At 30.1% G+C, this 57,671-nt stretch carries 61 protein-coding genes and 2 tRNA genes (2 of these 63 running past the window's edge); 24 read left to right on the top strand and 39 right to left on the bottom strand.

Annotated features, from left to right (window positions below):
* Positions 1-1,104 carry the 5' portion of a glutamine synthetase III gene (locus tag B5464_RS09780; RefSeq protein WP_079738213.1) on the bottom strand. The gene continues 1,080 nt to the left of window position 1, outside the view, so only the first 1,104 of its 2,184 coding nucleotides appear in the window; its start codon is at positions 1,102-1,104; its stop codon lies off the left edge, out of view.
* A 167-nt stretch (positions 1,105-1,271) separates the two neighbouring features.
* Here B5464_RS09780 and B5464_RS09775 point away from each other — a divergent pair, with 167 nt between their 5' ends.
* Positions 1,272-2,297, top strand: a complete 1,026-nt coding sequence (locus B5464_RS09775; RefSeq protein ID WP_079738212.1) for a glutamine synthetase beta-grasp domain-containing protein — start codon at positions 1,272-1,274, stop codon at positions 2,295-2,297.
* A 58-nt stretch (positions 2,298-2,355) separates the two neighbouring features.
* Here the strand turns inward: B5464_RS09775 and B5464_RS09770 are convergent, their stop codons facing one another.
* The gene (locus B5464_RS09770; RefSeq protein ID WP_079738211.1) at positions 2,356-3,294 is read right to left on the bottom strand and encodes a calcium/sodium antiporter; all 939 of its coding nucleotides are present in this window, start codon (positions 3,292-3,294) and stop codon (positions 2,356-2,358) included.
* A gap of 490 nt (positions 3,295-3,784) precedes the next feature.
* Here B5464_RS09770 and B5464_RS09765 point away from each other — a divergent pair, with 490 nt between their 5' ends.
* From B5464_RS09765 to B5464_RS09755, 3 genes are all read left to right on the top strand, one after another.
* Complete coding sequence (locus tag B5464_RS09765; protein ID WP_079738210.1) at positions 3,785-3,937, top strand: SsrA-binding protein; 153 nt, start codon at positions 3,785-3,787, stop codon at positions 3,935-3,937.
* Positions 3,938-3,952: 15 nt separating this feature from the next.
* On the top strand, positions 3,953-4,183 hold the full coding sequence (locus B5464_RS09760) for a DUF2007 domain-containing protein (protein ID WP_077811195.1): 231 nt from the start codon (positions 3,953-3,955) through the stop codon (positions 4,181-4,183).
* 59 nt (positions 4,184-4,242) lie between these two features.
* A tRNA-Arg gene (locus B5464_RS09755) sits at positions 4,243-4,316 on the top strand.
* Between the two features lie 253 nt (positions 4,317-4,569).
* Here B5464_RS09755 and B5464_RS09750 read toward each other — a convergent pair.
* The 6 genes from B5464_RS09750 to B5464_RS09725 all read right to left on the bottom strand — a co-directional run bounded on the left by B5464_RS09750 (position 4,570) and on the right by B5464_RS09725 (position 7,702).
* Positions 4,570-4,725 carry a PID-CTERM protein-sorting domain-containing protein gene (locus B5464_RS09750; RefSeq protein WP_154066960.1) on the bottom strand — a complete coding sequence of 52 codons (156 nt, stop codon included), beginning with the start codon at positions 4,723-4,725 and terminating at the stop codon, positions 4,570-4,572.
* A 126-nt stretch (positions 4,726-4,851) separates the two neighbouring features.
* The gene (locus B5464_RS09745; RefSeq protein WP_077811193.1) at positions 4,852-5,124 is read right to left on the bottom strand and encodes a hypothetical protein; all 273 of its coding nucleotides are present in this window, start codon (positions 5,122-5,124) and stop codon (positions 4,852-4,854) included.
* Between the two features lie 5 nt (positions 5,125-5,129).
* Positions 5,130-5,405: an ATP-dependent Clp protease adaptor ClpS gene (locus B5464_RS09740; protein WP_077811192.1), complete on the bottom strand. Its 276-nt coding sequence runs from the start codon at positions 5,403-5,405 to the stop codon at positions 5,130-5,132.
* Positions 5,406-5,425: 20 nt separating this feature from the next.
* Positions 5,426-6,259: a 50S ribosomal protein L11 methyltransferase gene (gene prmA, locus B5464_RS09735; protein ID WP_079738208.1), complete on the bottom strand. Its 834-nt coding sequence runs from the start codon at positions 6,257-6,259 to the stop codon at positions 5,426-5,428.
* 76 nt (positions 6,260-6,335) lie between these two features.
* Complete coding sequence (tpiA, locus tag B5464_RS09730) at positions 6,336-7,094, bottom strand: triose-phosphate isomerase (protein WP_079738207.1); 759 nt, start codon at positions 7,092-7,094, stop codon at positions 6,336-6,338.
* Between the two features lie 113 nt (positions 7,095-7,207).
* Positions 7,208-7,702, bottom strand: coding sequence for a TlpA disulfide reductase family protein (locus B5464_RS09725; RefSeq protein WP_079738206.1), 495 nt, complete (start codon positions 7,700-7,702; stop codon positions 7,208-7,210).
* A gap of 97 nt (positions 7,703-7,799) precedes the next feature.
* On the opposite strand from B5464_RS09725, the gene pyrF reads away from it, so the two are divergent.
* Entirely contained in the window at positions 7,800-8,609 is an 810-nt protein-coding gene (pyrF, locus tag B5464_RS09720) for an orotidine-5'-phosphate decarboxylase (protein WP_079738205.1), read from the top strand.
* Positions 8,610-8,612: 3 nt separating this feature from the next.
* The gene (locus B5464_RS09715; RefSeq protein WP_079738204.1) at positions 8,613-9,377 is read left to right on the top strand and encodes an ABC transporter substrate-binding protein; all 765 of its coding nucleotides are present in this window, start codon (positions 8,613-8,615) and stop codon (positions 9,375-9,377) included.
* A 72-nt stretch (positions 9,378-9,449) separates the two neighbouring features.
* Here B5464_RS09715 and B5464_RS09710 read toward each other — a convergent pair whose 3' ends face one another.
* The 6 genes from B5464_RS09710 to B5464_RS09695 all read right to left on the bottom strand — a co-directional run bounded on the left by B5464_RS09710 (position 9,450) and on the right by B5464_RS09695 (position 16,246).
* Entirely contained in the window at positions 9,450-11,066 is a 1,617-nt protein-coding gene (locus tag B5464_RS09710) for a RagB/SusD family nutrient uptake outer membrane protein (RefSeq protein WP_079738203.1), read from the bottom strand.
* Positions 11,067-11,092: 26 nt separating this feature from the next.
* Positions 11,093-14,212, bottom strand: coding sequence for a SusC/RagA family TonB-linked outer membrane protein (locus B5464_RS09705; protein WP_079738202.1), 3,120 nt, complete (start codon positions 14,210-14,212; stop codon positions 11,093-11,095).
* Between the two features lie 258 nt (positions 14,213-14,470).
* A complete protein-coding gene (locus B5464_RS14455) occupies positions 14,471-14,647 on the bottom strand; it encodes a hypothetical protein (RefSeq protein WP_172830877.1) in 177 nt (58 codons plus the stop codon).
* A gap of 68 nt (positions 14,648-14,715) precedes the next feature.
* Positions 14,716-15,420 (bottom strand): DUF4197 domain-containing protein, encoded by a 705-nt coding sequence (locus B5464_RS09700; protein ID WP_079738201.1) that lies wholly within the window; start codon positions 15,418-15,420, stop codon positions 14,716-14,718.
* A 55-nt stretch (positions 15,421-15,475) separates the two neighbouring features.
* Positions 15,476-15,640 carry a DUF5522 domain-containing protein gene (locus B5464_RS14450; protein ID WP_172830876.1) on the bottom strand — a complete coding sequence of 55 codons (165 nt, stop codon included), beginning with the start codon at positions 15,638-15,640 and terminating at the stop codon, positions 15,476-15,478.
* A 63-nt stretch (positions 15,641-15,703) separates the two neighbouring features.
* A complete protein-coding gene (locus B5464_RS09695; RefSeq protein ID WP_079738200.1) occupies positions 15,704-16,246 on the bottom strand; it encodes a DUF4136 domain-containing protein in 543 nt (180 codons plus the stop codon).
* A gap of 177 nt (positions 16,247-16,423) precedes the next feature.
* Here B5464_RS09695 and B5464_RS09690 point away from each other — a divergent pair, with 177 nt between their 5' ends.
* From B5464_RS09690 to B5464_RS09670, 5 genes are all read left to right on the top strand, one after another.
* Positions 16,424-19,855: a methylmalonyl-CoA mutase family protein gene (locus tag B5464_RS09690; protein ID WP_079738199.1), complete on the top strand. Its 3,432-nt coding sequence runs from the start codon at positions 16,424-16,426 to the stop codon at positions 19,853-19,855.
* Positions 19,856-20,281: 426 nt separating this feature from the next.
* Positions 20,282-20,821 (top strand): sigma-70 family RNA polymerase sigma factor, encoded by a 540-nt coding sequence (locus tag B5464_RS09685; RefSeq protein WP_079738198.1) that lies wholly within the window; start codon positions 20,282-20,284, stop codon positions 20,819-20,821.
* 67 nt (positions 20,822-20,888) lie between these two features.
* The gene (locus B5464_RS09680; RefSeq protein ID WP_079738197.1) at positions 20,889-21,452 is read left to right on the top strand and encodes a PAS domain-containing protein; all 564 of its coding nucleotides are present in this window, start codon (positions 20,889-20,891) and stop codon (positions 21,450-21,452) included.
* Between the two features lie 81 nt (positions 21,453-21,533).
* Positions 21,534-22,421 (top strand): dienelactone hydrolase family protein, encoded by an 888-nt coding sequence (locus B5464_RS09675; protein WP_079738196.1) that lies wholly within the window; start codon positions 21,534-21,536, stop codon positions 22,419-22,421.
* A 79-nt stretch (positions 22,422-22,500) separates the two neighbouring features.
* Positions 22,501-23,322, top strand: a complete 822-nt coding sequence (locus tag B5464_RS09670; protein ID WP_079738195.1) for a class I SAM-dependent methyltransferase — start codon at positions 22,501-22,503, stop codon at positions 23,320-23,322.
* A gap of 44 nt (positions 23,323-23,366) precedes the next feature.
* On the opposite strand, the gene B5464_RS09665 is transcribed toward B5464_RS09670, so the two are convergent.
* The 3 genes from B5464_RS09665 to B5464_RS09655 all read right to left on the bottom strand — a co-directional run bounded on the left by B5464_RS09665 (position 23,367) and on the right by B5464_RS09655 (position 26,643).
* The gene (locus B5464_RS09665; RefSeq protein WP_079738194.1) at positions 23,367-25,331 is read right to left on the bottom strand and encodes a YgiQ family radical SAM protein; all 1,965 of its coding nucleotides are present in this window, start codon (positions 25,329-25,331) and stop codon (positions 23,367-23,369) included.
* 129 nt (positions 25,332-25,460) lie between these two features.
* A complete protein-coding gene (locus tag B5464_RS09660; RefSeq protein WP_079738193.1) occupies positions 25,461-26,189 on the bottom strand; it encodes a DJ-1/PfpI family protein in 729 nt (242 codons plus the stop codon).
* 94 nt (positions 26,190-26,283) lie between these two features.
* The gene (locus B5464_RS09655; protein WP_079738192.1) at positions 26,284-26,643 is read right to left on the bottom strand and encodes a dihydroorotase; all 360 of its coding nucleotides are present in this window, start codon (positions 26,641-26,643) and stop codon (positions 26,284-26,286) included.
* 183 nt (positions 26,644-26,826) lie between these two features.
* On the opposite strand from B5464_RS09655, the gene B5464_RS09650 reads away from it, so the two are divergent.
* The 4 genes from B5464_RS09650 (at position 26,827) to B5464_RS09635 (ending at position 32,306) form a co-directional block, all read left to right on the top strand.
* Positions 26,827-28,740: a CocE/NonD family hydrolase gene (locus tag B5464_RS09650; RefSeq protein ID WP_079738191.1), complete on the top strand. Its 1,914-nt coding sequence runs from the start codon at positions 26,827-26,829 to the stop codon at positions 28,738-28,740.
* A 10-nt stretch (positions 28,741-28,750) separates the two neighbouring features.
* The gene (locus B5464_RS09645) at positions 28,751-30,568 is read left to right on the top strand and encodes a Xaa-Pro dipeptidyl-peptidase (protein ID WP_079738190.1); all 1,818 of its coding nucleotides are present in this window, start codon (positions 28,751-28,753) and stop codon (positions 30,566-30,568) included.
* Positions 30,569-30,779: 211 nt separating this feature from the next.
* The gene (locus B5464_RS09640) at positions 30,780-31,841 is read left to right on the top strand and encodes a VOC family protein (RefSeq protein WP_079738189.1); all 1,062 of its coding nucleotides are present in this window, start codon (positions 30,780-30,782) and stop codon (positions 31,839-31,841) included.
* A 3-nt stretch (positions 31,842-31,844) separates the two neighbouring features.
* The gene (locus tag B5464_RS09635; RefSeq protein WP_079738188.1) at positions 31,845-32,306 is read left to right on the top strand and encodes a DMP19 family protein; all 462 of its coding nucleotides are present in this window, start codon (positions 31,845-31,847) and stop codon (positions 32,304-32,306) included.
* A gap of 3 nt (positions 32,307-32,309) precedes the next feature.
* Here B5464_RS09635 and B5464_RS09630 read toward each other — a convergent pair whose 3' ends face one another.
* On the bottom strand, positions 32,310-32,696 hold the full coding sequence (locus B5464_RS09630; RefSeq protein WP_077811172.1) for a nucleoside triphosphate pyrophosphohydrolase family protein: 387 nt from the start codon (positions 32,694-32,696) through the stop codon (positions 32,310-32,312).
* Between the two features lie 135 nt (positions 32,697-32,831).
* Here B5464_RS09630 and B5464_RS09625 point away from each other — a divergent pair, with 135 nt between their 5' ends.
* Positions 32,832-33,038, top strand: coding sequence for a hypothetical protein (locus B5464_RS09625; protein ID WP_077811171.1), 207 nt, complete (start codon positions 32,832-32,834; stop codon positions 33,036-33,038).
* A gap of 1 nt (position 33,039) precedes the next feature.
* Here the strand turns inward: B5464_RS09625 and B5464_RS09620 are convergent, their stop codons facing one another.
* Genes B5464_RS09620 through B5464_RS09610 form a run of 3 tightly spaced genes read right to left on the bottom strand, consistent with a single transcriptional unit; the run spans position 33,040 to position 35,669 of the window.
* On the bottom strand, positions 33,040-33,795 hold the full coding sequence (locus B5464_RS09620) for a hypothetical protein (RefSeq protein WP_079738187.1): 756 nt from the start codon (positions 33,793-33,795) through the stop codon (positions 33,040-33,042).
* Positions 33,792-34,352, bottom strand: coding sequence for a DNA-3-methyladenine glycosylase I (locus B5464_RS09615; RefSeq protein ID WP_079738186.1), 561 nt, complete (start codon positions 34,350-34,352; stop codon positions 33,792-33,794). The genes B5464_RS09620 and B5464_RS09615 overlap by 4 nt, the downstream gene beginning before the upstream one ends.
* Positions 34,353-35,669, bottom strand: coding sequence for a M24 family metallopeptidase (locus B5464_RS09610; protein WP_154066959.1), 1,317 nt, complete (start codon positions 35,667-35,669; stop codon positions 34,353-34,355). It abuts the gene before it with no gap.
* Between the two features lie 102 nt (positions 35,670-35,771).
* Here B5464_RS09610 and B5464_RS09605 point away from each other — a divergent pair, with 102 nt between their 5' ends.
* The gene (locus B5464_RS09605) at positions 35,772-36,206 is read left to right on the top strand and encodes a DUF6146 family protein (protein WP_079738184.1); all 435 of its coding nucleotides are present in this window, start codon (positions 35,772-35,774) and stop codon (positions 36,204-36,206) included.
* On the opposite strand, the gene B5464_RS09600 is transcribed toward B5464_RS09605, so the two are convergent.
* Positions 36,199-36,690, bottom strand: a complete 492-nt coding sequence (locus tag B5464_RS09600; protein WP_079738183.1) for a dihydrofolate reductase — start codon at positions 36,688-36,690, stop codon at positions 36,199-36,201. The genes B5464_RS09605 and B5464_RS09600 overlap by 8 nt on opposite strands.
* Positions 36,691-37,009: 319 nt before the next feature.
* Here B5464_RS09600 and B5464_RS09595 point away from each other — a divergent pair, with 319 nt between their 5' ends.
* Entirely contained in the window at positions 37,010-37,306 is a 297-nt protein-coding gene (locus B5464_RS09595) for an isoamylase early set domain-containing protein (RefSeq protein WP_077811164.1), read from the top strand.
* 39 nt (positions 37,307-37,345) lie between these two features.
* On the opposite strand, the gene B5464_RS09590 is transcribed toward B5464_RS09595, so the two are convergent.
* The 5 genes from B5464_RS09590 to B5464_RS09570 all read right to left on the bottom strand — a co-directional run bounded on the left by B5464_RS09590 (position 37,346) and on the right by B5464_RS09570 (position 42,835).
* Positions 37,346-38,170 carry a thymidylate synthase gene (locus B5464_RS09590; RefSeq protein WP_079738182.1) on the bottom strand — a complete coding sequence of 275 codons (825 nt, stop codon included), beginning with the start codon at positions 38,168-38,170 and terminating at the stop codon, positions 37,346-37,348.
* 140 nt (positions 38,171-38,310) lie between these two features.
* Complete coding sequence (locus tag B5464_RS09585) at positions 38,311-40,068, bottom strand: NupC/NupG family nucleoside CNT transporter (RefSeq protein ID WP_079738181.1); 1,758 nt, start codon at positions 40,066-40,068, stop codon at positions 38,311-38,313.
* Between the two features lie 15 nt (positions 40,069-40,083).
* Positions 40,084-40,695: a bifunctional nuclease family protein gene (locus B5464_RS09580; RefSeq protein ID WP_079738180.1), complete on the bottom strand. Its 612-nt coding sequence runs from the start codon at positions 40,693-40,695 to the stop codon at positions 40,084-40,086.
* Positions 40,696-41,029: 334 nt separating this feature from the next.
* Positions 41,030-41,986 (bottom strand): electron transfer flavoprotein subunit alpha/FixB family protein, encoded by a 957-nt coding sequence (locus B5464_RS09575; RefSeq protein WP_079738179.1) that lies wholly within the window; start codon positions 41,984-41,986, stop codon positions 41,030-41,032.
* A 102-nt stretch (positions 41,987-42,088) separates the two neighbouring features.
* Positions 42,089-42,835 (bottom strand): electron transfer flavoprotein subunit beta/FixA family protein, encoded by a 747-nt coding sequence (locus B5464_RS09570; RefSeq protein WP_079738178.1) that lies wholly within the window; start codon positions 42,833-42,835, stop codon positions 42,089-42,091.
* A gap of 327 nt (positions 42,836-43,162) precedes the next feature.
* Between B5464_RS09570 and B5464_RS09565 the strand changes: the two genes are divergently transcribed.
* The 3 genes from B5464_RS09565 (at position 43,163) to B5464_RS09555 (ending at position 47,433) form a co-directional block, all read left to right on the top strand.
* Positions 43,163-44,203: a pyruvate dehydrogenase complex E1 component subunit beta gene (locus B5464_RS09565; RefSeq protein WP_302849550.1), complete on the top strand. Its 1,041-nt coding sequence runs from the start codon at positions 43,163-43,165 to the stop codon at positions 44,201-44,203.
* Between the two features lie 169 nt (positions 44,204-44,372).
* Positions 44,373-44,900: an inorganic diphosphatase gene (locus B5464_RS09560; RefSeq protein ID WP_077811157.1), complete on the top strand. Its 528-nt coding sequence runs from the start codon at positions 44,373-44,375 to the stop codon at positions 44,898-44,900.
* A gap of 244 nt (positions 44,901-45,144) precedes the next feature.
* Positions 45,145-47,433 carry a sodium-translocating pyrophosphatase gene (locus B5464_RS09555; RefSeq protein WP_079738177.1) on the top strand — a complete coding sequence of 763 codons (2,289 nt, stop codon included), beginning with the start codon at positions 45,145-45,147 and terminating at the stop codon, positions 47,431-47,433.
* Positions 47,434-47,504: 71 nt separating this feature from the next.
* Here the strand turns inward: B5464_RS09555 and B5464_RS09550 are convergent, their stop codons facing one another.
* Complete coding sequence (locus B5464_RS09550; protein ID WP_079738176.1) at positions 47,505-48,092, bottom strand: hypothetical protein; 588 nt, start codon at positions 48,090-48,092, stop codon at positions 47,505-47,507.
* Between the two features lie 192 nt (positions 48,093-48,284).
* Between B5464_RS09550 and B5464_RS09545 the strand changes: the two genes are divergently transcribed.
* Positions 48,285-49,289: an App1 family protein gene (locus B5464_RS09545; RefSeq protein ID WP_079738175.1), complete on the top strand. Its 1,005-nt coding sequence runs from the start codon at positions 48,285-48,287 to the stop codon at positions 49,287-49,289.
* 52 nt (positions 49,290-49,341) lie between these two features.
* Here B5464_RS09545 and B5464_RS09540 read toward each other — a convergent pair whose 3' ends face one another.
* From B5464_RS09540 to B5464_RS09530, 3 genes are all read right to left on the bottom strand, one after another.
* Complete coding sequence (locus B5464_RS09540; RefSeq protein WP_077811153.1) at positions 49,342-49,503, bottom strand: DUF1328 domain-containing protein; 162 nt, start codon at positions 49,501-49,503, stop codon at positions 49,342-49,344.
* Positions 49,504-49,701: 198 nt separating this feature from the next.
* Entirely contained in the window at positions 49,702-50,151 is a 450-nt protein-coding gene (locus tag B5464_RS09535; RefSeq protein WP_079738174.1) for a PA2169 family four-helix-bundle protein, read from the bottom strand.
* A gap of 154 nt (positions 50,152-50,305) precedes the next feature.
* Entirely contained in the window at positions 50,306-50,746 is a 441-nt protein-coding gene (locus B5464_RS09530) for a hemerythrin domain-containing protein (protein ID WP_079738173.1), read from the bottom strand.
* A 149-nt stretch (positions 50,747-50,895) separates the two neighbouring features.
* On the opposite strand from B5464_RS09530, the gene B5464_RS09525 reads away from it, so the two are divergent.
* Positions 50,896-51,927, top strand: coding sequence for a helix-turn-helix transcriptional regulator (locus B5464_RS09525; RefSeq protein ID WP_079738172.1), 1,032 nt, complete (start codon positions 50,896-50,898; stop codon positions 51,925-51,927).
* A gap of 93 nt (positions 51,928-52,020) precedes the next feature.
* Here B5464_RS09525 and B5464_RS09520 read toward each other — a convergent pair whose 3' ends face one another.
* The 5 genes from B5464_RS09520 to B5464_RS09500 form a co-directional block, all read right to left on the bottom strand.
* On the bottom strand, positions 52,021-52,221 hold the full coding sequence (locus B5464_RS09520) for a DUF6327 family protein (protein ID WP_079738171.1): 201 nt from the start codon (positions 52,219-52,221) through the stop codon (positions 52,021-52,023).
* An 11-nt stretch (positions 52,222-52,232) separates the two neighbouring features.
* Positions 52,233-52,580 carry a hypothetical protein gene (locus B5464_RS09515; protein WP_079738170.1) on the bottom strand — a complete coding sequence of 116 codons (348 nt, stop codon included), beginning with the start codon at positions 52,578-52,580 and terminating at the stop codon, positions 52,233-52,235.
* Positions 52,581-52,584: 4 nt separating this feature from the next.
* Positions 52,585-52,917: a YtxH domain-containing protein gene (locus B5464_RS09510; protein WP_079738169.1), complete on the bottom strand. Its 333-nt coding sequence runs from the start codon at positions 52,915-52,917 to the stop codon at positions 52,585-52,587.
* A 215-nt stretch (positions 52,918-53,132) separates the two neighbouring features.
* Positions 53,133-54,743, bottom strand: a complete 1,611-nt coding sequence (pckA, locus tag B5464_RS09505) for a phosphoenolpyruvate carboxykinase (ATP) (protein ID WP_079738168.1) — start codon at positions 54,741-54,743, stop codon at positions 53,133-53,135.
* 93 nt (positions 54,744-54,836) lie between these two features.
* Positions 54,837-55,217: a DUF423 domain-containing protein gene (locus B5464_RS09500; protein WP_079739009.1), complete on the bottom strand. Its 381-nt coding sequence runs from the start codon at positions 55,215-55,217 to the stop codon at positions 54,837-54,839.
* A gap of 72 nt (positions 55,218-55,289) precedes the next feature.
* Between B5464_RS09500 and B5464_RS09495 the strand changes: the two genes are divergently transcribed.
* Positions 55,290-56,660: a saccharopine dehydrogenase family protein gene (locus B5464_RS09495; protein WP_079739008.1), complete on the top strand. Its 1,371-nt coding sequence runs from the start codon at positions 55,290-55,292 to the stop codon at positions 56,658-56,660.
* Between the two features lie 9 nt (positions 56,661-56,669).
* On the opposite strand, the gene B5464_RS09490 is transcribed toward B5464_RS09495, so the two are convergent.
* The 3 genes from B5464_RS09490 to rimM all read right to left on the bottom strand — a co-directional run.
* Positions 56,670-57,392, bottom strand: a complete 723-nt coding sequence (locus tag B5464_RS09490) for a tRNA1(Val) (adenine(37)-N6)-methyltransferase (protein WP_231963589.1) — start codon at positions 57,390-57,392, stop codon at positions 56,670-56,672.
* An 84-nt stretch (positions 57,393-57,476) separates the two neighbouring features.
* Positions 57,477-57,563 (bottom strand) — tRNA-Ser (locus tag B5464_RS09485).
* A 2-nt stretch (positions 57,564-57,565) separates the two neighbouring features.
* Positions 57,566-57,671, bottom strand: the 3' end of a protein-coding gene (rimM, locus tag B5464_RS09480; RefSeq protein WP_079738167.1) for a ribosome maturation factor RimM. Its footprint extends 419 nt past the window's final position; 106 of the gene's 525 nt are visible here — the last part of the coding sequence; its start codon lies off the right edge, out of view; its stop codon occupies positions 57,566-57,568.

The raw sequence follows: 57,671 nt of genomic DNA, 5'->3' as shown, positions 1-57,671 counted from the left end.
AAGAAATTGTAGGTTTTTCATCGGCGTTTTACCTGGACTTAGCAAATTTGTACCATTATCTAATGATAAAGACCAGTTGTTATGTTTACCAGAACCGTTAATTCCTGCAAATGGCTTTTCGTGAAACAGAACTCTAAAATTATGTCGTTTTGCAACTTTCTGCATAACATCCATCAGTAAAGAATTATGATCTACTGCTAAATTTGCTTCTTCAAAAATTGGCGCGACTTCAAACTGATTTGGAGCGACTTCATTATGTCTTGTTTTTACAGGAATTCCTAAAAGCATGCACTCTTCTTCTAAATCTTGCATAAAGCTCATAACTCTCACCGGAATAATACCAAAGTAATGATCGTCTAATTGTTGACCTTTTGCAGAAAAATGGCCTAATAATGTTCTACCTGTTAATTGAATATCTGGTCTAGACAATGCCAATGCATTATCAACTAAGAAAAACTCTTGCTCCCAACCTAAGGTTGCATTTACCTTGCTAATTGTTTTATCAAAATATTTACAAACAGCTGTAGCGTGCGTATCGATGGCTTGTAAAGCTCTTAAAAGCGGAGTTTTATTATCTAAAGCTTCACCTGTATAAGCAACAAAAATAGTAGGTATACATAATGTTCTTTCGTAAATAAAAGCAGGCGATGTAGGATCCCAAGCAGTATAACCTCTTGCTTCAAAAGTATTTCTTATACCGCCTGTAGGAAAACTAGAAGCATCTGGTTCTTGTTGCACCAATTGTTCTCCATCAAACTTTTCCATTGCCAAACTACCATTTATAGACTCGAAAAAAGCGTCATGTTTTTCTGCAGTTGCGCCGGTTAATGGCTGAAACCAATGCGTATAATGAGTAGCACCTTTAGACATGGCCCAATCTTTCATGCTAACTGCAACCTGATCTGCAATTTTTCTATCTATTCTTGTACCATGCTCAATAGCATTCATTACACTTTCATAGGCAGAACGTGTAAGATACTGTTGCATAGCATATTTATTAAACACATTCTGTCCAAAAAGAGTCGATCTTTTTTCACTTTGTTGCACTTTAATCGGTTTTCTTCTTAAAGTTTCCTGTAAAGCATTGAACCTAATAATTGACATATTGTTATTTTTTTAAGTCTTTTTTTTACTTTTAAATAAATGACCCCCATTAAAATTAGGGATTAAATTATTTTTTTACAAAATTAGACATTTTACCCCTATTTTTTTTGATATGTAGGTAAAATATTTCATTTTTGTAATGTTAACATCATACACAATTATTTATTATGGCAAAAATTAAATTAGAATACATTTGGTTAGATGGTTATTACCCTACTCAGAACATGAGAAGTAAAACCAAAGTTGAAGAACATGAAAACTTTCAAGGAACAGTTGAAGAATTAAGTAATTGGTCTTTTGATGGTTCATCTACAAAACAAGCTTCTGGAGGTGACTCTGATTGTTTATTAAAGCCTGTTGCAATCTATCCAGATCCAGCAAGAATAAACGGTTATTTAGTTATGACTGAAGTTTTAAATGCAGACGGAACACCACACGTTTCTAATGGTAGAGCTACAATTGATGATGATGATAACGATTTCTGGTTTGGTTTCGAACAAGAATACTTTATTATGGATACTAAAACTCAATTACCTTTAGGTTTCCCTATTGGTGGTTATCCAGCTCCACAAGGAATGTATTACTGTTCTGTAGGTGGAAAAAATACTCACGGAAGACTTTTAGTTGAAAAACATGCAGATCTTTGTATTGATGCAGGTTTAAATTTTGAAGGTATCAATCAAGAAGTTGCATCTGGTCAATGGGAGTTCCAATTATTTGCTAAAGGAGCAAAAAAAGCAGGTGATGAAATCTGGATTGCGCGTTACTTATTAGATAGATTAACTGAACAATATGGTTACTATATCGATTATCATCCAAAACCATTAGGAAAAGATATGGATTGGAATGGATCTGGTATGCACGCAAACTTCTCTAACGAAGTTTTAAGAACTTGTGGTTCTGAAGAAATTTATGGTAAAATCTGTGAAGCGTTTAGACCAGTTGTAAAAGAACATATTGCTGTTTACGGTGAGTTTAACGACCAACGTTTAACTGGTGATCATGAAACTGCATCTATTAACGATTTCTCTTGGGGAATTTCTGATAGAGGAGCATCAATTAGAATACCAATTATTACAGTAGAAAAAGGATGGAAAGGATGGTTAGAAGACAGAAGACCTGCTTCTAATGGAGATCCATACAAAATTGCTGGTAGAATTATAAAGACTGTAAAGTCTGCAAATATTAGCTAAGACTAATAATCAAAACCAAAAAAGCTCGCAAATTGCGAGCTTTTTTTATGCCTAATTTTTAAAGAACTAAATAGATAAATAGTACATAAGTAATAAATAGAAATATACCTTTAAACCTACTTAAAATATACTTTTTAGGTAGAAAAACTAAAGGAATTAAAACAGCAGCAAAACCTAGCATCCAAAAGATATCTCTTGACAAAATTTGATCTTCTGTAACATAGATGTTTTTCACTAAAGATGTTACACCTAGTACAGATGCTATATTAAATATATTAGAACCAATTAAATTCCCTAGAGATATTGCTTTTTCTCCTTTAACAGCCGCTATTACAGATGCAGCCAATTCTGGTACACTAGTTCCTATCGCAATCATTGTTATTGATATCACTCCTTCACTTACACCCATGTTTTTAGCAATATCCTTGGCTCCGTCAACTAAAAATTCAGATCCATAATAAAGTGCAATAGCTCCAATTAACAACCAAATAAAAATTTTGCCGTAACCAATTGACTCCAAAGCTTCATCAACATCCTCTAAAGAAACATCTTCTTTGCGTGCATTCCTTATTAAAACAAATAAGAAAATAGCTAAACCTATTAATAAAATAATTCCTTCTGCTGTAGTTAAAATATTGTCATTTTTTAAGAAATAATAAAGAACCAAAGAAAAAACCATCATAACCGGCCAATTCAATTTATAGAATCCTTTATCTACAGCTATTGGTCCAATAATCGCTGTAATGCCTAAAACCAAACCAATATTTGCAATGTTAGAACCAATAACATTATTTATAGCAATTGCCGGAGAGCCATCTAAAGCAGCTTGTAAACTTACAAGTAACTCTGGTGCAGAAGTAGCAAAAGAAACTACCGTCATACCAATAACCATTTTAGATATATTTAGTTTAAATGACAAACCTATAGAAGATTTTACTAAAAACTCACCACCAACAACCAACATAACTAAACCAATAATTACATAAAAAATACTCATAAAATTTGTTTTTTGCGAAGATACATTATTATCACTTTAAGATAAAGGAAAAGATAGAAAGCGAAAAATACTACTTGTAAAATATCTGTTTTGCTTTATTTTGAAAAAACAATAAAATAAAACGCTTAATTTAATTACAGATTAAAACATTATTACAATTATTGATTAATAAAACAAACTTAAATAAAGAATACTAAGTTACATATTATAACTAATTATTATTTTTTAATTACAAACTTAAAATCAATCTAATAAATAAGTATTAAAGTGTTTGGTAGCAAGCTTTCAATCTATATATATTGATAAGACAATTTCGAAATTACCTCAATTTATTAACTTTTAAAACTTATATTATGATACTTATTATTACAAAAACCGTTAAAGATATTGCAGACATTATTTTTTCTGTACTATTCTAATCTTCATATAAAACAACTCTTTAAAAAGAGTTGTTTATTTTCATTAAATTTGATATTGAAATTAACATCTAATGAAAAAACGAGTATTTAAATTTCTTGCAAAAATTAATAAACTTTTTCTACCTTCTTATACTAAAAGAGGTTTAGATCTCTCTAAAGCTACAAAACTGCAAATGGCTATCATTGGTTGGCGAGCTTTTGTAACACAGAACTCATTAGAATAAAAAAAACTATATATTATGAAAACAGAACATGTAACAATATTCTCTGGTTCTTTTATTATTGTAAAAGGACTACAAAACAGATTAGACAGCATCAACATAGGGTCAATAATTAAAGATAGAGTAGAATCTGCCAGATTAGGTGGCTTTGGAGAACATAGAACAGCTGTTGAACTACTTATCTTAAAATCTGATATTGAAAAAGCCCAAACTATTATAGATACGTATGCTAAAGAAATAAATTCGTAAAAAAACCGCATAAGATTTCTTAGTTTAAAAAAATGCATTTATATTTGCACCCGCAAAAAGGCCATGTGGCGCAACTGAATAGCGCACTTGATTACGGCTCAAGAGGTTCTAGGTTTGAATCCTAGCATGGTCACAAAAAAAGCTTCCATTTATATGGAAGCTTTTTTATTTAATTAAAAAATTAAATCCGTTTTAATAGTTATTATTCAAAAACAATTAACTAAATTTAAGTTTTTAATACTATTCTTAAAATTTACAACAATATATTATACCCCTTATCTTTACGCAATAAGCGTCCCACTTCTTTTGAAGTGGGTTTTTTTTTACACAAAAAGACCTTAAACTTTCGTTTAAGGCCTTTTATCTAACCAAACTTAGTATTAAAACTAACTACTACTATCTTTAAATAATTTTTTTGAACCATAAGCTACACCTATAGCCAATAAGACACCTGTAAAACCATCTATTGGAAGACCTGGTGGCGGTGGCGGTGGAATTGGAGGTGGAACCATTTGACTGTAACCTAAAAAAGGAACTGTCAAAACCACTATAAATATTATTATAAATCTTAAATTCATTTCTTGCTTTCTATTATATAAGACACATACGAATATAAAAGTCACATGGTTTTTATAAAAAAATAAAAAAACTTGAGATTCACCTCAAGTTTAGCCTAAATATTGCCTCAATGCAATTCTATGTTCTGGTTTACTTTTATCGTAATTTTGAACTACTAGTTCTAAAATTTCTGGCGCTTTTTGCCCTACTTCTTTTTTATTTGAAAATTTAGAAACATATAAATTATATATTGAATCTTCTTTCTCGAAAATTAAAAAATGAGTTTCATTTAAATCTGTAAAACAAATTTCATTCCCAGAAAAAGAACCTGACTCATCTTTAAAAAAGTCAGAAAACTCGAAATACTTAAAAACGTTTTCCATACACCTTATATTAATTCTGCTGATAAACCTAATTGTAATAATTTAGAGCATCTTGGCTCTAAATCTTTAAATTCACCAGACTTTACAGTACACTTACCTTTATAATGCACTAAAGTTGCACATTGTTCTGCTTGCTCTACTGTATGATCACAAACACTTACTAAAGAATCTATTACATGATCAAAAGTGTTCACATCATCATTATGCAAAACTATTTCGTGCTGAAAAACTTCCTGCTCTAATACGTCTACCTCTTCTTGATTTTTTTCTTTTGTGCTCATATTATAAATATATTAAAAATTTATTTATTGTACTTTAACGCCACCCAATCGTTTCTCTTAATAAAAGTCTCTAGCTTTAAATTGTATTTAGAAACTTCTGCATCTATAACAGGAATATCATCTTCATAGAACCCGCTTAATAACAAAACGCCGTTTTCATTTAAACATTCTGTATAGATTTTCATATCCATTAATAAGATATTTCTATTAATGTTTGCAATAATTACATCGAATTTTTTATTAATTAATAATGATGAATCTCCCTCAAAAACAGCAATATTCTTACAATTATTTCTAGCTACGTTTTCTAATGAATTTTCGTAGCACCAATTATCTATATCTATAGCTTCTAACTTAGAAGCTCCTTTCATTTCTGCAAAAATTGCTAAAATACCTGTACCGCATCCCATATCTAAAACAGATTTACCTTCTAAATCTAAATTTATTAAATGTTGTACCATCATATGTGTAGTTTCATGATGACCTGTACCAAAACTCATTTTTGGCTCTATAACAATATCATATTTTAAATTAGGGTTTTCATGAAAAGGTGCACGAATACTAACTAAATCATCTACTTTTATTGGTGTAAAGTTTTTTTCCCATTCTGCATTCCAGTTGGTTTGTTCTACTTCATTTTTTGAATACTCTATAGAAAACTCATCAGAATTTAAAACAAAAATAGATTCTAGAATTTCTTTATTCCATTCGCTTTTCTGAATATAAGCTGTTACTCCGTTTTCATTTTCTACAAAACTTTCAAAACCAACGTTTCCTAACTCTGCTATTAAAATTTCTGTTGCTGGTTCTTTTGGTGAAACAGTAAAATTGTACTCTATATATATGTTATCCATAATTATTATATCAAAAAAAATGCATCGAGAAAATATCTCGATGCAAATTTATTGGTTTTCTTTTAAAGTTACCTAATTAGATAGCATTAATAATTCCTGTAAAATCTTCTACTTTTAAAGCTGCTCCTCCTATTAATCCTCCGTCTACATCTGGTTTAGAGAAAATTTCTTCAGCATTTGCAGGTTTCACACTTCCGCCATATAAAATAGAAACACTATCTGCTACTTCTTTAGTATACTTTTTCTCTATAATACTTCTAATAAAAGCGTGCATTTCTTGTGCTTGTTCTGGACTTGCAGTTTCACCTGTGCCTATTGCCCAAACTGGTTCGTAAGCTAAAATTATGCTACCCCAATCTTTTGCTTCTAAATGAAATAAAGCGTTAGAAAGCTGGCTTTCTACTACTTTAAAATGATTATCTGACTTTCTATCTTCTAACAATTCGCCAAAGCAAAAAATTGTTTCCATACCGTTTTCTAAAACCGCATCTACTTTTTCTGTCAATGCAGCATCAGTTTCGTTAAAATAAGTTCTTCTTTCAGAATGACCTAAAATTACAGTTTCTACTCCGATAGCTTTTAACATATCTGCAGAAACCTCACCAGTAAAAGCACCATTTTTGGCCTGATGCATATTTTGAGCAACTACTTCTATCACAGATTTTTTTGCCGCTTTAACAGAAGATGATAAGTTTACAAAAGTAGGCGCTACTATTACACGTGTATTTTCTAACGGTAAATTTTTAATCGCTTTTTTTAATGATTTTATTAAACTTTTACTTTCTTCTTTATTGTTATTCAACTTCCAATTTCCTGCAACAATCTTTGTTCTCATAATTATTATTTTAAAAGCTTTAACAGCTATATTTTTAATTTTAATTTCTGATGTAAATTTAAGAAATGGAACTTAAATTATTAGTTACAATCGAAATTAGTTACTAAAACGATTTATATAGCTTTATTTAGAGCATCTACAATAGCTCTATCTGAAGCCCTTGTTGCATTAAACAGTAAGATTTCTCCTTTTTCATCAACAACTAAATACCTAGGAATCCAACTAAGGTTTATAAAATCCACAAAGTCGCCGTTCTTCATTCCTTTAGGTAAATTATAATGTTCTCCATTAATTTGAAATCTTCTAATTCCATTTTTCCATGCCGTTTGACTTTTATCCACAGATAAAAACAAAAAAACTACATCTGGATATTCTTTTTGAAGATTCTTAACACTTGGCAAACCCTTTAAACAATCTGAACACCAAGAGGCCCAAACATCTATTACAATTTTCTTACCTTTATATTTATCTAAAACACTTTTAAAAGTTTTTTGAGAACCTTTTAAATCAAAAACAACTTCTTCTAAAGCTAAATTTGAAAATTCGGTTGGCTTTTCTAAATTACAACTAGAAATGATTACTACTAAAATTAATAAGATTTTTTTCATCAGAGATACATAATAATTTATTTTATGGTCTTCTTTACTTATTAAATCTTACAAATTAAAGTGAAATTAAGTATTTTTGTAAAACTTTATTAAAATTATGACAACACAAGAATTAGTAGCTCAAATTAGAAAGAAAAAATCGTTTTTATGCATCGGATTAGATGTAGATCTAAACAAAATTCCCGAGCATTTGCTTAAAGAAGAAGATCCTATTTTCGAATTTAATAAAGCAATAATTGACGCTACACACCATTTATGTGTTGCCTATAAACCAAATACCGCTTTTTATGAAGCTTATGGTTTAAAAGGATGGAAATCTTTAGAAAAAACAATTAGCTACTTAAATAAAAAGTATCCAGAAATTTATACAATTGCAGATGCAAAACGTGGTGATATTGGAAACACCTCTACAATGTACGCAAAAGCTTTTTTTGAAGATTTAGCATTTGACTCTGTAACTGTTGCGCCTTATATGGGTAAAGATTCTGTAGAACCTTTTTTAGCTTTTGAAAACAAACACACCATTATGTTGGCATTAACTTCTAATGAAGGTGCTTTTGATTTTCAAACAAAAAAAATTGATGATTTAGAAGTATATAAACACGTATTAGAAACTTCTAAATACTGGCAAAACTCTCAAAATCTAATGTATGTTGTTGGAGCAACAAAAGCCGAATATTTTAAAGAAATTAGAAAAATAGTTCCAAATTCTTTTCTACTTGTACCAGGTGTTGGTGCACAAGGCGGTAATTTAGAGGATGTATGTAAGTATGGTTTATCAGAAAACATTGGACTTTTAATAAATTCTTCTAGAGGAATTATATATGCTTCTAAAGATGCAAACTTTGCCAATGAAGCTGCTAAAAAAGCCGAAGAACTTCAGGTTAAAATGGCTACTTTAATATAAGTATTGAAAGACGATTTAAGAATCATATCATTAGTACCTAGCATAACCGAACTGCTTGTCGATTTAGGTTTAGAAGCTCAAATTGTTGGTATTACAAAGTTTTGTGTACATCCTAAAAATCTTTTAAAAGAGAAAACAGTGGTTGGTGGCACAAAAAATATCAAGATAGATAAAATTGAAGCTCTAAACCCAACAATTATTCTTTGTAATAAAGAAGAAAATACAAAAGAAATCGTAGTAAAATGCAGTAAAATCACTATAACTCATGTTTCTGATTTGTTTACTATTAAAGACGTGCTTAACTTAATTGATTATTACGGAAAAATTCTTTTTTGTGAAGATAAAGCTTCTGAAATAATTTCAGAAATTGAATTAAAATTGAACGATTTTAATCAGTTTATTAAAAATAAACCTACCTTAAATGTTGTTTATTTTATATGGAAAAACCCATGGATGATTGCTGCTAATAACACTTTCATTAATCACTTATTAGAAATAAATAATTTTAACAATATTTATAAAAATTTAAGTCGATATCCTGAGATAAATATTGATGATTTAAAAACCCGAAACATAGATTGTATCTTTTTATCATCAGAACCTTTTCCTTTTCAAGAAAAAAATAAAAATGATTTTACTTCTAACTCGAAAGTGTATTTGGTTGATGGCGAGTATTTTTCTTGGTACGGAACAAGACTTATAAAAGCGTTTGATTATTTTAAAAAATTAAGAAACGATATAGAATCATTTAATGCTTTAAGTAATTAGTTTTGTAAACTAAAATTTAGCACAAAAAAAACCACCTTTTTAAAGGTGGCTTTTTGCATATATAAATCAGATTTAATTTTGATCTGCTTCAGTTAAATTTGGATTTGCATCAATTTCTCTTTGAGGAATTTTCCAGATCCAGGCATCATTTAAAGAAGGTTTGTCTTGTTTAAATCCGGCTTGATACAATACTTCTGCAGCTCCAGAATTTGTTAAATCAATACCTTCATCCCAACGAATGTGATCTAACCAACTAAACCCTTCTCCGTATAACTCTACCCTTCTTTGAAGTTTAATTTGATCCATTAGTTTTTCTTTTGTATCGAAAACAGTTACATCAAAATCACTATCTCTTTCTTCAGCTAAAGGTTTTAAAGCTGTTTGAGCACCAGTTACATCGTTCATCATAGCTTCTGCTTCTGCTTCAATTAAATACATTTCAGAAGAACGCATATAAATCACATCATCTGGATCTATAGTTCCTGGATTTTTTTGTCTAAATTTTACATGCATGTAAGGATGAGTATTATGTCTTGTTGTAACACCCCATTTACTTACAATTTCTGCTTTAGCTGCATCAAACTCCTCTTCAGTATCGTAGTTAGGATCTGTTAAAAAGCTTCCTCCTTCACCATTTGCAGCTGCACCATTTGTATTAGGAGCCATTGGTAAAAATAAATCTGCCCTGTAATCTGTATCCGGAATCGCATCGTAAACTTCTTTACTTATTGTTTTAGGATTACCTCTGTTTTGACTTCCTTGAAAGGTAGGAGAAATATAATAGAAATAAGAACGGAAAAATGTAGTTTCAGATTGAATTACATTACCTCCCCAAATTACTTCTGATAAATCTACTGTGTTAAACCCAGACTTCCAATCTGCTTCGTTAATTAAGGGATAACCTTCACGAGCTTTCTTTGCCGCATCAGAAGCAGCTTGCCAATCACCTTCAGATAAAGCAACTCTAGCTTTGATACCATATGCTGCATTTATATTTAATTGAGATTTATCTACTCTTGCAGATGCATTTTCAAAAAGTTCAATAGATTTTCCTAAATCTAAATTTATCTGATCATAAATAGCCTGAACAGAAGATCTTGGTTCACTTGTATAAGGCGCTTCTGTTTTAAATAACAAAGGCACACCAGGGTCTGTAGATGGATTACCAATTAAATATCCTTTAGCATAAGTTGTAACTAAAGAATGATAAGCCCAAGCTCTATACGCATAGGCCTGCCCTAATATATTACTCATATTAGCATCGATGGTTAAACCATCTTCTTCTACTTTATTAATTATTGCGTTACAACTAGCTATAAAATGATAACGTTGATACCATAATTGGCTTACTGATTCAGAAGTTTCTAAAGTATGAACATTCCATTGTAATTCTGCTCTCATCCATCCATTAGCCCTAGCCGTATGAATTAAATCTCCAGTTAAAACATCAAACATCGGAATCCAGTATTGCATACCAGCTCTACTATTAGATCCACCAGGAATTATACCTGCTTGAGCATACATTAATTTATGTAGCCCATTTAAAACCAATGCCATATTTTCTGGCGTAGACAATGCATCTCCTGCAGAAATTGCATCTGTTGGTTTAGTTTCTAAAAAATCTTCGTTACATGATGTTAAAGTGATCGTTAAAACCACTAGCAACAATGCGCTTATTTTTTTTAACATAATTATTCTTTATTTTTTATTATTTATTAAAATGACACATTTAAACCAAAAGTTATAGTCTTAGATGGATTAAAATCATTTCCAGAAGGAGTTCCTCCTAAATTATACTGTGGATTTAAACCTGTTCTAGCACTTTGTAAAAATAAATTTTCACCAGAAACATAAACCCTTAAACTATTTACACCAAATTTCTCTGTAATATCACTATTAAAAGCGTAACCAAAGTTTGCATTTTTTAAAGCTAAAAAAGAAGCACTAGTTAAAAATCTAGTTGATTGTGCCTGAACTTGATCTGTATTTCCAACTTCTAATCTTGGTACACTTGTAATATCACCTGGCTGTTTCCATGCGTTTAAAGCATCTGGGTGATATGAATCTCCGTATGATCCTGAATGCATCATATCTGAATATCCGTAATCTAAAAACTTACCTCCAATACCATAAGTAAATAATAAATCTAAAGAGAAACCTTTATAAGAAAAAGAATTAGATATAGAACCTAATACATCTGGAATAGTAGTCTCATCTGCATATGCTCTACCTGCATCTTGCCAACTATTGGTAGTATCGTGATTACCGTCTGCATCTAAAACAGGTACTCTATCTCCATTTTCTCCGTCTTCAAACATATAATATAATGCATCTCCGTTAGCAGGATCTACACCAGCTGAATGAAAAATATAAAAATCATACCTAGATCTTCCTTCTTCCCATCTTTTTGACCCAGTAACAAAAGGATCTGGTAAAGACGTAATTTCATTTTTAAATGTAGAAGCTTGTACACTTAAATCCCACTTAAAATCATTCTTGTTAATTAAATGCCCTGTTAACCCTAATTCATAACCAGAATTATACATATCTGCAATATTAAAAGGAGCAGAATTTATACCATTAGATAAAGGTATTGGTAAGTTGTATAATAAATCTGTAGAATTCTTTTTATAGTATTCTATAGAACCTTCTAAGAAATTATTAAATAAACCGAATTCTAAAGCAACATCCCAACTACCTACAGTTTCCCATGTTAATTCATTATTTCCTGGATCAGTAAAAACTAGACCAGGTGCACCTGCATTAGATGTAATACTGTATAAAGCTTGAGAAATAAAGAACCCTAAGTTATCGTTACCTACTTGACCATAAGATGCTCTTAATTTTAAACGATCTATAAATGAAACGTTTTCCATAAATTTTTCTTGGTCAATTCTCCAAGAAGCTCCTAAAGAATAAAAGTTACCCCATCTAGCGTCTCTACTAAAAGAAGACGAACCGTCTCTTCTAGCCGAAGCTGTTAAGTAATATTTATTGTCAAAATTATAGTTTAATCTAGCAAAATAACCTTCTACTCTTTTTAAAGTACTAGAACCATTTAAACTAACTGGCACAGAAAAATTGTCGAATTCAAATATACCACTTGCAGTTTCTGTAGTTGCTAAAGCATTATTATTAGAAAATGCTCTATCATAGCTTTCGTGACCTGCAGTAATATCAAAATTATGCACATCATTAAAAGATTTTTTAAAGCTTAAAACTTGAGAAAAGTTTTGCACATCTCTTCTAAATCTAGTTTCACCATATCTAGCAGTAGGTTGTCCGTCTCCTACAATTGGATTTTCATAACTTTTATTAATTCCTTCATTAATATCTCTACCATAATTAAATTTTAAATTTAGTCCTTCTGCTAATTTAAAATCTGCATAATATCTAAAACCATAAGTATTATTTCTATTTAACTCATCGTTTAAAATAGCTTCTGCTATAGCATGACGACCAGCATTGTATGGTCTTGAACCTTGATTTAAAGAAAAATCTCCTTCTCCTAGATCATACTGAGGATTACCAGCAGCATCTAATATTAAGTTACCATTTGCGTCATTTAAGTAAACTGGATAAATTGAAGCTATGTTTTTAGCAAAAGCAAATGGATTTGCGATACTAGTTCCTCTAGATGGGGGTCCTTTAGATTCTGATATCGAAACGTTTGCACTACCTCCGATAGACAACCATTTGTTAACATCAAAATCTGCATTAAGACGAGTAGTAATTCTATCGAATTTAGATGTTATTATATAACCTTCTTCTTCTAAATAAGATGTAGAGAAAAATACTTTGTGATTCTCACCACCAGTAGCCACATTTACAGAATGATTAACTCTTGTACCAACCTGATCTAATTCGTCATACCAGTTTAAACTTTTATAAATTAAATTAGCGTTTGGATTTAATTTACCATCTACACCAACTATTTGATCATTAGCAACATTAAAAGGGTTATAACCTAGACGATTATAAATTTCTGCTGAAGCTCTCGATTCTCTATCTGCTCCTGTTAATGAGTTCTTGTAAGCTTCCCACATTAACTCGTAATATTGACCAGGATTAGCATAATCATATTCTGGTATACCTCTAGTTACTAAACCATACTGTGTAGAAAAGTTTACTTGTGTTTTACCTTTAGTACCACTTTTAGTAGTAATTAAAACTACACCATTTGCAGCACGAGCACCATAAAGAGCTGTTGAAGCTGCATCTTTAAGAATAGTCATAGATTCGATATCTTCTTGATTTATTGTATTTAACGAACCTTCAAATTGAATACCGTCTACAATATATAAAGGTGTAGCTGAACCATTTAACGTACCAACTCCTCTAATAACGATTCCTGGGGAAGAACCTGGTTGACCAGAAGAAGATACTATTTGAACACCAGTAGCCTTACCTTCTATAGCTGCAATAGGTGATGTAACATTTCTTAATGCTAAATCTTTAGCACCAACCACATCTGCAGAACCTGTAAATGCAGCTTTTGTTGTTGTACCATAAGCCACAACAACAACTTCATCTAAAACTCTACTATCTTCTTTTAAGCTTACGTTAATAACATTAGAGTTACCTATTATTTTTTCAATAGTTTTATAACCTAAATAACGAAATACTAAAACATCTCCCTTGCTTGCATTTATCTTGTAAACACCATCAAAATTTGTTTCTGTACCATTGGTAGTTCCTTTTACCAAGACACTAACACCTGGCAAAATACCAGAAGGGTCAGTTACTGTTCCAGATACTGAAACTTGCTGCGCATTTGCCACAATTGCTCCCATAAAGAGAAATAGCAACAAAACATTCTTTTTAATTTTTTTCATAAAATATTTGAGTTGAATTATTATTATAAAACGAATCTAAATATTATGTTAAGAATGAAGGTTGCAAAAGAAAAAATTAACACAAGTGTGATAGATACTTTAACAATTCCTTAACGAATAAGGATTGTAAGTTGAATTTTTTAAGGAAAATTTATTAAAACATAAAATCTACAAAGAATAATTTAACAAAACTTGTTAAATAAAAGTTAATTAAAAACTTAAAAAACTAAAAATGAGAGACATAACTTTGAAAAAAAATTAACGTTGCAAGTAATTAAGTTTGTTTAATTTTTCTAAAATTCTCATGGCTTTATATGCAGCAAAATCGCTTATAGTTTCATCTATAAAACGATAGCTGTTAGATTTTTCTAACAATTTAAAATAACTGTCTTCTAAATGCTTACTGTAGGTTTGTAGTTGATGTATACGTGACATAATTAAAACAATTTGTCTTTAAATATAATAAAATATTTAAAGACAAATTGTTAAAAATCAGTATTTTATTAATCTTGTAAAGCAAAAACTTGCTTTAGTAGCGCTGTATTTCTTAATCCAACTTTTTCTCTAATTCCTTTTTCTTCAACCTCTATCATCGTAAATACTCCTTTTAAGGCTTCTGTAGTTACATAATTCGTTAAATCTGGATTTACTTTTTTAACAAAAGGAATATTATTGTATTTTGATATTAAATTATTCCAAACCTTGTCTGCACCAACTTTAGAAAAAGACTTATCTATTACAGGTGTAAAACTTGCATATAAATTTTGCTCTGTCTTTGTTTGCAAATAATTAGTTGCGGCGTTTTTATCTCCTAAAAGGATGTTTTTTGCATCATTAAAAGTTATTTCTTTTACCGCATTTACAAAAATTGGTGTGGCAGTTTTAACAGCATCCTCTGCCGCTCTATTTAAAACCTTAATACCTTCATCAGCTAAATTACCTAACCCTAAACTTCTTAAACCTTTATCTACAGCCTGAAGTTCTTCTGGTAAAATTATTTTAACTAATTCGTTTCTATAAAAGCCATCTTTAGAGGTTAACTTGGTAACTTGATTCTTGATACCGTTATCTAAAGCTTGTCTTAAACCATTACCAATTTGATCTTGGGTTAAGCCACCTCCATTAGGTAAATTCTTTACTACATTTTGCAACTCTGCACAACCTACAAATTGAAGCGCTACAACTAAAACTAATATTCTTTTTATCATTATTTATTTTTTTACAGTTTATATTAAGATACTTTTAAAATTTTAAAGTCACTATTTATTTAAAAGAATCTGTTTTTTTATCATAACCATAAGGGCAATGTTTACAACCACTTTTACAACAGTAACCTCTTCTAAGATGAAACTTTTCTGTAAAAACCTTATAACCCTGCTCATTTATATAGTAATCGCCTTCTTCTAAAGGAATTCTTTTATTATACATACTGCAAAAGTATCAATTTAAAACATAAAAAAAGCGCTCTTACGAACGCTTTTCAATTAAATATTATTCTTTTTTTTCTGGAGGAAATTTAGACACAATTTCTTTTACAAACTCCTTTATTCTTTCTTCCTTTTTTTCTCTGTTCTGAACTTTTAAGGCACCTGTACCAACACCTTGCCAAACCAACTCTTTTTTATTTTTATCTATAAAATCAATAAATAAAGTACCTTCTGTATACTGCGACACATTAATATTATTGTTGCCATTCCACATCCAAGGATTCCATCCCCAACCAAATCCATAACCTAAATTATTATTTTGGTTTACATTCACTTTTTCTCTAGATTTTGTAAAAATACTCACTAACATATCTGGGTTTGTAGACTTTGTGAACCCTAAAAGCAATAACTCACTTTCTATAGCATTCAAAATTCTTTTTTTATCCAAATCTGAAATAGCTGCTTTATCTATGCCTGTTTTATAAAAAGCAAAGGTTTTGTACTTATTAAAGTCTACTTTTGTATCGTAATCTGTAACTACTTTTACAGAATTACACGACGAAAAAACAATAACAAATAGCAATAACGTAATTTTAATATATCTCATAATGATTATTTTAACAGTTAAATTCTGCTTTAAAATACACCAATTATTATGCCATATTTAAAGAAATTAAGCAACATCAACTTAATAAGATATTTTTAATTTATAAAACCATAAAGAATTGTAGAATTTTTTAAGATTTTCGTAAATTGCAACTTCAAATTATAACATTTATTACGAATGGAACAAATTACACCATATAAACCTACATATAAAGTTAGAATAGTAACAGCTGCCGCTCTTTTTGATGGTCATGATGCTGCTATTAACATCATGCGAAGAATTATACAATCTACCGGCGTAGAAGTTATTCATTTAGGCCATGATAGATCTGTAGAAGAAGTTGTAAACTGCGCAATACAAGAAGATGTAAATGCCATTGCAATTACTTCTTACCAAGGTGGTCACAACGAGTATTTTAAATACATGTACGATTTATTAAAAGAAAAAGGCGCTGGACACATCAAAATTTTTGGTGGCGGTGGCGGTGTAATTCTTCCGGAAGAAATAAAGGAATTAATGGATTACGGTATTACAAGAATTTATTCTCCGGATGATGGTAGAGAATTAGGTTTGCAAGGAATGATAAATGACTTAGTACAACAATCTGACTTTGCAATTGGAGATAAACTTGATATTGATGTATCTAAATTAGCCGAAAAAGAAATCGGGAATATTGCAAGAGTAATTTCATCTGCAGAAAACTTTCCTGAAATTGCAAAGGATACTTTAGATGACATCCATAATAAAAATAAGAATTCTAAAACTCCGGTTTTAGGAATTACAGGAACCGGTGGAGCAGGAAAATCTTCTTTAGTTGATGAGTTGGTTAGACGTTTTTTAATTGATTTTCCAGAAAAAACAATTGGTTTAATTTCTGTTGATCCATCAAAAAGAAAAACTGGTGGTGCACTTTTAGGTGACAGAATAAGAATGAACGCAATTAATAACTCTAGAGTTTATATGCGTTCTTTAGCAACTCGTCAATCTAACTTAGCTTTATCTAAATATGTAAACGAGGCGGTAGAGGTTTTAAAAGCTGCTGAATTCGATTTAATTATTTTAGAAACTTCTGGAATTGGGCAATCTGATACAGAAATTATAGAACATTCTGATACTTCTTTATATGTTATGACGCCAGAATTTGGTGCTGCTACTCAATTAGAGAAAATAGACATGTTAGATTTTGCTGATTTAGTTGCAATTAATAAGTTTGATAAAAGAGGTGCTTTAGATGCTGTTAGAGATGTAAAAAAACAATATATGCGTAATAATAATTTATGGCATATACATCAAGATGACTTACCTGTTTACGGCACAATTGCTTCTCAATTTAATGACCCAGGAATGAATACTTTGTATAAAAGTATTATGGATAAATTGGTAGAAAAAACAAATGCTGATTTGAAATCTAAAATGGAAATTACCAAAGAGATGTCAGAAAAAATCTTTGTAATTCCGCCGGCAAGAGTTCGCTATTTATCTGAAATTGCAGAGAATAACAGAGCTTACGACAAAACTGCTAACGACCAAGTTAAGGTTGCGCAAAAGTTATACGGAATTCATAAAACTATCGAATCTATTGTAGAAAAATCCGTAGCAATTACAAAAGCTGGTATCGATTTAGATACAATAATTAGTGATTTAAACAATGATGATACTGATTTTGTAAAATTATTAGTAGCTCAATTTGAAAAGGTTAAACTAAATTTAAATCCTTACAACTGGGAAATCATTTTAAATTGGCAAGAAAAAGTAGAAAAATATAAAAACCCTATTTATACGTTTAAAGTACGTGATAAAGAAATTAACATAGAAACACATTCAAAATCACTTTCTCATACGCAAATACCAAAAGTAGCATTACCTAAATATGAAGCTTGGGGTGATTTATTACGTTGGAATTTACAAGAAAATGTTCCTGGAGAATTTCCGTTTACAGCAGGTTTGTATCCGTTTAAAAGAACGGGTGAAGATCCTACAAGAATGTTTGCTGGAGAAGGAGGACCAGAGAGAACTAACAGACGTTTTCATTATGTAAGTTTAGGAATGGATGCCAAACGTTTGTCTACAGCTTTCGATTCTGTTACTTTATATGGTAATGATCCTGGTGAAAGACCAGATATTTATGGTAAAATTGGTAATGCCGGAGTTTCGATTTGTTGTTTAGATGATGCTAAGAAATTGTATTCTGGTTTCGACTTAAGCCATAATATGACATCAGTTTCAATGACAATTAATGGTCCTGCACCAATGTTGCTAGGTTTCTTTATGAATGCTGCCATCGATCAGAACTGCGAAAAATATATCAAAGAAAATAATCTTGAAGCAGATGTTGAAGCAAAATTCAAAGAAATTTATGATGATAAAGGATTAGAAAGACCAACCTATCAAGGTAATTTACCAGAAGGAAATAATGGTTTAGGACTAATGTTGTTAGGTTTAACTGGTGATTTGGTTTTACCTTCAGATGTTTATCAGCAAATTAAAAAAGACACTTTAGCGCAAGTTAGAGGAACTGTACAAGCAGATATTTTAAAAGAAGATCAAGCACAAAATACTTGTATTTTTTCTACGGAATTCGCATTACGCTTGATGGGAGATGTACAAGAATATTTTATAGAAAAACAAGTAAGAAATTTTTATTCTGTTTCTATTTCTGGTTATCATATTGCAGAAGCTGGCGCAAACCCAATTACCCAATTGGCGTTAACTTTATCTAACGGATTTACCTATGTAGAATATTATTTAAGCAGAGGAATGGATATTAATAAATTCGGACCAAACTTATCTTTTTTCTTCTCTAACGGAATTGATCCTGAATACTCTGTAATTGGTAGAGTTGCTCGTAAAATTTGGGCAAAAGCCATGAAAAATAAATACGGAGCAAATTCTAGAGCACAAATGTTAAAGTATCATATTCAGACTTCTGGTAGATCTTTACACGCCCAAGAAATAGACTTTAATGATATTAGAACTACGTTACAAGCTTTATATGCAATAAACGACAACTGTAATTCTTTACACACAAATGCTTATGATGAGGCAATTACAACACCTACAGAAGAATCTGTAAGAAGAGCAATGGCGATTCAGTTAATCATTAATAAAGAATTAGGTTTAACTAAAAATGAAAACCCGATACAAGGTGCTTTTATTATCGAAGAATTAACAGATCTTGTTGAAGAAGCCGTTTTACTAGAGTTTGATAGAATTACAGAGCGTGGTGGTGTTTTAGGAGCTATGGAAACAATGTACCAACGTTCTAAAATTCAAGAAGAAAGCTTGTATTATGAAACACTAAAGCATAACGGAGAATTCCCAATTATTGGTGTTAACACGTTTTTAAGTTCTAAAGGCTCACCAACAGTGCAACCAGCAGAAGTTATTAGAGCAACAGAAGAAGAGAAAAAACATCAAATTCAAACTAAAGAATTATTAAACAAGGCGAATCCTAAAAAAGTTGCTGCTCAAATTGAAATTTTACAAGAAGCGGCAATTCAGAATGAAAACTTATTTGATAAGCTAATGGAGGCGACCAAAGTTTGTTCTTTAGGACAAATTACAGAAGCGCTGTTTAAAGTTGGTGGACAGTATAGAAGAAATATGTAAAAAAAATATTCTTATCACAATTAGTAAACTCCGCATAAATTATGCGGAGTTTTTTTATATAAACTTACTGCGTTACTTAAAACTTTTTAATAGCGTTTTTAGCTACTTTTTACTTCAATCAATTGTACATTAAAGTTCAAATCTCAATTCTTTTTAATAATACTATTATTTTAAATAAAAAAGATTTTAAATTAATGCGTCTTTTTAAACTTTTTTGAGTCTATTATATGAACATTAAAACAAATATCATGAAAAATAAAAATTGTACATGCGATTGTAATGGCTGCAAAAACGGATCTTGTAAAGACTGCACATGTGTTAATTGCACATGTAATTCTTGTAATTGCTAAAAATTAATTTACAAAAAACGAAACAATCTTAACACTTTAAAATTGTTTCGTTTTTTATATTTTTTTATATTTAAAAATGACTACTAAAGAAGTTTGGACATTTCATTCTGATGATTTAAAAAATTTTATACTAAGTAAAGTAAAAAACTCTGAAATAGCAGATGATATTTTACAAGAAACTTTTATAAAAATACACACCAATATTCATACTATAAAAGATTTAAATAAATTAAAATCTTGGTGTTTTACGATTGCTAGAAATTCTGTTTTAAATTATTGGAAAACCACAAATCAAACTTTTGAAATCGCAAATTTCGAATCTGAAACGAACATTGCTCTGAATAACCACACAGAAAAAGATTGCCTTAGAGGAATTATACAAAGTCTTCCAGAAAAATATAGAAAACCATTATTTTTATCTGATATCAAAGGTCTAAAACAACAAGATATTGCCTTTAAATTAGAACAAAGTTTATCAACCACAAAATCTCAAATTCAACGTGCAAGAAAACTAATTGCAAAAGGCTTTATTGATTGTTGTGGCTTTAAATTCGATAAAAAAGGGAATTTAATAGGTGAAATTCAAGATAAAAAGGACTGTAAAGTCTGTAAATAAGTTTTTTAACACAAATTCTAAGCATTTTTTTATAGCTTAGCTTTTTAATTTAAAAACTCTTTTTATTATGAGAAATAATTTGGCTGGTATGATGTGTTTAGATTTGTTTATGTCTTCACAAAATGAACACGATTATACGTATTTAAAAAGTCAAATTTCATCTTCGGATTTTCTTAAAGCCCCAATAAAAAGTTTTGACTTTTACATAGATTATTTTACTGATGAAATAAAAAAAATCAACAGAAAAAACGATATCAATACAATAAAAGACTTTGCAAATAAGTTTAATTGGTGTAATGATGTAGATGCTATTTTTAAAAATCAAGATTTCGAAACAATTGTGCTTACGAATAAAGATCAAGAAATTATTTGGGTGAATGATGGCTTTAAAAAAATGACAGGTTTCAGTAAAAAGTACGCTATTAACAAAACGCCAACTTTTCTTCAAGGAGACAATACATGTGAAGAGACAAGAGCTAGAATTAGAAAAAAATTAATAGCAAACAAGCCTTTTGAAGAAACAGTTTTAAATTATAAGAAAGACAAAACTGCATATAAATGCGAAATTAAAATCTTCCCTTTATCAATAAGAAACACAACGCATTATATAGCTCTCGAAAAGGCAGTTTAACTTAAACTTAACCGTTAAATATAATATTTACTTCATTTTTAAGTACTTTAGATTTAAATTAGAATCCTAAATAAAAGCAACATGCAAAATTTAAAAAAAGAAGATATAAGTCAAGAAGTTTTTGATTTATATGACGATTATGCGCACAATAAAATGGACAGAAAAGAATTTTTACAAAAACTTTCTTTATTTGCTGTTGGTGCAATTACCTTACCTTCTTTATTAAGTTTTATTTCTCCTAATTATATTGATGCCATTACGGTTCAACCAGACGATCCTAGATTAAAATCAGAAACAATACATTACGAATCTCCAAAAGGAGGTAAAAAAATGAATGGTTTACTTTCTAAACGTGCAAAAAACATTAGAAAACTACCTGGTTTAATAGTAGTTCATGAAAATAGAGGCTTAAATCCGTATATAAAAGATGTTGGCAGAAGAGCTGCTTTAGACGGTTTTATAACATTAGCTCCAGATGCATTAGCCCCTTTAGGAGGTTACCCAGGAAGTGATGATGAAGGCAGAGCAATGCAAAAGAAAAGAGATCGAATAGAAATGCTAGAAGACTTTATTGCTGGTTACAATTATTTAAAAAATCATAAAGATTGCAACGGTAAAGTTGGTGTAGTAGGTTTTTGTTTTGGCGGATGGATTTCTAATATGATGGCGGTAAGATTACCAGAATTATCTGCTGCTGTACCTTATTACGGTAGACAACCAGAAGCAAAAGATGCAGTTAAAATAAAAGCTCCTTTACTTTTACAATATGCTGGTTTAGACAAAAGGGTAAACGAAGGTTGGCCTGCATTTGAAAAAGTATTGAAAGAAAATAAAATAACACATACTGCGCATTTTTACCCAGAAGTTAATCATGGTTTTCATAACAATACAACACCAAGATTTGATGAAGCTGCTGCAGATTTATCTTGGGAAAGAACTATTGCTTTCTTAAAAACACACGTTAGATAATATTTATTTACAATCACTTTTACGGTTTTATACTTAATTGTTTTAAATTATTTACTTTTAACTTTTTTAAAAGTACAACTTGAAGAAACAGCAATTAATTAGCAAAGAATTAGAAGATTTTTACAACAAAGCTTCCGAAGAAACTCGCCTAGAAAAAGGTATGGGAATTTTTGAATTTGAACGTATTAAAGAATTAATACAACTTCATATTTTAAAAGATAAAATTACTGTTGTAGATGTTGGTGGTGGAACTGGCAAATATTCTGAATGGTTAGCGAAACAAAATCATACAGTACATTTAATAGAACCTGTTTTAAAACATATAAAACTTGCAGAAAAAAGAGCAAAAAAATTAAAAAGACCTTTCTCTGTAACTATTGGCGAAGCAAAAAAACTTCCTTTCAAAGACAATTCAGCAGATTTAGTGATATTACATGGCCCTTTATATCATCTACAAAAAAGAGAGGATAGAATTGCAGCAATATTAGAAGCAAAAAGGGTTCTTAAAAAAGGCGGAATTATTTTAGGTTTCGCAATAAACGCAACTGCATCTACTGTTGTTGGGCTAATGAACGGAATGATACATGCAAATTCATTTTTTGATATGTGTAAAAAAGAATTAACTACTGGCGTGCATAACGCGCCTAAAGATTTTCCTTTTTTATTAGCTGATGCCTATTACCATAAACCTGCAACTTTAAAAACAGAGTTTTTAGAGCAAAACCTTTCTTTTATAAATCTTTATGCTGTTGAAGGTATGATTTGGTTAGACAATGAATACTTTGCAAATATGTTAGATAAAAAGAAATCTAAAACTTTAAAATCTTTACAGAAATTAACTCAGAATGACGAGTATTTACTTCCATTTAGTCCGCATATGATGATTGCTGTAAAAAAATAACCATTAAATCATAGTAAATTTAATGGTTATCACTTTTTATTAATTTATCGTCTTCTTTTTTTAGAAGAACTTCTACTAACTTTTTTCTTTCTTCTATTAAAAGGAACAGCATCATCAAAAGTATTTTTAGCAGGTTTTGCTTTTTTATTCTTTTGCCACGAATTTGTTTCAGGTAACAATACTTTTAATAAATCTGGCCTACCAACTTTACTTAACGTATTTCGAATCCAATCTTTATTTTCTTTTTTGTACCAAAAGAAAAATTTATGCTGATCTTCTCTTTCCTTTTTCGTTTTAGGAGTTTTGGTTGGCTTTAATGTATACGGATGATAACCTGAATAATAAATTACGGTTGCAACAGTCATAGGCGTTGGTGTAAAACCTTGAACTTGCTCTAACTGAAAGCCCATATCTTTGGTTTCTGCAGCTAAATTTGCCATATCTTCTACTTCACTTGCCGGATGACTTGAAATAAAATAAGGTATCAATTGTAGATTTAATCTTCTCTTGATATTTATTTTGTCAAAACGCTCTTTAAATAAATGAAAATATTTAAAAGAAGGTTTACGCATCAACTTTAAAACAGGATCAGATGTATGTTCTGGCGCAACTTTTAAACGACCAGAAACGTGTTTTGTCATTACTTCTTCTGTATACGCATCTAATTCTTTTGCATCTGCATTTTTATTGAATTCTGGCACCAACATGTCATGTCTAATTCCACTACCAATAAAAGATTTTTTTATCTTCGGATGTTTATCTACAGCTTGATATAATTCTGTTAAAGGTTTGTGAGAAGTATCTAAATTAGAACAAATTACTGGCGAAATACAACTTGGTGCAACACACTTATCGCAAATAGATTGTACTTTACCTTTCATTTGATACATATTTGCAGACGGACCACCAATATCAGATAAATATCCTTTAAAATCTGGCATATTTGCCACTTTATCAACTTCCTTTAAAACAGATTCTTGACTTCTACTTGCAATAAATTTACCTTGATGCGCAGAAATTGTACAAAAACTACATCCACCAAAACATCCTCTATGTATATTTATTGAGAATTTAATCATTTCAAACGCAGGTATTGGTCCACGTTTGTTATATTTTGGATGCGGTAAACGAGTGTAAGGCAAATCGAAAGACCCATCAATTTCCTTTTCTGTCATTGTTGGGTAAGGCGGATTAATTACCAAGGTATTCTCTCCTATTCCTTGTAGAATTCTTCTAGCTTTTAATTTGTTAGATTCTTGTTCTATCACTTTAAAATTAGACGCAAATGTTTTTTTATCTTTTAAACATGCTTCATGAGAATTAATTGTAACATCTTCCCAACCATTAACTACAGGTATTTTTTCTTCTTTTTGATTGATTAAAACCGCAGTTTGTTTAATGTTTTTTAAGCTAGAAAAAGGCACACCTTTTTGCAACAACTCTACAATTTCTCGTAAAGGCTGTTCTCCCATTCCATAAACCAACATATCTGCTTTAGAAGTTTCTAAAATAGAAGGCAGTAACTTATCCGACCAATAATCATAATGAGTTACACGTCTTAACGATGCTTCAATTCCGCCAATCAAAACAGGTACATCAGGAAACTTTTCTTTTAAAATTTTAGAATATACAGAGGTTGCATAATCAGGTCTAAAACCTTTATCTCCGTTAGGTGTATATGCATCTTTATCACGTCTTTTTTTGCTTGCTGTATAATTAGAAACCATCGGATCCATACAACCTCCAGTAGCGGCAAAGAATAAACGAGGCTTACCTAATTTTTCAAAATCTTGTAAGTTATCGTTTACACTTGGTTGTGGTACAATTGCCACACGCAAACCATAACTTTCTAAAATTCTACCAATTACAGCAGGCCCAAAAGAAGGATGATCTACATAAGCGTCTCCGCTAAATAGAATCACGTCTAATTCTTCCCAACCTCGAATTTTAACTTCTTTGTTTGTAGTTGGTAACCAATCTGTTAGTTGATGTTTCTTTGTTTCTTGCATAGTTTGCAAAAATAAGGAGAAAATCTGTCAACTACTTAGACTTAAAAAGAATTTTTGTGTTTTTTGATGAAAAACAAGGTCTACAAGAAATACGCAAGTAAATAGGAATTAATTACGCAAAATTATTGCTTAATCTACAATTAAATGTGGTACATTTTCTAAATTCCAATCTATAACTAAACCACCTGCTAACGATTTCGCTATTTTCTTTCCGTACAAATACTCGCATAAATACAAAGACGCTTCAAAAGATTTTGCGCCACCAGCAGAGGTAATTACGTTACCGTCATGCACAAATAAAACTTCTTTTCTAATATCTAAATCTGGAAACGTTTCTCTCATTTTATCTATATCACTAGGAAAAGTTGTCGAAATTTTATCTTTTAACAACCCTGCTTTGGCTAATACAAAAGCACCGTCGCAATGTGAAGTAATAAAACTTGCATCTTTAGCAGCTTGTTTTACAAAATCTATCATTTTTGTATCATCTAAATCTGTATCTAAATGATGTTCTGCAGAAGGCACAACTAAAATATCTATTTTAGGTAACTTATCTTTTAGATAATTATAATCTGGTAAAATCCTCATTCCTTCAAATGTTGTAACAGCTTCATTTGTATTTGCTACCGTAAAAACATTCATAGCTTTTATATTTTTTCTAAAAATAGTATGCTGAAAAATATCAAATGGTGCTGTTAGTTCGGTATTAAATGTACCGTCCATAATAAGAAATGCAACATTATATCTTCCGTCTACTAATGTTGGTAATGGTTTTTCTTTTATCTCTACTTGTTCTACTTTTTTATTTGAGCAACTCAAGCTAAAAAAACACAAAAACAATAAAAATATATTTTTCATAAGTATAGAATTTTAAGAAATCACAATATAAAGCATAAAAAAAACTTTCTAAGAAGAAAGTTTTTTAATTTTAATATAGTTAATAAAAGCAAAATTAGCTTGCAATTAATTCTTTAGAATTTAATGCTTTATTTAAATCTACTTTAATGTATTTGTGGCTTTTAAAAAAATAACGTCCAGATGTAAGTTGAATTACAGCTTCTAAACTACCATCTTTTTTTTCTTCTAAAGAAGTAACTTTTACTTCTTTATTTACAACATTTTTATAAGTTGCAATACCACCTCTTTTAATAATAAAGTTGTTTCTAGGAAATTTAATGTGCTTATAATTATTCATTTCAACTTTGCCTACTGTAAAAACATCACCTACTTTAATAGCGTCACTTTTAGATTGAGCAAAATTAGAAAATGACAAAAAACAACACATCACAAGTGTAAAAATTGAAGTTTTCATAATTTATAGTTTTTAAATTTATCAATACAAAAATAAAAGATAAAGTCTAAAAAACCATATATAACTAGAAGACACAATCAATTTTAAGAAATAATTATGATTTTAACTAAGCCTCTTCTATGCTTTACTAGAGCAATTTAAGTTAAGTTTTTGTAGTTTTATAACCACAAACCAATCATCATTATGAAAACAAAATTTATCTTATTATTATTTAGCTTTTTTATCATCACTTCTTGTGAAAAAACAACAGAAAAAGAAAAGAAAAAAGACTCTTACGTTGCAGATAATTACACAAAAAAAGAGGTTGATATCGAAATGCGAGATGGTACTAAATTGCATACCACAATTTATTCACCAAAAGATACTTCTAAAAAATACCCTATTTTAATGCAAAGAACTCCGTATAGTTCTGCGCCATACGGAGAAGGTAAAATGAAATCTAAAATTGGCCCGAACGTTCATCTAATGAAAGAAGGCAACATTGTGGTTTATCAAGATGTTCGTGGTAGATGGATGAGTGAAGGTGTTTATGACAACATGCGCGCTTACATTCCTAACAAAGAAGCAAACCAATCTGATGAAGTTTCTGATACTTACGATACTATCGATTGGTTGGTTAAAAATGTTGAGAATAATAACGGAAACGTTGGTACTTGGGGAATTTCATATCCTGGACATTACGCTACTGTTTCTTCTATAGATGCACACCCGGCATTAAAAGCTGCTTCACCTCAAGCAAGTATTGGTGATTTTTTCTTTGATGATTTTCATCATAACGGAGCTTTTTTATTAAGTTATTTTAGAGCAATTTCTTTATTTGGTACTTATAAAGACACACCAACAGATTCTGCTTGGTACTCTTTTCCTAAAATGGAATCTAAAGATCAATATCAATTTTTCTTAGACAAAGGACCTTTAAAGAATTTAAATGAATATTTTCAATATGACAAGTTAGATGTAACTTCTGCTGAAAATAAAGATAGAATTGATGATTTTTTCTGGAAGGAAATTGTAGAGCATCCTAATTATGATGAAAACTGGAAAAGTAAAGGAATCATTCAGCATTTAAACAGAGTTCCATCTACAGTTGCAACAATGGTTGTTGCTGGTGAGTTTGATGCAGAAGATTTATACGGACCTTTAGAAACTTACAAAGCTATAGAAAAACACGGTAAAGACAATTATAACACATTGGTTTTCGGCCCTTGGGATCATGGTAAATGGTCTAGAACTGGCGTAGAGAATTATGTTGGTAATTATTATTTTGGCGACTCTATTTCTTTAAAATTTCAAAAAGAAATTGAAACTAAATTTTTTAATCATTTCTTAAAAGGAAATGGAGATAAAAACTCTGGTTTACCAGAAGCCTATGTTTTTGATTCTGGTAGAAAAGAATGGAAATCTTATGATACTTGGCCACCAAAAAACATTGTAAAAGAAAACTGGTTTTTATCTGAAAACCAAGAACTAACTGCATCAAAAAAATCGACGAAAGCTGTTAAGTTTATTAGTGATATTAAACATCCTGTACCTTATTCTGAAGACATTAAAACGGTTTTTACACCAAGAAAGTATATGACAGATGACCAACGTTTTGCCGCTAGAAGACCAGATGTTTTAGTATTTGAAACAGATGTTTTAACTGAAGATTTTACATTAGCAGGAGACATTTTAGCAAAATTAAAAGTAGCTACTACAGGTTCTGCAGCAGATTGGGTTGTAAAGGTTATAGATGTACATCCTGATAATGTAAAAGAAGACAATAAAAAACTTCAAAACCACTTAAAAATGAGCAACTACCATTTAATGGTTAGAAGTGAAGTTTTAAGAGGAAGATTTAGAAATAGTTTTGAAAAACCAGAACCTTTTACTCCAAATAAAAAAACCGCTGTAAATATTAAATTACAAGACGTTTTTCACACATTTAAAAAAGGACACAAACTACAAATACAAGTGCAGAGCACATGGTTTCCTCTAATCGATTTAAATCCGCAGACCTATGTAGATAACATTTACAAAGCAGATGAAAAAGATTTTAAAACTCAAACCCACACTGTATTTACAGATTCTTCAATAGAATTTTCTGTTTTAAAATAAATAATAACGTATGAAAAAAATACATCAATTTTTAATTGTCTTTCTTATTGCTTTTACCATTAGTGCTCAAGAAAAATCGAAACCTTTTTTTAAAGATGGCGAAGCACAAATTGTTGAAGGTTTTAAAGATTCAAGCAAGTGGATTCGAACAGATTTATGGGTAGAAACCACCTTTGACACCGATGGTGACGGAAAACTAGATAGAATGCATGTAGATGTTACAAGACCTCTACAAACAGAAACAGAAGGTTTAAAATTACCAATTGTTTACGAATCTAGCCCTTATTACGCAGGAACAGCAAGTGACACACCTGGTTTATTTTGGGACGTTAAACATGAAATTGGCGCAAAAGAAAAACAAAGAACAAGAGTAGAAGTTATTCGAAGAGGAAAAAGACCTATAATTTCAAATTCTCAAGTTAGAACTTGGGTTCCTAGAGGCTATATTGTTGTGCATTCATCATCACCAGGAACTGGTTTATCTGATGGGTCACCAACTGTTGGAGGAGACAATGAATCTTTAGCGCCAAAAGCAGTAATAGATTGGTTAAACGGACGAGCAAAAGGTTATACCGAAAGAGAGGGAAATAAAGAAGTTAAGGCATACTGGAGTACCGGAAAAGTTGGTATGACAGGTACTTCTTACAATGGTACAATTCCGTTAGCTGCAGCAACAACAGGTGTTAAAGGCTTAGAAGCAATTATACCTGTTGCACCAAACACTTCTTATTATCATTATTACAGATCTAACGGTTTGGTTAGATCTCCTGGCGGATATTTAGGTGAAGATATTGATGTTTTATACGATTACATTCATAGTGGTAAAGAAGAAAACAGACCACATAATAATAAGGTCATTAGAGATACTGAACTGGCCAACGGAATGGATAGGCAAACAGGAGATTATAATGATTTTTGGGCTGGTAGAGATTATCTAAATGATATGAAACCAATGAAAGCAGCATTATTAATGTCGCATGGTTTTAATGATTGGAACGTAATGCCAGAGCATAGTTACAGAATTTATGCAAAAGCAAAAGAAATGGGACTTCCGTCTCAGATATTCTACCATCAAAACGGTCATGGTGGTCCGCCGCCTATGAAAATGATGAATCGTTGGTTTACGCGTTATTTACACGGTGTTCAAAATAATGTAGAAAAAGATGATAGAGCTTGGATTGTAAGAGAAAATGATAAAAGAACGCAGCCAACTCCATATAGAGATTATCCAAATCCGGCGGCAAAACCGGTAACTCTTTATTTAGAATCTGGTGCTCCAAAAGCTGGAAAACTAGTAACAACTAATTCGTCTAATACAAAAGAAACTTTAGTTGATAATTATTCTTTTTCTGGCGAAAGTTTAGCGCAAGCAGAGAACACAAATCATCGTTTAATTTATGTTTCTAATGTCCTAAAAGAAGATTTACATATTTCTGGTTTATCTTCTATTACAATTAAAGCATCTAGTAGTAAACCTGCAGTAAATTTATCTGTATGGTTAGTTTCTTTACCATGGACCAAAGGTAGAAGAGCCAAAATAACAGACAATATTATTACTCGTGGTTGGGCAGATTTACAAAATCATAAATCCTTAACTAAAAGTGTTCCTTTAAAACCAGGTAAATTTTATGAAATGACTTTTGATTTACAACCAGATGATCAAATTATCAAAAAAGGACAACAAATAGGGTTAATGATTTTTTCTAGTGATAATAATTTTACTTTATTACCAGAACCTGGCACAGAACTAACTGTAGATTTAAATGGTACTTCTATAACATTACCAATTGTTGGCGGAAAAAATGCTTTTGATAAAGCAACAAAATAAAAACAATTCTACACACATACTAAAAGTCTTGATATTAATTTATCAAGACTTTTTTTTGCTTAAAAAAATTAGAAGAAAACTCTTTACTAAAAATTTACGTACTTATAAAAGAGACTTCAGAATAGATTCAGTAATTTAGTAGAGTTTAAAAAAAGGTTTGTTCTGAAAACATTGAAACTCTGTTTTATAAAAATTGCAAGCTAACTATAAAATGAAAGAAAAATTAATTTACGGTATTCAGCAAATTGGTATTGGTGTAAAAAATGCAGACATTGCTTTTAAATGGTACGCAACAAAACTTGGTGCAGATGCTTTAATTTTTGATGATAGTAACGAAGCAACATATATGGCAAAATATATGGGCGGTAAACCAAGAAAAAAAAGAGCTTTACTAGGCTTAAACATGCAAGGTGGTGGCGGTTACGAAATTTGGCAATACACAAATAGAAAACCATCTAAACCAGAAAATGAATTTAAAGTAGGCGATTTAGGCATTCAGTTTCCGTTTGTTAAAACAAATAATATTACGGCAACCTATAACCGCTTAAAAAGTAGCAACGAAAATATTCTTTCTGAAATTAAAAATGATCCAAGCGGCGTAAAATGTTTCTTTTTAAAAGATCCTTTTGATAATATTTTAAAAATAAAAGAGCACACTTCTTTCTATCAAAATAAAAAAATTGATGTTGGTGGTATTTCTGGAGCAGCAATCGGAGTTTCTAATATTGATGTTTCACTAAAACTTTATAAAGACGTTTTGGGTTATGATAAAGTTATTTTCGATAAAACTGATAATTTTGATGATCTTGAAGATTTAAAAAATGGTAGTAAAAGGTTTAGACGCATTTTACTTACACATTCTAAAAAGCGAGTTGGTGGCTTTTCGAAGTTTTTTGGAACTAGTGAAATAGAACTTATTCAGTGTTTAGAAAACGAGCCAACAAAAATATTTAAAAATAGATATTGGGGAGATTTAGGCTATATTCATTTATGTTTTGACGTTAAAAATTTAAAGGTATTAAAAGAAGAATGTAAGCAAAAAGAAGTTCCTTTTCAGGTGATTAGTCAGCCTTCTTTTAATATGGGTGATGCAAATGGGCATTGGGGATATATTGAAGATAATGATGGTACGCTTATCGAATTTATCGAAACAAATAAAGTACCGCTAATTAAAAATTTAGGCATTCATATCAATCTAAAAAACAGAAACCCTAAAAAACCTTTACCCAATTGGATGATTAAAGCTATGGCATTAAAACGTGTGAAATTATAATTTATGACATCAACAGAAATTGCACTTTTATTAAATGATGATTCTGAAAAAATTACAAGAATTGGAGAAATTATTGGTAAAAAAATACCTAAAAAAAATAATTTTGAAAATTTAAACGAATTTGAAAAAACGTTTATTTATATAGATATTTTAGAAGATAATGTTACAAATGGCGGATTTATTCAATTCTTTTTTAGTTCAGCAGGTCAATTTGCACATGAGATTTTTCACGCGTACTTAGCTATAAATGCAGAAAAAACAATAGATATTCTATCTGAAGCAATTATGTTATTTCCGCAAATTCCAGTTCCAAAAGATCAAACAATAAGACAACGCATTTTAATGCAAAAGGAATCTAATATCGATCTTTGGGATGAATTAGATCATCGATTTTATAAATATGAAGACGATATTGTAAAGTTGACTTTAGCTTATGTTGAAAAAAACATATCAAATTTCGATTGAGTTTTATCTATCTAATATTTCTTTAATATTTGGTTTAAAATAATCAGGTCCTTTTAAAACTTTACCATCTTCTCGGTAAATTGGTTTTCCGTCTTCGCCTAACTTACTCATATTACTCCTATGAATTTCGTTAAAAACTTCGGTAATTTTATCTTGCATACCGTGTTCTATGATTGTGCCACACAAAATATATAGCATATCACCTAGAGCATCTGCAACCTCTACCAAATCGTTATTATTGGCAGCCTCTAAATATTCTTCATTTTCTTCTTTCATTAAATTATAACGAAGCAAATTTCTATTTTCTGTAATATTTGCAGTTGGTTCATTTTTTATTCCTGCACCAAATGCTGTATGAAAATCGTGTACAGAATTAATTTTATCTTTCATATATATTTTAATTATTAGAAGTTTATAAATTCGTAATTTTGCAACTTATAATGTTTGTTACATCTTTACAAGGTATCGAAAAATCTTAGATAAGAAAAAATAATAATTATTCAATTTTACAAAAAATTATAACCTATGTTTTTAAGCGCTTATTTTACAACCGGTAGAATTATTTTTATGATTTTCTTTATTCTATCATTTATAGCTTTAATGGTTTATAGCTACAGAAAAGATATTAAAAGTCATGAAAGATATTACAAAAACGCTGGTAAAAAAGTACTAATTTATGGTAGTTTGGTTATCATTATATTTGTAACTATACGATTATTGGCAGGTAGTTAATTTATATCTTTTCTATATTTTTTAATCTTTTCCAAGCTATTTTATTGCGTTGAGTATAGATAAAGAAACAACCAATATCTAATAAAAAATAGAACAAGCTAATACCACTTGGCGGATTATTACTAGGTAAAAAATCAAAAACACCAAAGGCCGTACTTGGCCATTTCCAGCAACCAAATGCTGTACCTCCTATTTCTAAAATCGCCACCAAAATGTACATCGAAAAAAAGAATAACTTTTCTTTTGGACGAGTCCACAGTAGCAAGAAAACTACAATAGTCATTACAAAACCAAACACATCGTTAAAGAAAACTAGATAAACTGTTGCCAATAAAACAATTATTAAAGCAAATAGTTCTTCTACTGCCTCGTGGTATTTTCTAACTATTGGTGCTTTGCTAAACATAAAAATTCGACCATATAATGCTGCATGACCAAATGGTACATATAAAGGCACATTTTCTAATCTATATGTGTACATATTTAAAAGTCTCGAAAAAAGATACTCGCCTCCAAAGCCTAAAATTACCGCATAAATCATTAACTCTTGGGTTCTTTTATTCGCTCTAAAATACATTACTACAAAGCCAATTAACATTAAAATATTAATGGGTAATTGAGAGTTTGTAACGTTTTCTGCAAAATATAAACTATCAAAAAACAGAAAAAACACAAATATTACAAATATGCCTATTCTTCTACTAAATGTATAAAATATAGCTTTTAAGTCTTTAGCAGGTACTTTTAAAATTTTCATTCTGTTGGATATTTAAAACAGTTTGTTGTGTGATCGTTAACCATACCGACAGCTTGCATATAAGCATAAACCACGGTAGAACCAACAAATTTGAATCCGCGTTTTTTTAAATCTTTAGAAATAATATCAGATAATTTAGTAGTTGCTGGCACGTCTTCTCTTTTATGAAATTTATTTAAAATTGGTTTATGATCTACATATGACCAAATAAACTTAGAAAATGAACCAAACTCTTTCTGTACTTCAAGAAACAATTGGGCATTTGTAATTGCACTTCTTATTTTTAATTTGTTTCTGATAATACCAGCATCTTGCAGCAAAGATTCATATTTTTTTTCTGAATATTTAGAAATTTTTTGATAATCAAAATTATCAAATGCTTTTCTAAAGTTTTCTCTTTTATTTAAAATTGTTATCCAACTTAAACCTGCCTGAAAAGTTTCTAAAACTAAAAATTCAAAGAGTGTTTCATCATCAAAAAGTGGTTTTCCCCATTCGTTATCATGATAATCAATATATAATTGACTATCAGTAACCCAAAAACACCTATTTTTCATCTACTTAATTTTAATTGGTATAATTTCTGTTTGCCTAGAATTTACATATTCAAAAATATTATTTCCAAAAAAACCAGCTTCTTCTAACATAATTCTAATGTTTTTATTCCATTCTTTTAAAGCTACAGTAGTATTTAATTCTATGGCATATACTGTATTTTTATGTAAAGGATAATCTCCATTTACTGGCACTCCGTTTTGAGAATCCCACATACCAATTGTTGTACCAGCACTATGCCCATACATACCCAAAGGATGCGTATATATAGAAGGAACCAAACCATCTTTTCTCCCTTGAATTAAAGATTCTTTTAATATTTGATTTCCTGTTTTACCAACTTTCATGTTAGAAGTTAAAATATCTTGTACTCGATTTCCTTTTTTAAAGGCATCTACTAAAAATGTTGGCACAGAATTCTCGTTATCCTTTAAAACATATGCGTGCTGCTGGCAATCTGTATTTAGACCAATATAGGTAATTCCGAAATCGCAATGTAATAAATCGCCTTTTAAGATAATTTTCTTCTCTTTTCCTTTAGAAAAAGACTCTATATGCGATTTTAAAACTTCGTTATTTCTTTGGATATCTATAGTAGGATGAAACCATGTTTCTAAACCTAAATCGGTTACTTTTTGACGAAGATACCACACCAAATCTTCTGTAGTAGTTTTACCTGGAATGATTGTTTTTGATGAAAAAGTTTCTGCAATAATATTGTGTGTAATTTGTACTAGTTCTTTATACAATTTCATTTCTTTGGCAGTTCTTGTTTCAATCCAACCAATGGCAAGTTTTTCTGCAGAAACCACTTTATTAACATACGATTTTGGTAGATTTTCTAATAACTCATCATAATCTGTTTTAACCAAACCATCTGCCAAAGCAAAATATTTAGAAATATTAACTCCTATTTTATTCGGATTTCTATTCTTTATAATTTCTGATAAAGCTTTCCATTGATCTGGCTCTTTTTCTTTATCCCAAGCAGATTTTATATTTTTACCAATATCATATCTTGCAACAGCTAATCTTTCTAACGTATTTTTAGCTTTATCTCTATAAAAAACAATAATAGTTCTTCTTCGCGCATTTAACCAAGTAGCGGGTAACATGGTTTTTAAAACAGGATCTTCGTTGTATTCTCTAGAAATTAACAGCCACATATCTATGTCTGCAGCATCCATTAATTGTGGCAATAAATTAGTAAATCGATCTTCTAATAAATTATCTTTTAATATTGCTCTTTCTCTTTCTGATAAAATCTGAGCTTGAGAAAATTGAAAAGTAAAGACAAAAAGTAGAATTAAATATTTCATAATTAAAGGTTGGTTAATGGATAAAATTAATGTTAAATCAATTAAAAATCAATCTATTTTAGATTATTTTTTGCAACTTTACTAACATTAAAATCTCTGATTATGAAAATCTTAAAATATATTTCTTTTCTAATTTTATCTTGTATTGTACTTTTTTCTTGTGCATCTACATTAAGCAACTCAAATAATAACACTAAAGAAGAACCTGTTGTAATTGCAAATGATAGTTTAGAATACGAAATAATTATTATAGATCCGGGTTTTTCATCTTACCTTGCTAGTGTTGCAAAACCAGAAGGGTTTTATGACCAAAATTATCTAGAAGCTAGAAATAAAGTTTGGGTACTTACTTGGAATCAGCGCGCTCAGAACCCAACAAGTTATAATCAAGGAATTTATGAAAACATTATAGATTACAATTCAAATACAGATTATGGCTATGAAGTTAACTACAAACTTTTTAATTATTTTTTATTTGCTCAAAGAAAATATAAAATGAGTTTGGGAGGCGGTTTTAGAACCGGAAGAATTAATTAGCTTTTGTATAAGAAACAAAACTGTAATCTAATTTATTTTTTTCATCCGCTGTAAAATCTTCTCTAGAATCTTCTTTCCAAATTTTTGGATCTATTTCTGGAAAAAACACATCAGCTTCAAAAGATTTATGAACCAATGTAATATCTAATCGATCTGCTAAATTTTTAGCAATTGTTTCTTTGTAAATTTGTGCACCACCAATTATAAAAATCTTTTCTTCTTCTTTCGCCATCTCAATAGCTTCTTCTAAACTATTAGCAATTAAGCAACCATCTTTAAAGTAATTTTTATTTCTTGTAATAATAATTGTGGTTCTATTTGGCAAAGGCTTACCAATAGATTCAAAAGTATTTCTACCCATTAATATATAATGACCTGTTGTAACTTTTTTAAATCTTTTTAAATCTGCAGGTAAATGCCAAATTAAATCGTTGTCTTTACCTAAAGCGTAATTTTTTGCAATAGCAGCTATAACTGTAATCATATTAATTGAATAGATTTTATTTTTACAAAAATAAGAGAAACTTTACTTAGTTACACTTTTTTATGCCTTTTTACAATTATACAAGAAAAAATTTAAATCGATTTCGTTAAAAACTACTGATTTTCAAGTGATAAAAAGATTAAAAACTATTGTATAAATACTAAATTATAAGAATCATTTTATAGATTTTACAATATAATTATATCAGAATTACAAAAGTGATAATTCTTTATTAAAACACTAATTTTAGGCTTGTTATGTTCTAATACTTGTATACTTTTACTTAAAAATTTGAGACAATTTTTAAATACAAAAGACTATGGCAATTAAAAAACAATTTTTAAAAAGCAAACCTGTTTGCAAAGTAACTTTCTCTATTTCACCAGAAGAAGCTAGTAATGTAGCTGTAGTAGGAAGTTTTAACGAATGGAATGCTGCTTCTACTCCTTTAAAGAAATTAAAGAACGGTACTTTTAAAACAACTGTAGACTTAGAAGCTAATAATTCTTACGAATTTAGATATGTAATAGACGGCGTTTACACTAATGATGCAGAAGCAGATAGTTTCTCTTGGAACGATTATGCAGGTGCAGAAAACAGCGTATTAACTGTATAAAATAAAAAAGACTCTCAATTAATTGAGAGTCTTTTTTATTTAAATGGCAACTTTTCCTTTTATATGAGGATGCGGATTGTAGTCTGACAATTCGAAATCTTCGAATGTAAAATCTTCAATATTTTTTATATTCGAATTCATCTTCATTTTTGGTAGAGGCCTTATATCTCTAGACAATTGCAATTCTAATTGTTCTTTATGATTATTATAAATATGAGCATCACCAAATGTGTGAATAAATTCTCCTGCCTCATAACCACAAACTTGTGCAACCATCATTGTAAATAAAGCATAAGAAGCAATATTAAAAGGTACACCTAAAAATATATCTGCACTTCTTTGGTATAATTGACATGATAATTTTCCGTCTGCTACGTAAAACTGAAAAAATGCATGACAAGGAGGTAAAGCTGCTTTTCCGTTCGCTACATTTTTAGAAAATGAAACTGACGTATCTGGCATTACTGAAGGATTCCAAGCAGAAACCATCATTCTTCTAGAATTTGGATTTTCTTTTAAAGTTGCAATTACATCTTTTAATTGATCAATTTCATCACTATTCCAATTACTCCATTGATGCCCATAAACAGGACCTAAATCTCCGTTTTCATCTGCCCACTCATTCCAGATTCTTACTCCATTTTCTTGCAAATATTTAATATTTGTATCTCCTTTTATAAACCATAAAAGTTCATAAATTATAGATTTTAAGTGTAATTTCTTTGTGGTAACCATCGGAAAACCTTCACTTAAGTCAAATCTCATTTGATAACCAAAAACACTTTTTGTTCCTGTACCAGTTCTATCGCCTTTTTCGTTTCCGTTTTCTAAAACGTGCTTTACTAAATCGTGATATTGTTTCATTTTATGATGTAAAGTGTTAATTAGATTTATTTTTCTAAAATAAATAAGTGTAAAAATAAAAAAAGCTTCAAATGGTTTTATGAAGCTTTTTAAATAATATTTTAAAGTTATTAACTATTTAATAAATAGTTTTTTTCGCCTTAACCAATAATCATACCTGCAATAGTTGCAGACATTAAAGAGGCTATTGTACCACCAATTAATGCTTTCATTCCGAATTCTGACAATACTTTTCTTTGACCAGGAGCCAAAGAACCAATACCACCAATTTGAATACCGATTGAAGCAAAATTTGCAAAACCACATAACATATAAGTCGCCATAATTATCGATTTATTATATGCTAAATGTGTTGCATTTGCAACATTTTTTAATTCAGCTAACTGTATGTAACCAACAAATTCACTTGCTGCTAATTTAATACCTAATAATTGCCCCATAAGTGTCATATCTTCTGTTGGCACACCTATTAACCACATTAAAGGTGCAAAAACATATCCTAAAATAAACTCTAAAGACAACTGATCATATGCTGTATTATTTGCTATAATTTCATTTAAAGAAGTTAAATCTCCTATTAAACCTAAACCACCGTTTATCATTGCAATTACAGCTACAAAAACCAATAACATTGCACCAACATTTACAGCCAATCGCAAACCTTCTGTTGTTCCGTTTGCAATTGCATCTAAAATATTAGAACCTATTTTTTCTTGCGAAACCGTAACATCTGTATTTACTTCTTCTGTTTGCGGATATAGAATTTTAGAAATTACAATTGCACCAGGTGCAGCCATAACAGACGCTGCTAATAAATGCTTTGCAAAAACCAATTCTAATTCTTTGTCTCCTCCACCCAAAAAGCCTATATAAGCAGCCAATACTGCTCCGGCAACTGTTGCCATTCCACCAATCATTACTAAAAGCATTTCAGATTTATTCATCTTTTCTAAATATGCTTTAATTAGTAATGGTGCTTCTGTTTGTCCTAAGAAAATATTACCTGCAACAGATAAACTTTCCATACCAGAAATACCTAAAAACTTAGACAATACAATTGCTAAGATTTTAACCATCCATTGTATAATTCCTAAATAAAATAAAAGGGAAGTTAATGCAGAGAAAAATATAATTGTAGGTAAAACTTGAAAAGCAAAAATGTATCCAAACGTGTCCATATCTGCAATTAAACCATCAAATAAAAACTTACTTCCGGCTTTTGTATATTCTAAGATTTCAATAAAAAGCTTACCAACCAATTCAAATGCTTTCTGAATAAAAGAAACTTTTAAAACGCCAATTGCAATAATTAACTGTAACGCTAAACCAATTCCTACTTTTTTCCAATCGATAGCTTTCTTTTTAGAACTAAATAAAAAAGCGATTACAATTAAAGAAAACATACCTAATGCACCACGCCAAAAACTAGTAAAAGTAAAGCTACCACTTTCTATAATACCTTCATTTTCTATAACTGATTTTGTTTCTTCTACTTCTTCTACCTTTTTAATTGGTGTTACGTTATCTGTTTCTGCTAATACTATTTTAGTATATTCTGGCGATGCTAATGTATATGTTACATCTCCTTCAGATAAAACCAAGCTTGCATTATCAAAAGATACAATATTAAAATATCTTAATTCTTCTTTTGGTGTTGTAGCATTAAAAATTATAAGATTATTTTGTCTTAAGTAAGTTCCTGTAGAAGCTGGTTTATTTGCGTATGCAGGAAGCTGAAATTTACCCTCGGATAAAGAAAAAACTTTTGTTTCTTCTGATTGAAGTAAAGATGTTCCGTCTGATTTTTTTACAGAATTAAAGGTCCAATTTTGTTCTAAATCTTGCCCAAAAATTGAAATTGAAATAAAACAAAAGGCAATTAAAAATATATTTTTCATAAGGTAAGTTTCGTGTTAAGACCGTTTACTAATTTCGTCTCTAATTTTTGCTGCCAATTCATAATTTTCATTAGCAACTGCTTTGTCTAACTCTTGATTTAGCTCTGTTATAGATTTTTCTGCATAAGAATCTGATTTATCAACTTCTAAAATTGTATCAATTTCTGATGTAATTTCATCTTCAGCATCATCTGTTAAACCTAATTCTTCTTCAATTTTTAAATAAACACCTGCTTTGTCTAAAATGTTTTCGTAGGTATAAATTGGTGCTTGAAAACGTACTGCAATTGCAATTGCATCTGATGTTCTTGCATCTATAACTTCTTGTTCTCCGTCTTTTTCGCAAATTAAACTAGAAAAGAAAACACCGTCTACTAATTTATGAATAATTACCTCTTTTATTTCTATTTGAAATCTATCTGAAAAGGTTTTAAACAAATCGTGTGTTAATGGTCTTGGTGGTCTTATTTCTTTTTCTAAAGCTATGGCTATAGATTGTGCTTCAAAGGCTCCAATAATTATTGGTAAAGTTCTACTTCCTTCCATTTCACTTAAAACTAATGCGTATGCACCAGTTTGTGTTTGGCTGTAAGAAATTCCTTTTATGGTTAGTTTTATTAAACTCATATATCTTTCTGCGGGAAATAAAATTAGCTTTTTTTAAAATTATTTTAGGCTAATTTTTAAGGGCACAATTTACTAAAAAATTAGATAGTGAAAACAGTTATTTTTTATACTTTACTTTTTTAGTTATAATAAAGCCTGCGTGAAGGATAGAGCTATTGTTTGAGCTCTTTTGTTTTGTGAAATAAAATGAAACAAAATAAAAAGCGAGTAGCGAAAGCCTGACGAAATTATGATTTTAGAAATTGTTTAACTTAAAAAAACCTATCAAAACAATAAATTCTGATAGGTTTTTGAAATGCTATTACTTCATAATTTGGGCACGCCCAAACTATTTTTAAGCAGCTTTAAACGCTTTTAATTTTTCTATTAATTTAGGTACAACTTCAAAAGCATCTCCTACAACTCCGTAATCTGCTGCCTTAAAAAATGGTGCTTCTGGATCTGTGTTGATAACTACTTTTACTTTAGATGCATTAATACCTGCCAAATGCTGTATTGCACCAGAAATACCAATTGCAATGTATAAATTAGAAGCAACTGGTTTACCTGTTTGCCCAACATGCTCTCCGTGAGGTCTCCAACCTAAATCTGAAACTGGTTTAGAACAAGCTGTTGCAGCGCCTAAAACTTCTGCTAACTCTTCTACCATTCCCCAATTTTCTGGTCCTTTTAAACCTCTTCCTGCAGAAACTACAGTATCTGCATCTGCAATTGTTACTTTACCGGTTACTCTTTCTATATTTTCTGATGTTACGCCTGATGCAGCAACTTCTGCATCAAAAGCCTCTACAGTTCCTTCTACTGCATTCTCATGTATACCAAAAGAATTTTTTGCTAAACCAATAACTTTTTTGTCTGTAGAAATTACAGTATTAGAAAATGCTTTGTTAGAAAATGCTTTTCTTTTTACTGTAAAAGGACTTGTACTAGATGGTGCAGCAACAACATTAGATGCATAACCTGCTTCTAAAGAAACGGCTACTAAAGGTGCTAAATACAAACCATCTATACTAGAATCTACAACTACAACAGATGCACTTTCTTTTGCTGCTGCTTGTTGTACTACTGCTGCATATTGTTTTGCATTGAATGTTGCTAAACTATCGTTAGAAACCGCTAAAACTTTTTCTGCACCATATTTATGTAATTCTGAAGAATCAGCAGCGTTTATTGTTAAAACAACAACATTTTCACCTAACTGTTCTGCAACTTTTTTTCCGTAAGAAACTACTTCAAAAGCAGTTTTCTTAAATTTTCCGTCTGTTGAATCGGCAAATACTAAAACTGACATATTTTTTATTTTTATATTTTCTAAAGCATTAAATCGCTTAGAGAAAATGAATTTTTAATTATTTTTTTGATAAAATTTAGAATGTAAAACTTTTACCGAAACTTAAATAACTTTAGCCTCGTTGTGTAATAAGTTAATTAACTCATCTAAATTATCTGCATCTACTAATTTAACAGCTCCTTTTGGTGCTGGTTTTTCGTAAGTTTGAATATTTGTTGATGCATTTGCGCCAGTAGCTTCTACTACTTGTAATGGTTTTTTACGTGCCATCATAATTCCTCTCATGTTAGGAATACGCAAGTCTTTTTCTTCTACAATACCTTTTTGTCCACCAACTACTAATGGTAAAGTTATTGCTAAAGATTCTGTACCACCATCAATTTCTCTTTTTGCATTTACGCTTGTACCGTCTACTTCCATCTCTACACAACCGTTAACAAAGTTAAAATCTATTAATGATGCTAACATTCCTGGTACCATTTGACCATTATAATCTGCAGATTCTTTACCTGCTAAAACTAAATCGAAACCTCCGTTTTTTACAACTTCTGCTAATTCTTTAGCTACTAAAAACCCATCTGTTGGTTCTGCATTTATTCTAATAGCGTCATCTGCACCAATTGCCAAAGCTTTTCTTAACGTTGGTTCTGTTTCTGCACCACCAACATTAACAACCGTTACTGTAGCACCTTGCTTTTCTTTAAACCACATTGCTCTTGTTAAACAAAATTCGTCATAAGGATTAATTACAAACTGCACACCGTTTTTATCAAACTCAGCATCATTATTTGTAAAATTAATTTTTGAAGTGGTATCAGGTACATGACTAATACAAACTAATATTTTCATAAATTATAATTTTATATTCTTTTCTTGTTGACGAAATTACGGCTTTTTTTTAAAAAATACTATGCGTGCATAGTATTTTTTTTATTTATTTATCAATTTACGATAAATAAAGGTCTGAATTTTTAAACTTTTCTAAAAAATACAGCAGAATAAATAGAGTATCATAGATAATTTTAAATTGATGAATAATATATTAAAAATCATAATCTATGCCTGTGTCGATTAAATTTAAAACCAAAAAACTACTGATTACATACTTTTTAATATTAACAAAATCAATAAACATGTTCAAAATATAAAATTCTTCTATTTTTGATATAAAAGTACATTTTATTTACTCATAAATTCCTTACTTTTGCTTATCAAAAAACAAACAATAATTTAGATTCAATGAAGACAGTTCAATTTAGAGAGGCAATTTGTGAAGCCATGAGCGAAGAAATGCGCAGAGATGAAAGCATTTACTTAATGGGTGAAGAAGTTGCAGAATATAATGGAGCTTATAAAGCTAGTAAAGGAATGTTAGACGAGTTTGGTGCAAAAAGAGTTATAGATACTCCTATTGCAGAACTTGGTTTTGCAGGTATTGCAATTGGTTCTGCTATGAATGGCAACAGACCTATTGTAGAATACATGACTTTTAACTTCTCTTTAGTTGGTATTGATCAAATTATTAACAACGCAGCAAAAATTAGACAAATGTCTGGTGGGCAGTTCAATTGTCCTATTGTTTTTAGAGGACCAACTGCATCTGCAGGTCAATTAGGAGCAACACACTCTCAAGCATTTGAAAACTGGTTTGCAAACACACCTGGTTTAAAAGTTATTGTACCATCTAACCCATACGACGCTAAAGGATTATTAAAAGCAGCTATTAGAGATGATGATCCGGTAATTTTTATGGAATCTGAACAAATGTATGGTGATAAGATGGAAATTCCGGAAGGAGAATACATTATACCAATTGGTGTTGCAGACATTAAAAGAGAAGGTACAGATGTAACAATTGTTTCTTTTGGTAAAATTATTAAAGAAGCTTACAAAGCTGCAGACGAATTAGCAAAAGACAATATTTCTGTTGAAATTATAGATTTAAGAACTGTTCGTCCTATGGATCACGCAGCTATTTTAACTTCTGTAAAGAAAACAAATAGATTAGTAGTGTTAGAAGAAGCGTGGCCATTTGCAAGTGTAGCGTCAGAAATTACATATAGAATTCAAAACGAAGCATTCGATTATTTAGATGCTCCAATCAAAAGAATAACTACTGCAGATGCACCAGCACCTTACTCTCCGGTTTTATTCGAAAAATGGATTCCGAATGCACAAGATGTTATAAAAGCAGTAAAAGAAGTAATGTATATTTAATACATAATTTTACATAAATTTTAAAAATCCTTTTTTCTTAGTTTGAAAAAAGGATTTTTAAATTCTAGATAAGTTCGAAAACCATTGCGCAAATACACTATAAAATATATTGAAAAACTTATAAGATTTACTACTTTTGCAATAAGTTTAAAAGATAAATAAGAAATTTATGAGTTCAGAAGATAAGAAGACTTTTGATGTTTTAATAGAGATACCTAAAGGAAGTAGAAATAAATATGAGTATGATTTTGATTTAAATAAGATTCGTTTTGATAGAATGTTATTTTCTTCTATGATGTACCCTGCAGATTATGGTTTTGTGCCAGAAACTTTAGCTTTAGATGATGATCCGTTAGATGTATTAGTATTAGGTCACGAGCCAACTTTTCCTATGTGTGTTATTGAAGTAAAACCAATTGGTGTATTTCATATGACTGACGAAAAAGGACCAGATGAAAAAATTATTTGTGTGCCAATTTCAGATCCTATCTGGAACAATAAAAGTGATATTTCTGACTTAAATCCTCATAGATTAAAAGAAATAGAACATTTCTTTAAAGTTTATAAAGATTTAGAAAAGAAAAAAGTAGATGTTGGTGGATGGGGAGATGCTAAAGAAGCTTACCAAATATTTTCTGAATCTGTAAAAAGATATCAAGAAAGCGACTACAAAAAAGTAGATCAATTTAAAATCTAAATACATTTTATAAGTATTTTAAAAACTCTTTAAATAATTTTAAAGAGTTTTTTTTGCTTCAAACTTTACTCCAAGTCATATTTTTATCATATTACCATAAATCAATTATTCAGAATAACTACCAAAAAAATTACATAATCCTTTATTTTAAGCTTATTTTATGTGAAATTTATTTTTTTATAGACTTTAAATTGAATTTATTACATTTACAATCATTTTTTAACTAATCAAATAAATTTAATATATGGAATCACTAATGATTTGGATGCCGATTGCAATGGCAGTATTAGGTTTAATCTACATGTGGATTAAACAAACTTGGGTAATGAAACAAGATGCAGGAGACGGTAAAATGAAAGAAATTTCTGATTACATTTACGAAGGTGCGCTTGCTTTTCTAAGCGCAGAATATAAGCTATTAGCAATTTTTGTAGTTATTGTTAGTATTGCACTAGCAGCGGTTTCTTTTATTGTACCAACCACTCACATCTTAATTGTTGTTGCTTTTATATTTGGTGCTGTTTTTTCTGCTTTTGCAGGAAATATCGGTATGAAAATAGCTACAAAAACAAATGTTAGAACTACACAAGCAGCTAGAACAAGTTTACCAAATGCATTAAAAATTTCTTTTGGCGGGGGTACTGTTATGGGACTTGGTGTTGCAGGTTTGGCTGTATTAGGCTTAACAGCTTTCTTTATTGTTTTTTACCAAAAATTTATGGGTGGAGTCTGGACTTCTACCACCGATATGACAATTGTTTTAGAAACTTTAGCTGGTTTTTCTTTAGGTGCAGAATCGATTGCTCTTTTTGCTAGAGTTGGTGGCGGAATCTACACAAAAGCTGCAGATGTTGGTGCAGATTTAGTAGGTAAAGTAGAAGCAGGAATACCCGAAGATGATCCTAGAAACCCAGCAACTATTGCAGATAATGTTGGTGATAATGTTGGTGATGTTGCAGGTATGGGAGCCGATTTATTTGGTTCTTACGTTGCTACCGTATTGGCAGCAATGGTTTTAGGAAATTATGTTATTAAAGATATGGGCGGAAGCATAAGCGATGCTTTTGGAGGAATTGGCCCTATTTTATTACCAATGGCAATTGCAGGTGCTGGAATTATAATTTCTATTATCGGTACAATGTTGGTGAAAATTAGTGATAACAACGCTAAAGAATCTCAAGTTATGGGAGCTTTAAATAAGGGAAACTGGACTTCTATTATTTTAGTTGGTCTTTCTTGTTTTGGTTTAGTTACTTGGATGCTACCAGAAACTATGACTATGGAGTTTTTTGGTGAAGGTCTTCAAGAAATTTCTTCTATGAGAGTGTTTTACGCAACTTTAGTAGGTTTAATTGTAGGTGCAGTAATCTCATCAGTAACCGAATATTATACCGGTTTAGGAAAATCTCCTATTCTTAAAATTGTACAACAATCTTCTACAGGTGCAGGTACAAATATTATTGCTGGTTTAGCCACAGGTATGATTTCAACTTTTCCTTCAGTACTATTATTTGCTGGTGCAATTTGGGCTTCTTATGCTTTTGCTGGTTTTTATGGAGTTGCATTAGCTGCTTCTGCAATGATGGCAACTACAGCTATGCAATTAGCTATTGATGCATTTGGACCAATTTCTGATAATGCTGGTGGTATTGCAGAAATGAGCGAGCAAGAACCAATTGTAAGAGAGCGTACAGATATTTTAGATTCTGTAGGTAATACTACAGCTGCAACAGGAAAAGGTTTTGCGATTGCTTCTGCTGCTTTAACTTCTTTAGCTCTTTTTGCTGCGTATGTAACATTTACAGGAATAGACGGAATTAACATTTTCAAAGCTCCGGTTTTAGCAATGTTATTTGTTGGCGGTATGGTACCAGTTGTTTTTTCTGCTTTGGCAATGAATGCCGTAGGTAAAGCTGCCATGGAAATGGTACAAGAGGTTCGTAGACAATTTAGAGATATTGCAGGTATTATGGAAGGTACAGGAAAACCAGAATATGATAAATGTGTAGCAATATCTACACAAGCATCTTTAAAAGAAATGATGTTACCAGGTTTATTAACTATTGGTTTCCCTTTAGTAATAGCATTTCTTCCTTTGGCTTTTGGTATGGATAAATTAGCTATCGCAGAAATGCTAGGTGGTTATATGGCAGGTGTAACAGTTTCTGGAGTTTTATGGGCAATTTTTCAAAATAATGCTGGTGGAGCTTGGGATAATGCAAAAAAATCTTTTGAAGCTGGTGTAGAAATTGATGGAGAAATGACGTATAAAGGTTCTGATGCTCACAAAGCAGCTGTTACCGGTGATACTGTAGGAGATCCTTTTAAAGATACTTCTGGTCCGTCAATGAATATTTTAATTAAATTAACTTGTTTAATCGGCTTGGTTATAGCTCCTATTTTAGGTGGACATACCGAAAATAAAGTTCAAGGTAAAGAGGTTAAAAAAGAAATAATAATAAAGCAAAAAGACAATAAACTTGCAAAAATTTCTAAAACTGAAACGGTAAACAAAAGTTATAACTTAAAATAAAATACTATAAAAATAAGAATATAAAAAAAGCTGCATTAACTGCAGCTTTTTTTTATCAATAATAGGATAAATTATTTCTTATAAATTACTTTGTAATCATCACCAATTTTTTGGTTTAAATCTTCTATTGTTTTAAAATACTTATATCTTGTATTAAAAATTCTATCTGGTTTTTCACCAACAATATAATATTTTACATTTAAATCTGGCGCGTTTAATGTAATCTGATCTGAGATTCTCATCTTTTTATCATTTATAGATTGATCCATTTCTTCTAACATAGAAATAACAACTAAATTATTGTTCATGGCTCTAATCTCTTTAATGTCAATCTTGTGCTCTTTATCTGTAACTTCAACTTCTACCATTAAAGTTTGCTCTTCCTTTTCTAACGTATCATCATCATTTGGCATATCTACGTCTACATAAGGCACTTCTACCTCTGTTTCTTCCATTACCACCACTACTTTAGGCACTTTTACAGTTTTAGTTGTTGTACCTACGTTTACATCTGCCCAATCCACATCAAAAGATGGTAATTGTCCTGCTTCTGTATCTACATCAATATCTACATCTGGTAATTTAGTTTTTTTCGTTTGATCTACATCACAGCTATACAATACAGTTGCTGCCATTATTGTCATAATAATTTTTTTCATAATATTTAAAATTTTGGTTAAACTTAATATGCTCTTTATAAAAGCACACGCCAAAACTAAAGGTATTTAACAGTTCTTATTAGCTCAAAAAAAAATCTTCTTAACTCAAATAATAGTAAGAAAATTCATTACTTCCTCTATACAATTAGTATTTTTGTTTGAACCTAATTAATTTATAAATCCTAATAATACATGTCACTTTTCAGTAAAGATCCTTTACAAATAATTGTTTTTAATAGTTATGGTAGCGATACACATTTTTATGTTAGAGGTAGAGCTTTACAAGATGAAAATATCAACCTAGAAAAAAACAATATTTTTAGTTTGTTTGTAAATACCTGGAAACGCTTTGAAAGTGATGAGGTTCGAAATACAGCCTTAACAATTCAATTACCAAATAACCATAAAATTGAAACTAAAACAGATAATAAAGGTTATTTTGAAGTTTCTGAGACCTTAAATAATTTAACTAGTTTAACTGATACCGAAGGGTGGTTAAACTTTGAAATTTCGTTTACCGATACTAATATCAACAGAAAAATTACCAAAAACAATAGATTTTCAGGTAAAATGTTGATACCTAAATTAACAGTAGACTTCGGAATTATAAGCGATATAGACGACACCATTTTACATACAGGCGTTATTTCTAGAATGAAATGGCGCGTACTTATAAATACATTTTTTGTTTCTCCTTTAAAAAGGAAAGCGCTTGTTGGTGCTGCAGAATTTTACAACTTGTTACATCTTGGTAAATCTGGCAAAAACTCAAACCCTTTGTTTTATGTTAGTCATAGTCCTTGGAATTTATATCGATATTTAGACTTTTTTCTTGAAAAAAATAATTTTACGGAAGGAGCTGTTTTACTAAGAACTGCGGGTAGTATTTTTAAGAAAAAAACTATTGAAGAAAAACCACAAAAACAAAACGAAATTAGAAATATTCTTAACACTTATAACGATTTAAAATTTATCTTAATAGGAGATGCGGGCGAACATGATGCTGATATTTATATGGAAATCACTAAAAATTATCCCAATAAAATAAAAGCTATCTATTTAAGAAGTGTGTTACACAGTAAAAAAATGGAACGCATTAAGTTATTGATAGAGAATTATAATGACACAGAATTTTTTATTGTTGATTCTTCTAAAGAAGCTATAGAACACGCAAAAAAACATCATTTTATTGCATAAAAAAACTGTTTAAATTTAATTAAACAGTTTATTTATATATAAAGTTTTAGTTTTATCTTTTTACTCCGCCTCTAATTAAAGAAAGCACAAATAATACTAAAAATACAAAAAATAATATTTTAGCAATTCCTGCAGAAGCTCCTGCAATTCCTCCAAATCCTAATACAGCAGCAATTAATGCAATTACTACAAATGTGATTGTCCAACGTAACATAATTTTAAAGTTTTAATGGTTAATATATAAATAGATATTCCTATTTCTTACACTACAAATTTAACTGGTTTATAGTGCTTTACTTAACTCTAATAGATTGATTATTAACTCTAATAGAACACAAAAAGCAACTCTAACAAAAAAAAAAAAAAAGATGCTTAGCAGCATCTTTTTAGAGTTCTAACTAAAGTTTAAATCTTATGATATTTCTTCCAAAGATTTAATATTATAAAGACCAGTTTCTATAGTAGCTTTTTGCGATTCTAACACATCTTTAGTACTACTTGGTAAACTTGTTTCTTTTAAAACATCATTATATTCTTCAATAGAAGCTTTCTCTCCTCGTATTGCTTCTTCTAACATCGACTCTTCGTCATCTAAGGAAAATAAAGATTTGACATCCATCCAAGCTCTGTGAGCTGTTCCTGTTAAACTACCACCTTTATCTACATCTTGGTTAAAAGATTTGATTTCTTTTTTTAATTCGTGCCCAAAATTATATCTCTCTTCTGCCTTTCTATTAAAGTATATTTTAAGAGAATTGTTCTCTATATTTTCTGCAGCTTTTTTAAATCCTTTTTCTGCATCGTATGTTTTCTCTAAAAGAGCATTTAATTTCTGTCCAACTTCTTGTGTGTAAGTATTCATTTTTCTATTTTTTTTAATGAACGCTCGTTTCGTTTTAAGATGCCAAACGCTTTACATCTATTTGATATTTCAAAATTAGCTCTTATCTAAAAGAACTATTAGTGCAAATACTTTTATAATTAACTCTATAAATTTTTAGAGTTTTTTTTGATATTTATACAGCTATGTTCTCTTTCATGTACTTTCTATAGCTAGTTGCCAAAGTAGTTTTTTCTTTTTCTGAAAAAACTTTACCTGATAATTGAAAAAACTGATGTTCTTCATCTTCTAGATGATGCTCCACTTTTTCTTTTAAATCTTTTGCTGTTTTTAACCATGCAGAAGAATTGTAGTCGGTTTCTTCTAATTTTTCTATCAACTCATCTATTTCATGATGTTCTGCAATACCGTGTCTTGCTTTTTCCTGCATCATATCATTAGTAATTAAAGGCTTGTAAAAATGACGTTCTTCTGCATTTGCATGCACTTCTAACTCTTCTTTTAACTCTTTAAATAATTGATCTCTTAAGTTTGTGTCTCCAGAAGTATCAACTAATTTGTCTAAAAGTTCTCTTTGCTTGTCGTGGTCTATTCTTATTTCCTCGTAAATATTCATGATATAATTTTTTTGTTTGTTCAAATTTACAGCCGAAATCGAAAATTTTTTAGCTCTTTTCCTAAAAGTATTAATCGATATGATTTTTCTAAATAATTTTAAGTTATCTTTATAAGTAAAACATTTACAGTAACTTCAAGTATTTAATTATGATAACAATTGATATAATTGCCAACAGTCAGAAAGATTTACTTGAACAAATACAGCAAAAAATTGGCGGTTCTATTATAAATAATTGGAACGAAAGTATTCTAACCATAGACAATGAAAATGCTAAAGGCACTTTACGTTTTGTACCTTTTGATTGGGGCGTGAATCTACTAGATTTTGACATTACACTTCGAAAAGAGTTTGTTTTTAAAATCTTAGCGCAACAAGAGTTTAATCCTATCCGGTTTTTATATCCTTCTGTTGGTTCTTTTAAACATCGATTTGGTGTAGACAATACAGAAAAAAAGGTAGAACAATTTCAATCTTTAATTTTCACGAATAAAACAGGCGGTTATAATTACCTACATTTCATCAAAAATGAACACTTAAATCTAAATTTAATAGAAATTGTAAGAAAACAATTTTTACAAAAAAGAACCTCTAACGTTTCTAGCCTAAACAAAAAATTATATGAAGTTTTTGTTGATACAGATCATGAAAATCGTTTTTCTAATTATGGTACGCTTAATTTAAAAATGGCCGATTTAATTAAGAAACTCAAAAAAGTAAAAGGCAAAGGAATGCTTAGAATTCTAAAAATTGAAGCTGTTGTTTACGAAATATTATCTTTACACATTCAACAACATAATAGACTTTTAGCTGGTGTGCCACTACCAACTTCTTTAGATAAAAGTGAATTAAAAATTATTAGAAAGTTAAGTGCACTTATTTTAAAAAGACCAGAAAAAGATTATTCTTTAGAAGATTTATCTTTAAAATCTGGTTTAACGCAATCGAAATTACAAGATGGTTTTAAATTTTTATACAATAGAACAGTTACAGAATATATAAGACATGTTCGATTAGAATCTGCTAGAGATTTAATTAGAACTACAGATTTAAATATTTCTCAAATAGTATATTCAATCGGTTTTAGTAGCAGAAGTTATTTTTCTAAAATATTTAGAGAAAAATATGATATCACTCCTAATCAGTTTAAGAAAAAATTAACCGCAGTATTAGAGCAATAAAAAAACCTCAGCGCATTCACGCTGAGGTTCATCAATCAACCAACCACTTATTCGAATATTATAAAAAAAATCGAATAACTTTGCTGTTATATTTTATTTAAAAATCTTTTTTATAAACACTAAAGCACTGTATTTACTTAAAAACTTTAGAGAACTACTTAAGATATTTAATGGCTTTAAGCTTTCTTCAAAATCATGTTTCACGACTTTTAGTTCTTCTAATGCGATGTCTCTTTCTAAAGCTAATTGCTTTAAATCTCTGTCAATTTCCTCGAAACTAGTATAGTTTTTCATAACTTTTATATTTAATTAAAAAATACATCAGACATTTTACTAATAACTTTTTTATCTAAAGTTTTTCTAAAAAGATAACAAAGCAATGCAACAACAATTATAATTCCTGCTACAGCTAAATACCCTAAAGCACTACTGTTAAAAAGATCTCCTAATGCTATTGCTGCCGATATTGATAAGAAAACAAAGCCAATAAAAGCCAAACCTCCTATTAAAAGTATTTTAGCAATCATACCTATAGTTAAGGCAGATATTTGAAACGCTTTTAATTTTGCATGCTCGTAAGATTTTGCAACAAACTCTTTACCAGCATCTGTACCTTTGTCTGCAGAATTACTAAAACTTTTAAAAATGCTCATCTATTTAGACAGATTTTTGTAATTTTTTATTTTTCTCTTTTAACTCTTTCAGCTTTTTCTCTAAAGTAGTAATTACATCTTCTGCTTTATGACTAACGTTAGAAACTACATTTTCTAATTGCGTATCTAAAGTTTCTTTTTTGTCTGAAACAGTAGAAGAAACTTGACTTTGCAATTCAGAAGCCCTTTCTGTCATTTTGTCTTTTGCTGCGATTGCTTCTTCAGAAATTCTCTTTCTTGTTTTTTCTCCTTTATCTGGTGCAAATAAAATACCTAAGGTTGCCCCTATAACTGTACCTGCTAATAAACCTACTACTGTGTTACTACTATTGCTCATATTTATTTTTTTTATGGTTAACTTTCTCTGTTATTCTAATTATTGCAATTTCTGTACCATTATAAGTACACTACAAAGATAATTTGAAAGAGTAGTTTACATTAACTCTATAACTTCAAATCTTGACTCAAACCAATTTTTAATGAAAAACATGCTTAAAAACACAAAAAACACCTCAAAAAGAGGTGTTTTTAATAAAAAAATATGTTTTTTTTCTAAAAAGCATAACGCTGTGGTCCTCCTCTGCGGATGTCTTCACTAGCTACATCTTCAAATTGTTTAAAGTTGTGTCTAAATGCATTTGATAATTTAAAAGCTGTTTTATAGTAGGCTTCATCATTGTTCCATGTAGCTCTCGGACTTAATAATTCTGTTGGTACACCAGGACAACTTCTAGGTTGCGCTACGCCAAAAACAGAGTGAATATGATAATCTTCATATGTGTAACTTCCTAAATCACCGTTTAAAACAGCAGAAATCATTGCTCTTGTATATTTTAATGGCATTCTTCTACCAACACCATATTGTCCACCTGACCAACCAGTATTAATTAACCACACGTTTACACCTGCATCTTTCATCTTCTTACTAAGCATTTCTGCGTATTTAGTTGGATGTAAAGGCATAAAAGGCGCACCAAAACACGCAGAAAAACTTGGTGTTGGTTCTGTTACACCTGCTTCTGTACCTGCAACTTTAGCTGTATAACCAGATATAAAGTGATATGCAGCTTGGTTAGGTGTTAATTTAGATATTGGAGGCAACACACCAAAAGCATCTGCTGTTAAAAAGAAAATATTTTTAGGATTTTTACCAATTGATGGTTTTTTAATATTTTCTATATGATAAATTGGATAACTAACTCTAGTATTTTGTGTTATTGATATGTCTGCAAAGTCTATTTCACCTTTATCGTTCATAATAACATTTTCTAAGATTGCTCCTTTTTTAATGGCTCCAAAAATTTCTGGTTCTTGCTCCTTAGAAAGGTTTATTACTTTGGCATAACAACCTCCTTCAAAGTTAAAAACAGAGTTTTCTGCAGTCCAACCGTGTTCATCATCACCAATTAAACTTCTATCTGGATCTGTAGAAAGTGTTGTTTTACCTGTACCAGATAATCCGAAGAAAATAGCCGTATCACCATCTTTACCAACGTTTGCAGAACAATGCATTGGTAAGGTGTTTTTATAGACTGGTAAGATAAAATTTAAAGCAGAAAATATTCCTTTTTTAATTTCACCAGTATATCCTGTACCACCAATTAAAGCAATTTTTCTTGTAAAGTTTAAAATTGCAAAGTTATGCTGACGTGTACCATCTACCTCTGCATCTGCCATAAAACCAGGTGCATTAACAACTGTCCATTCTGCATCAAATGTTTTAAGTTCTTCTTCTGTAGGTCTTAAAAACATATTATGAGCAAACATATTACTCCAAGGATATTCGTTTACAACGCGAATATTTAATTTATAATCTTCGTCTGCACAAGCATAAGAATCTCTTACAAATAATTCTTTATCCGAAAGGTAATCGGTTACTTTGTTATAAAGTGCATCAAATTTATCAGCGTCAAATGGTAAGTTAATATCACTCCACCAAACTTGGTCTTTGGTAATATCATCTTTTACGATAAACCTATCTTTTGGCGATCTTCCTGTAAACTCTCCGGTATTAACCGCAATTGCGCCTAAAGAAGATTCTACACCTTGTTCTTTTTCTAAAGTTTCTGCATGCAGTTCATCCGAAGTTAATTGGTAACGAACAGTTGCATTTCTGATTCCTAAATTTTCTAACGAAATCGATTTCGTATTTAGATTTATCATTTTTATAATTTTAGTTGTGTTTCTATTATTACACTACAAAATTAAACAATATTTTTTTACAGAAAAGTTATTTACCTCTTTTTTATGAATATATTATTTATTTGATATTTTTTTTACGAATAGTGTAATCATTAAAATCCAACCAATTATAAAAAACAAACCACCCAGTGGTGTTACAAACCAAATAGATTTTGCCGTAATTGAAGTTAAATTTATGGCATAAATAGAACCCGAAAAGAATAAAATTCCTAAAAAGAAAAATAGACTTATCTTATTTTTTTGAGAAATTGAAAATCCGTTATAAGTATTTACAAAAAGTAAAACTATTACATGATACATTTGATATCTAACCGCTGTTTCGAAACTAAGCAACTCTGTTGCAGATAAACTTTCTTTTAATGCATGTGCGCCAAAAGCACCTAAAACAATAGCCAAAGCACCAAGCACGGTAGTAATAATTAAATTTTTAAACATTTTTAATGGTTTTTGTTTAATTTTAAACAATTAATGTATATTCGTATTACATACAAAAATACATCTTATTCCATGAAAAACATCCTAATTATTGGCGCAGGTAAATCTAGTTCTTCTCTTATAAAATATCTATTAGACAAATCTGAACAAGAAAATCTCTACATTATAATAGGAGATGTATCTGTTGATAATGCAAAAAAATTAATTGGAAAACAAAAGAATGTAAAAGCTATTCAATTGGACGTTTTTGATCAAGAAAACCGCTTAAAGTGTATTGAAAATGCAGATATTGTAATTTCTATGTTGCCTGCAAGATTTCATATTGAAGTTGCAAAAGATTGTATCAAATTAAAAAAACATTTGGTAACCGCTTCTTATATATCCGAAGAAATGAAAGCCTTAGATTCTAAAGCAAAAGAAAATGGTTTGGTATTTATGAATGAAATTGGTGTAGACCCAGGAATTGATCACATGAGTGCAATGCAAATTCTTGATAAATTAAGAGAAAAAAATGCCAAATTACTTTTATTTGAATCTTTTACAGGCGGATTAGTAGCACCAGAAAGCGACACTAATTTATGGAATTACAAATTTACTTGGAATCCGAGAAATGTAGTTTTAGCAGGACAAGGCGGTGCCGCAATGTTTATACAAGAAGGAACTTACAAATACATACCTTATCATAAGTTATTTAGACGTACCGAGTTTTTAAAAATTAATGGAAGCGGAAATTTTGAAGCCTATGCTAACAGAGATTCTTTAAAATATAGAAATGTTTACGGTTTAGAAAACATACCAACAATGTACAGAGGCACCATTAGAAAAGTTGGTTTTTCTAGAGCATGGAATATTTTTGTACAATTAGGTATGACAGATGATACATACATCATAGAAAATTCTGATAAAATGAGCTACAGAGATTTTGTAAATCTATTTTTAGCGTATTCACCTTCGGATTCTGTTGAACTAAAACTACGTTCTTATTTAAAAATTGATCAAGATGATATTATGTGGCAAAAATTAGTTGAGCTTGATCTTTTTAATCCTAAGAAAATTATTGGTTTAAAAAACGCAACCCCTGCACAAATGCTGCAAAAAATTCTCGAAGATTCTTGGACATTGCAAGAAGATGATAAAGACATGATTGTTATGCAACATTTATTTGGTTACGAATTAAACGGAGAAAAAAAACAAATAGAAAGTAGCTTGGTTGTTATTGGCGAAAATCAAAAATATACTGCTATGGCAAAAACCGTTGGTTTACCGGTTGCAATTGCTGCTTTAAAGATTTTAAAAGGCGAAATTAAAACTCCGGGAGTACAACTACCTATTTCTAAAGAAGTGTACGAGCCAATTTTAAAAGAATTAGAAAATTACGGAATAAAATTTAAAGAAAAAGAAGTGCCTTATTTAGGTTATAATCCAAATAACGTTATTGGCTAACGTAAAAATTTACATATTTAAATAAAAATCTTTTGTAAGATTTTTATAAGCTTCTGTATATTCATGTCGAGAGATTTCTATTGTTAAATTTTCTAACGAAAATTCTTTTTCAATAAAAGAAAACTCTAATAAACTTCTTTTAATTTCTGATGTTTCTGTGCCTTTAACTCGGCAAATTCTAGTAGGAAATAAATGATTTTTTTTTGCTAAATCAATAAAACTCGTTTCTTCTTTAAAAGGAATAATTACAGAAAAAACACCCGATTTAGATAAAATTTTTGCTGCATTACTTATTAAATCTTCAAATGATAAAGCCGATGTAAATCGAGCTTTATTTCTGGCATTGTCATCGGTTTCGAAATTATCTGTATAAAATGGCGGATTAGAAACTATAACATCATACTCTTCTTCTTCCTCCTCTATTTCGTCTGCAAATTCTTTAAAAGTTGCATTGTAACAATACAAACGGTCTGCCCAATCAGATTTTTCAAAATTATCTACACTTTGTTCGTAAGCACCTTCATCAATTTCTACAGCATCAATAGTCATTGCATCACAACGTTGTGCTATCATTAAAGAAATAACACCTGTACCAGAACCAACATCTAAAACAGTATCTGGATACTCACCTAAAGAACACCATGCTCCTAATAAAACACCGTCTGTACCAATTTTCATGGCAGTTTTATCTTGATGCACCGTAAACTCTTTAAATCTAAATGGTTTTGACAAATTATTAGTTTTTTAAACTAAAAATTCTGTGTTTAATTACACAGAACTTTTTAAATAATTAAATTTTAAATATATTTTTTTTAGCAGAGAGAAAGGGATTCGAACCCTTGGTACCGTTACCAGCACACTACCTTTCCAGGGTAGCCTATTCGACCGCTCTAGCACCTCTCTTTTTATAGATAAAGTTCTATAAGTCCGTTAGGAGTTTCTACTTCTATAGTTTTATTTTCTCTATCAACTTTTTTAATAAAATCGTCTACCATTGGTATAAATACCTCG

The organism is Polaribacter sp. KT 15 (assembly GCF_900143115.1).
Classification (GTDB): Bacteria; Bacteroidota; Bacteroidia; order Flavobacteriales; family Flavobacteriaceae; genus Polaribacter; species Polaribacter marinaquae.
The sequence above is the reverse complement of the archived record's forward strand: the minus strand, read 5'-3'. Positions and strand labels throughout refer to the sequence as shown.

Excerpts from the sequence above, each read along its gene's own strand:
- B5464_RS09775 (WP_079738212.1), top strand. The coding sequence starts at position 1,272 with ATGGCAAAAATTAAATTAGAATACATTTGGTTAGATGGTTATTACCCT.
- B5464_RS09770 (WP_079738211.1), bottom strand. The coding sequence starts at position 3,294 with ATGAGTATTTTTTATGTAATTATTGGTTTAGTTATGTTGGTTGTTGGT.
- B5464_RS09765 (WP_079738210.1), top strand. The coding sequence starts at position 3,785 with ATGAAAAAACGAGTATTTAAATTTCTTGCAAAAATTAATAAACTTTTT.
- B5464_RS09760 (WP_077811195.1), top strand. The coding sequence starts at position 3,953 with ATGAAAACAGAACATGTAACAATATTCTCTGGTTCTTTTATTATTGTA.
- B5464_RS09745 (WP_077811193.1), bottom strand. The coding sequence starts at position 5,124 with ATGGAAAACGTTTTTAAGTATTTCGAGTTTTCTGACTTTTTTAAAGAT.
- B5464_RS09740 (WP_077811192.1), bottom strand. The coding sequence starts at position 5,405 with ATGAGCACAAAAGAAAAAAATCAAGAAGAGGTAGACGTATTAGAGCAG.
- prmA (WP_079738208.1), bottom strand. The coding sequence starts at position 6,259 with ATGGATAACATATATATAGAGTACAATTTTACTGTTTCACCAAAAGAA.
- tpiA (WP_079738207.1), bottom strand. The coding sequence starts at position 7,094 with ATGAGAACAAAGATTGTTGCAGGAAATTGGAAGTTGAATAACAATAAA.
- B5464_RS09725 (WP_079738206.1), bottom strand. The coding sequence starts at position 7,702 with ATGAAAAAAATCTTATTAATTTTAGTAGTAATCATTTCTAGTTGTAAT.
- pyrF (WP_079738205.1), top strand. The coding sequence starts at position 7,800 with ATGACAACACAAGAATTAGTAGCTCAAATTAGAAAGAAAAAATCGTTT.
- B5464_RS09710 (WP_079738203.1), bottom strand. The coding sequence starts at position 11,066 with ATGTTAAAAAAAATAAGCGCATTGTTGCTAGTGGTTTTAACGATCACT.
- B5464_RS09705 (WP_079738202.1), bottom strand. The coding sequence starts at position 14,212 with ATGAAAAAAATTAAAAAGAATGTTTTGTTGCTATTTCTCTTTATGGGA.
- B5464_RS14455 (WP_172830877.1), bottom strand. The coding sequence starts at position 14,647 with ATGTCACGTATACATCAACTACAAACCTACAGTAAGCATTTAGAAGAC.
- B5464_RS09700 (WP_079738201.1), bottom strand. The coding sequence starts at position 15,420 with ATGATAAAAAGAATATTAGTTTTAGTTGTAGCGCTTCAATTTGTAGGT.
- B5464_RS14450 (WP_172830876.1), bottom strand. The coding sequence starts at position 15,640 with ATGTATAATAAAAGAATTCCTTTAGAAGAAGGCGATTACTATATAAAT.
- B5464_RS09695 (WP_079738200.1), bottom strand. The coding sequence starts at position 16,246 with ATGAGATATATTAAAATTACGTTATTGCTATTTGTTATTGTTTTTTCG.
- B5464_RS09690 (WP_079738199.1), top strand. The coding sequence starts at position 16,424 with ATGGAACAAATTACACCATATAAACCTACATATAAAGTTAGAATAGTA.
- B5464_RS09685 (WP_079738198.1), top strand. The coding sequence starts at position 20,282 with ATGACTACTAAAGAAGTTTGGACATTTCATTCTGATGATTTAAAAAAT.
- B5464_RS09680 (WP_079738197.1), top strand. The coding sequence starts at position 20,889 with ATGAGAAATAATTTGGCTGGTATGATGTGTTTAGATTTGTTTATGTCT.
- B5464_RS09675 (WP_079738196.1), top strand. The coding sequence starts at position 21,534 with ATGCAAAATTTAAAAAAAGAAGATATAAGTCAAGAAGTTTTTGATTTA.
- B5464_RS09665 (WP_079738194.1), bottom strand. The coding sequence starts at position 25,331 with ATGCAAGAAACAAAGAAACATCAACTAACAGATTGGTTACCAACTACA.
- B5464_RS09660 (WP_079738193.1), bottom strand. The coding sequence starts at position 26,189 with ATGAAAAATATATTTTTATTGTTTTTGTGTTTTTTTAGCTTGAGTTGC.
- B5464_RS09655 (WP_079738192.1), bottom strand. The coding sequence starts at position 26,643 with ATGAAAACTTCAATTTTTACACTTGTGATGTGTTGTTTTTTGTCATTT.
- B5464_RS09650 (WP_079738191.1), top strand. The coding sequence starts at position 26,827 with ATGAAAACAAAATTTATCTTATTATTATTTAGCTTTTTTATCATCACT.
- B5464_RS09645 (WP_079738190.1), top strand. The coding sequence starts at position 28,751 with ATGAAAAAAATACATCAATTTTTAATTGTCTTTCTTATTGCTTTTACC.
- B5464_RS09640 (WP_079738189.1), top strand. The coding sequence starts at position 30,780 with ATGAAAGAAAAATTAATTTACGGTATTCAGCAAATTGGTATTGGTGTA.
- B5464_RS09635 (WP_079738188.1), top strand. The coding sequence starts at position 31,845 with ATGACATCAACAGAAATTGCACTTTTATTAAATGATGATTCTGAAAAA.
- B5464_RS09630 (WP_077811172.1), bottom strand. The coding sequence starts at position 32,696 with ATGAAAGATAAAATTAATTCTGTACACGATTTTCATACAGCATTTGGT.
- B5464_RS09625 (WP_077811171.1), top strand. The coding sequence starts at position 32,832 with ATGTTTTTAAGCGCTTATTTTACAACCGGTAGAATTATTTTTATGATT.
- B5464_RS09620 (WP_079738187.1), bottom strand. The coding sequence starts at position 33,795 with ATGAAAATTTTAAAAGTACCTGCTAAAGACTTAAAAGCTATATTTTAT.
- B5464_RS09615 (WP_079738186.1), bottom strand. The coding sequence starts at position 34,352 with ATGAAAAATAGGTGTTTTTGGGTTACTGATAGTCAATTATATATTGAT.
- B5464_RS09610 (WP_154066959.1), bottom strand. The coding sequence starts at position 35,669 with ATGAAATATTTAATTCTACTTTTTGTCTTTACTTTTCAATTTTCTCAA.
- B5464_RS09605 (WP_079738184.1), top strand. The coding sequence starts at position 35,772 with ATGAAAATCTTAAAATATATTTCTTTTCTAATTTTATCTTGTATTGTA.
- B5464_RS09600 (WP_079738183.1), bottom strand. The coding sequence starts at position 36,690 with ATGATTACAGTTATAGCTGCTATTGCAAAAAATTACGCTTTAGGTAAA.
- B5464_RS09595 (WP_077811164.1), top strand. The coding sequence starts at position 37,010 with ATGGCAATTAAAAAACAATTTTTAAAAAGCAAACCTGTTTGCAAAGTA.
- B5464_RS09590 (WP_079738182.1), bottom strand. The coding sequence starts at position 38,170 with ATGAAACAATATCACGATTTAGTAAAGCACGTTTTAGAAAACGGAAAC.
- B5464_RS09585 (WP_079738181.1), bottom strand. The coding sequence starts at position 40,068 with ATGAAAAATATATTTTTAATTGCCTTTTGTTTTATTTCAATTTCAATT.
- B5464_RS09580 (WP_079738180.1), bottom strand. The coding sequence starts at position 40,695 with ATGAGTTTAATAAAACTAACCATAAAAGGAATTTCTTACAGCCAAACA.
- B5464_RS09575 (WP_079738179.1), bottom strand. The coding sequence starts at position 41,986 with ATGTCAGTTTTAGTATTTGCCGATTCAACAGACGGAAAATTTAAGAAA.
- B5464_RS09570 (WP_079738178.1), bottom strand. The coding sequence starts at position 42,835 with ATGAAAATATTAGTTTGTATTAGTCATGTACCTGATACCACTTCAAAA.
- B5464_RS09560 (WP_077811157.1), top strand. The coding sequence starts at position 44,373 with ATGAGTTCAGAAGATAAGAAGACTTTTGATGTTTTAATAGAGATACCT.
- B5464_RS09555 (WP_079738177.1), top strand. The coding sequence starts at position 45,145 with ATGGAATCACTAATGATTTGGATGCCGATTGCAATGGCAGTATTAGGT.
- B5464_RS09550 (WP_079738176.1), bottom strand. The coding sequence starts at position 48,092 with ATGAAAAAAATTATTATGACAATAATGGCAGCAACTGTATTGTATAGC.
- B5464_RS09545 (WP_079738175.1), top strand. The coding sequence starts at position 48,285 with ATGTCACTTTTCAGTAAAGATCCTTTACAAATAATTGTTTTTAATAGT.
- B5464_RS09540 (WP_077811153.1), bottom strand. The coding sequence starts at position 49,503 with ATGTTACGTTGGACAATCACATTTGTAGTAATTGCATTAATTGCTGCT.
- B5464_RS09535 (WP_079738174.1), bottom strand. The coding sequence starts at position 50,151 with ATGAATACTTACACACAAGAAGTTGGACAGAAATTAAATGCTCTTTTA.
- B5464_RS09530 (WP_079738173.1), bottom strand. The coding sequence starts at position 50,746 with ATGAATATTTACGAGGAAATAAGAATAGACCACGACAAGCAAAGAGAA.
- B5464_RS09525 (WP_079738172.1), top strand. The coding sequence starts at position 50,896 with ATGATAACAATTGATATAATTGCCAACAGTCAGAAAGATTTACTTGAA.
- B5464_RS09520 (WP_079738171.1), bottom strand. The coding sequence starts at position 52,221 with ATGAAAAACTATACTAGTTTCGAGGAAATTGACAGAGATTTAAAGCAA.
- B5464_RS09515 (WP_079738170.1), bottom strand. The coding sequence starts at position 52,580 with ATGAGCATTTTTAAAAGTTTTAGTAATTCTGCAGACAAAGGTACAGAT.
- B5464_RS09510 (WP_079738169.1), bottom strand. The coding sequence starts at position 52,917 with ATGAGCAATAGTAGTAACACAGTAGTAGGTTTATTAGCAGGTACAGTT.
- pckA (WP_079738168.1), bottom strand. The coding sequence starts at position 54,743 with ATGATAAATCTAAATACGAAATCGATTTCGTTAGAAAATTTAGGAATC.
- B5464_RS09500 (WP_079739009.1), bottom strand. The coding sequence starts at position 55,217 with ATGTTTAAAAATTTAATTATTACTACCGTGCTTGGTGCTTTGGCTATT.
- B5464_RS09495 (WP_079739008.1), top strand. The coding sequence starts at position 55,290 with ATGAAAAACATCCTAATTATTGGCGCAGGTAAATCTAGTTCTTCTCTT.